Below are 57671 nucleotides of genomic sequence, written 5' to 3'. Positions count from 1 at the left end.
CGCCCACGCGGGCGTCGCGATCGGCACCCTCTACAACCGCTTCCCCACCCGCGACGCACTGATCGCCGCCGCCGTGGCCGACCGGCTGGAAGCGGGCGGCCGGGTCGCCGAACAGGCACTCGACATCACCGACCCGTGGGAGTCGTTCGTCTTCCTGGTCGAGAAGATCTGCGAACTCCAGGCGTCCGACCGCATTCTCGGCGACCTCGCGCTGCGAAATCCCCCCAGCGCCGCCGTCGAACGCGCACGCGAATACGGCCACAGCCTCATGCGCCGCATCATCGTCCGCGCCCAGCAAGCCGGCGCCCTTCGCCCGGACTGGACCCTCGAGGACATCGCCTTCATCACCTGGTCCCACATCAGCGTTCTCGCCGCCACCAGCACCGTCGCCCCCGACCTCTGGCGACGCAATCTCGCCCTCATCTTCGACGGCCTACGCGCGAAAGCCGCGCACCCCCTGCCGGTTCCGGCCCTCACCGAGGACCAGTTGATGCAGGCGATGCGCGGCTGACCTGATCAGCGTTCAGACCCGAACCGGCGCTGGAATCAGCTTCGGTGCCCCCGAATTCACGGCCGACTCGGCATCGCCGCGCCGCCCGGCCGGATCCGGCACCGCATCCGCAGGCGAATCCTGTTCTCCCGCAACATCTCCAACGGGGACGCCGACAGACTTGGACGGCATCTGCCCGAAGACGGTCGCCGCGAGCGCGACGCCGAGACCGACGATCTGCAGCGCGGTCAGCGCCTGACCCAGCGCGATCCAGCCGATCACCGCGGCCGACACCGGACTGAGCAGACCGAGGAAGGACACCGAAGTCGCAGGCACCCGCGAGATTCCGCGGACCCACAGCCAGTAGGCCAGCGCGGTGCCGATGATGCCGAGGTACAGGTAGCCGCCGACGGCTTCTCCGTCGAGCGCGGGCGGCGCGCCTTCGATCAGCAGGGCGAGCGGCACGATGAACAGCCCGCCCGCGGTGAGCTGCCACCCGGTCATCGCCAGCGGGCCGACACCGTCGGGACGCCCCCACTTCTTGGTGAGCACAGTTCCCGCGCCCATCGAGGCCGCACCGGCGAGACCGGCGACCACACCGAGGAGATCGAGCTCAGCGCTGCCGCGGAGCACGACCAGCGAGACACCGAACACCCCGACGACACCCGCGATCACCTTGCGCCGCGTCGGCGCTTCGGCCAGCAGCACCGCCGCGAATCCGAGCGCGAACATCGGCGCCACCGCGCCGAGGACCCCGGCGACACCACCCGGCAGCCGGTACGCGGCCAGGAACAGCAGCGGGAAGAACGCGCCGATATTGAGCACGCCGAGCACCGCGGCCCGACCCAGCCACTTGCCGTGCGGCAGCACCCTGGTGAGCGCGAGCAAGATCAATCCGGCGGGGAGCGCGCGCATGAGCGCCGTGAACAGCGGCCGGTCCGGGGGCAGGAATTCCGTGGTCACCGCGTAGGTGGAGCCCCACACGATCGGGGTGAGAGCCGTGAGCGCGAGGGTGCCCACGTAGCCGGTGGGGCGGGTTGCGGTCGTCATGTTCACTCCTGATTGATAATCTCAACGTTGAAATATCTACCCGCCTAGGTATCTCTGCGTCAAGTAGATGAACGTTAAGAATTTCAACCGAGAGGAAAAACAGATGCGCGACGCGGTCGACCTGATCACCGAGCACTGGAACATCGAACGCCCGGATGTCGACGTGTCACCGATGGCGATCGTCGGCCGGATCACCCGGCTCTCGCGCGTCCTCGAACAGGATCTGAAACGCTTCTTCGCAGGTCACGGCCTGGAATTCTGGGAGTTCGACGTGCTGGCCACGCTGCGCCGCTCCGGCGGCGAGACCGGCCTCACCGCCGGTGCGCTCAACCGCGCCGCCATGGTCACCTCGGGGGCCATCACCAACCGCATCGACCGCCTGGCCGCGAAGAACCTGGTCCGGCGCGTCCCCTCCCCCGACGATCGGCGCTCGGTCTTCGTGCAGCTCACCGCAGAGGGCCGCGAGCTCGTCGACCGGCTGCTGCCGCTGCATGTGGCCAACGAGCAGCGCCTGCTCTCCGCCCTCGGCGCCACGGACCGTGAGCAGCTCGCCGACCTGTTGCGCACCCTGGCCGTCGCGCTGGACGACACAACGCTCGATTGACCCGACCCGTACGTTCGGTCCGTCTACTCCCCGTCGTTCACGCCGGGAACGGCGGCTGGGCCGTGCGGAACCCCATTGTGCGCGCCGGGTACGGCGGCCGGGCCGTTCAGTGCCCCATCGTGTGCGCCGGGCGCAGCGGGATTCACCGGACCGTGTACCGGCTCGCCCCTGACCTCGGCATCCGTAGGGAACTGCACTCCCTGAGGGTTGCCCGGTGCAACAGCTTGGGGGACATTGCCTTCCGGCATCTTCAGGGTGGGCCGACCCGAGGCCGTCGCGGGCAACTGGTCACCCGCGTCCGGAACGAGCTGGAGCAGCGTGGAGAAGTCGACGACCTGCGCGCCGAGCGTCTTCGTCGCGACGATCACACCGTTCGTGTATAGCCGATACGTGCCCGCCCGTTGCGGCAACAGCATTTCCGGACCGATCGGCTCGCCCACCGAACTGCCCGCACCGCCGATCCGCCGGTACTCGGTGTCGATCACCGACTCACCCGCCAGTGCCTCGATGGTCAGATCCGGCTGTGCGGGTGTCGCGGGAACCACGGGGGCGGGGGCGGGCGCGGATTCGACGAGTTCGCTGGGTGCCGGTCCGACCTCGAAGGTCTGGATGTCGGCGGGCCTGCCGCCATCCGGCGCCGCCGAGTATTCCGAGCGCAGGATCTGCCCGTCACGCAGCAACACCGTGCCCGTGGTGGCGGCGACGGCTTCGGTACTGCGCGAATCCTCCTTCACCGTACCGGGATACGCCTGGCAGTCGGTGGTGTCGCAGGTCTGCGCGTAGGCGTAGCGACTCTCGGCGAGCGCGTAGGAGCGGGCCGCGATCGCCTGTGCGCGTAAGGCTTCGAAGGCGCCCTGGTCTGCCCAGTTGGCCTGCATTTCCGCGGGTAGTACGCCGGCTAGATAGTCGTCGAGGTCCACCTGGTTGACGGTGCGGAAGGACTCGCCCTCGAGCGCCACCCCGAGGGCACCACGGTAGGCGGTGCCGCCGCAGAGGGTCAGATGTTCGTCGGCGGGTCTGCCCGCACCGGCGCCGACCGGGTAGACGAACGGATCGTCGGTCGCGGCCTGCCACAGAACTTCGCCGTCGCAGCCCGCGGTCACCACCACGCTCGCCCCGCCGTCGGGCAGCGGGGTGAGATGGGCGGCGTCGCCGGGTCCGATCGTGCGACCGGCGACCTGCGCACCGGCGGCGGCGAAGGTGTCGAGGGTGGCGTCGTCCTGCGCCTGGAGCCGGACACCGATCGTTGTGGGGCCGATTTGCCCGAGATCAGCCCCGGGGTAGTAGTGCCCGAGAATCTCCTCGGCCGTCCAGCCCGCCCGCGCGTTGTCGAAAGCCCCGACCTGACTCATGCCGCGACCGTGTCCGGCACCGGCGGTAGGCGTGATCTGCCCCGGCAGGATCTGCCACAGCCCGATCGCCCCGGCCATCGCCAGCACAGTTCCGCTGACCAGCACCGGCAGCGACACGGTCCGGATCATCGGCACAGCCCTGCGACGGGTGCCACGGCCGGTACTGCGGGTGATCTTGGTGTCCGCTCTCATACTGCGCTCCCACGGTTTCGCGGTTCGACCGGCGGAGCTCGCGTCGGCATGTCGTCGTCGCCTAGCGGGATCCGAGGGCTACATTCGAGCAATCACATAAGTCTCGAGTTGAGGTTGAGATGTGTGACGTATGTTAACTAGTGTGATGCGTGAGGTTAGAGGAAGCAAGCATCACATGCGCGGAAAAACACGAGCTCGACCCGATAGGAGTCGCACGTGCGATACCGAAAGCCGAAACGTTCCTACGTGCTCCCGGTGGTCACGACCCTTGTTGTCGCCGCACCGATCGGCGCGTTCGCCCTCAGCGACTCGACCGACTACCGCAGCGCGAACGATTCCCAGGTCGCGGCCGTGCCGACGCAGCTGGCCGAGGTCGCGCTGACCACGGCTCCCGACATCACGGTCCCGCTGCGTGACCTGACCGGCCTCGATCTGCCCGACCTGCACCTCTCGGACCTGCGCATGTTGCAGCTGCCGAGCTCGATCCCGATCCCCCCGGGATTGCCGGTGCCCCCGGGCGTGGCGCTGCCCACCGAGATCCAGCTGCCGCAGCTGCCGACGAAGCCGCAGCCCACCCCGACGCAGCAGGCCGCGCCGGGCGCGGCGGCACCCGGGGCCGCAACGCCTGCGCGCCCACCGGTCCCGAGTACATCGGTCCCGACCGCGCCGCCGGCGCCACCGGCCGCGACACCGCAAGCCCAACCGCCCGCTCCGGGCGCGCCCGCTCCGGCACCAGGGGGCGCGGCCACCCAGGCCCCAGCGGCTCCTGCCGCGCCGGCCCCGGCCCAAGCACAGGCTGCCCCGGCCGCGCCGGTTCCAGCGCAACCAGCTCCGGGCGCACCCGAAGCTCCCGCCGGGGCCACGCCGACGTCGGCCGCACCGGCGCCCGCCGCCCAGCCTCCGGCCGCGCCCGCGACCGGTGCCCCGGTCTCCCAAAGCCGTTCCGGCGGAGCAAAATTCATCGCCGACCCGGAAAACCTCGAACCCGGCACGACCCCCGACACTCCCGCCCTCTCGCCGGGCGCGGTCGGCGCGGACGTCATCGACCAGGTGGGCGCGCAGGTCAAGGAACTCACCCAGGACACCCCGTTCAGCATGGTCGCCGTCACCGCCCGCGACATGGCGAACACCACCACCAAGCTGCGAGCTCGCCAGCTCGACGGCAACTGGGGCCCCTGGTACAACGCCGATCCGGTCGATACCAGGGCCACCGATCAGACCCCGGCCGACGCACCGACCGGCACCGAACCGATCTACGTCGGCGAGACCACCGCGGTGCAGATGCTGGTCACCCGCAAGCCCACCGCGGGCCCGGACCACGACCCGGCCCACCTCACCGAGGCCGCGCTCAAGGCTGTCCTGATCAATCCGGGGCGGGCCGCGATCGATGCCGCGCTCAACGACGTCGCCGCGGCGCTGCCCGGTGGTGGACCGAAGGTCATCACCCGCGCGCAGTGGGGTGCCGACGAGTCGATCCGCTGCGAGGAACCCACCTACGACGACGGCGTCGGCGGCATCACCGTGCACCACACGGCCGGTCGCAACGACTACAGCCGATCCGAGTCCGCGGGCATCGTCCGCGCGATCTACGCCTATCACGCCGAGACGCTCGGCTGGTGCGACGTCGGCTACAACGCCTTGGTCGACCAGTACGGCCAGATCTTCGAGGGCCGCTACGGCGGCCTCGACCGCGCGGTCCAGGGCGCGCACGCGGGCGGTTTCAACGAGAACACCGCGGGTGTGGCGCTGATGGGCAACTACGAGAACGAGGAGCCGAGCAACGAGGCGATCAACGCGATCGGCAAGTTCATCGGCTGGCGGGCCAAGCTCGCCGGGATCGATCCCAAGGGCACGACCACGATGTACTCCGAGGGCACCGAGTTCACGCCCTACGCCCAGGACGAAGCGGTCGATCTGCCGGTGGTGTTCGCGCACCGCGATGTCGGCAACACCGACTGCCCCGGTGACGCCGCCTACGCGCTGATGGATCGCATCCGCGGAATCGCGGCGGGCAATTCCGGCACCTACACCTCGCCCCCGACGGTGAACCGCCCGCCGAGCCAGCAAGCCCGTGCACCGCAGGGCAATATGGCCGAACTGGGCGCGATGGTGGACAAGTTCCTCGGCCTGTCCGTCGACAACGCGATCGCCAAGCACTGGGTGGCCAAGGGCGGGGTCGACGGTCCGCTCGGCGCACCGCAATCGGACCTGATCTCGGGCGCGCAGGGCCGTCAGTACGCGAAGTTCGCCCACGGTTTCGTCTATTCGGGCGAGGGCGGTCAGGTATTCGAGGTGGTCGGCGCGATTCTCGACAAGTATCTGAGCCTGGGCGCCGATTCGGGCGTCCTCGGCCTGCCGACCGCGAGTTCCTACCTCGTCCCGAACGGTCTACGCACCGACTTCCAGCACGGTTCGCTGGTGCTCAACGAGCTCACGGGCATCGTCACGACGTTCTGGAAGACCTACGACGAGACCTACAAGCAGGAAATGAACGGTCCGCCGAAGCCGGGTCAGGCGCCTACCGCCCCGACGCTCGGACTGGCGGTGCCTGCCCCGGCTCCGGCCGACCCGCAAGTCCCCGCCGAACCGCAGGCCCCACCTGCGTCCGCTGAACAGATCCCCCTCGAGCAGGTTCCGGCAGACCCGCCGGCTCCCGAACCCGCCCCGATCGGCTAACCCCCGGTCACGGCGAAGAACGGCCGGTGCACCCTCCGAGCGAGGGGCACCGGCCGTTTTATTTGAGCGCTGGCGCGCTCGAGCGGGGCCGCTCGGCTAGCGCCACCAGCGTTCGAGGACCATCGCCACACCGTGGTCGATATTGCTGCCGGTCACCTCGTCGGCCGCGGCCCGGGCCTCGGGATGGGCATTGCCCATCGCGACGCCGTGCCCGGCCATCGCCAGCATCGGGACATCGTTGGGCATGTCGCCGAAGGCGACGATCGACGAGTGTTCGGCGCCGATCCGGCGCGCGACCTCGGCCAGCCCGGACGCCTTCGTCACCTGCGGCACCGCCAGCTCGATCAGCCCGCTCTCGGTGGAGTAGGTGATCTCGGCGCGGTCGCCGATCAGCGGGGCCAGCGCCGCGCGCATGTCGGAGCTGCGGGCCGAACTGAGCCGGATGAGCATTTTGATCGCGGGTGAGTCGATCACCTCGGCGTGTGAGACGACGGTGTCGTCGGGGTTGAGCCAGGCGTGTTCGTATGTCGGTGAGCTGACGAACTGCGGGGTCACGGCGTCGTGCGCGCTGGCCCCGACCCGCTCGGTGGCCAGGCCGCAACCCGGCAGCGCGTGCTCGGCGATGTCGGCCAGCCAGCTCAGGGTCTCGACGTCGAGGGTGTGGCTCGACAGCACCCGATCGGTGGCGCTGTCGTAGATGACCGCGCCGTTTCCGCAGATGGCGAGCGGTGCGTACCCGAGCTCACTGACGACCGGGTCGATCCAGCGCGGCGGGCGGCCGGTGGCGAGCACGAAGGTGGCGCCGTCGGCGACGAGGGCCCCGACGGCCGCCTTGGTGCGCGCCGAGATCTTGTCGGAATCGTCGATCAGGGTGCCGTCGACGTCGCTGGCCACCAGCAGCGGTTTCGGGTGCAGGTGCGTCATCCCATCTATCCTGCCGCACGTCGCCACGCGGGGACGCCGGACTGTCCCTATGATCAGGGCCTGATTACCCGATCCAGAGGGGACTGATGACCGGCTTCTTGTTGCGGCGCACACTCAACTACGTTGTGCTCCTTCTGCTGGCATCATTTCTGACGTTCAGCCTCGCATCACTCACGTTCAACCCGCTCGAGAGCCTCGAGCAGCGCAACCCACGCCCGCCGCAGTCGGTGATCGACGCGAAGGCCGACCAGCTGCATCTCGACGAGCCGATCCCCCAGCGCTATCTCACCTGGCTCGGCGGCGTCGTGCAAGGGGATTTCGGGACCACCCTGTCCGGGCAGCCGGTGAGCGAGGAACTGGGCAGGCGGGTGGCGGTGAGTCTGCGGCTGCTGATTCTCGGTTCCGTCATCGGCACCGTGCTCGGCGTGCTGATCGGTGCGGCGGGGGCGATCCGGCAGTACAAGTTCAGCGACTATTTCTCGACGGTGCTGTCGCTGCTGATCATCTCGACACCGATCTTCTTGCTGGCGACACTGCTGAAATATGGTGCGCTGCAGATCAATACGATGACCGGTTCACAGATCTTCCTCTACACCGGCGAGACGTCGGCCACTCAGGTCAACGGTTTCTGGAACGAAATGGTCGACCGCGCACAACATCTGGTGCTGCCGACCCTGGCGCTGGCGCTCTACGGCATGGCCGGCTACAGCCGTTACCAGCGCAACGCCATGCTCGACGTACTGCAGAGCGACTTCATCCGAACAGCGAGAGCCAAAGGCCTCAGCCGTAATCGGGCCCTGTACAAACATGGCCTGCGCACCGCGCTGATTCCGATGGCCACCCTGTTCGCCTACAGCCTCGGCGGCCTGATCACCGGCGCCACCTTCGTCGAGAAGATCTTCGGCTGGCACGGTGTCGGCGAATGGCTGGTCGATTCGATCAACGCCCAGGACCTGTACGTCGTGGTGACGGTGACGGCGTTCGCCGGCCTGGTGGTGCTGGTGTCGGGCCTGCTCTCCGATGTCGTCCTTGCCCTGCTCGACCCGAGGGTGCGTGTCTCATGACCGAAACCGAACTCATCGCCGTCGGCGCACCCGAGGTCGCCGCCGCCGGGCGTCGCAAACTGGTGTGGCGCCGTTTCCTGCGCAACAAGCCCGCTGTGGTCGGCGCGGTGGTCCTGGTGGTGCTGCTGGTCGCCAGTTTCGCGCTGCCGCCACTGCTGCCGTGGGACTACCAGCAGATGGACTACAAGGCGCTGCTGAAACCGCCGAGCCTCGAGCACCCGTTCGGCACCACGCAGATCGGTCAGGACGTGCTCGCCCAGACCATGCGCGGCCTGCAGAAGTCACTGATCATCGGCTTCTGCGTGGCGATCTGTTCCAGCGTCATCGCCGCGACAGCGGGTGCGGTGGCCGGGCTGCTCGGCGGTTGGACCGACCGCGCGATCATGTGGTTCGTCGATCTGCTGCTGGTGGTCCCCAGTTTCATCATCATCGCGCTGTTCGCGCCGCGCACCAAGGGATCCGGATCGATCGCGATCCTGATCGTGCTGCTGAGCGTCTTCGGCTGGATGATCGCCGCGCGCATCGTCCGCGGCCTCACCTTGAGTCTGCGTGACCGCGAATTCGTCCGCGCCGCGCGGTATATGGGCGCACCGACTCGCACGGTGATCCTCAGTCACATCATCCCGAACATCGCCTCGATCCTGATCATCGACACCACGCTGGCCGTCGGCGCCGCGATCGGCGCCGAAACCGGTTTGAGCTTCCTGGGTTTCGGTGTGCAGCCGCCGGACGTCTCGCTGGGTTCACTCATCGCGGCGGGCACCAAATCGGCACTCACCTATCCGTGGCTGTTCCTGTTCGCCGGTGGCCTGCTGATCACGATCGTGTTGTCCGCCAACCTGGTCGGCGACGGCCTGCGTGACGCGTTCGACCCCGGTGCCCGCGGTGCGCGCAAGTCGCGCAAGGAGGTCGCCGAGCACAAGGACCAGGCGCAGGTGGAGTTGAAGAAAGCCGAGAAGCGATGACCGCGTCGACCGCACCCCTGCTCGAGGTCACCGACCTGCGGGTCTCGTTCCCCGGCGAGGAAGGCCGCGTCGAGGCGGTGCGCGGGGTGAACTACACCGTCGCCGACGGCGAGGTGCTCGCCATCGTCGGCGAGTCCGGTTCGGGCAAGTCGGTGTCCTCGCTCGCGGTGATCGGCCTGCTGCCCGACCAGGCACGGGTGCAGGGATCGGTGCGCCTGCGCGGCCGCGAACTGCTGGGCCTTGGCGACAAGCAGATGTCGAAGCTGCGCGGTTCCTCGATCAGCATGGTCTTCCAGGATCCGCTCTCCGCGCTGACACCGGTGTATCGGATCGGTGATCAGATCGCGGAAGCCCTGCTCGCGCACGGCGAGATGAGCCGCAAGGAGGCAGGCGAGCGGGCCGTCGAGCTGCTCGAACTCGTCGGCATCACCGATGCCAGGGCCCGTTCCAGGGCGTTCCCGCACGAGTTCTCCGGCGGTATGCGACAGCGCGTGGTGATCGCCATGGCCATCGCCAACGATCCCGCGCTGATCATCTGCGACGAACCGACCACCGCGCTCGACGTGACGGTGCAGGCCCAGATCCTCGCGCTGCTGCGCAAGGCGCGCGATATCACCGGCGCGGGCGTCATCATGATCACCCACGACATGGGCATCGCGGCCACCGTCGCCGACCGGGTCGCGGTGATGTACGCGGGCAAGGTCGTCGAAACCGCACCGGTCGCAGAACTTTTCGCGGCGCCGCGCATGCCGTACACCGTCGGCCTGCTCGGCTCCATCCCGCGCATGGACGGCCCGCCGCGCACCCCGCTGATCCCGATCCTCGGCGCCCCGCCCGCCATGCACGCCCTGCCGCCCGGTTGCTCGTTCGCGCCACGGTGCCCGGTCTCGATCGGCGACTGCACCGCCGCCGAACCTCCGCTGGAGAAGGTGAGCCCCGGTCACTCGGTCGCCTGCATCCGCACCGCCGAGGTCGGCACGCACCAGCTCTTCGAGGCCTACCGCAAGGAGATCCCGGCCCCGGCGCACCCCGACCGCACCGACGACGACGTGGTCCTGCGCGTCACCGACCTGGTGAAAACCTTCCCCCTCACCTCCGGGGTGCTGCTTCGCCGCCGCACCGGCGAGGTCCGCGCGGTCGACGGCATCAGCTTCTCCGTGCGCGCGGGCCGCACCCTGGCGCTGGTCGGCGAATCCGGTTCGGGCAAGTCGACCACCCTGTCGCAGATCATGGACCTGGCGCCCCCGCAGTCGGGCAGCATCGAGGTGCTCGGCAACGACGTCGCCACCCTCACCAAGGCGCGCACCCGCGAGATCCGCCGGAGGACGCAGATCGTCTTCCAGGACCCCAGCTCGTCGCTGGACCCGCGCCTGCCGATCTTCGACGTCCTGGCCGAGCCGCTGCGCATCGACGGCCGGTCGCGCGACGAGGTCAACCGGCGGGTGCCGGAGTTGCTGCGGCAGGTCGGGTTGCGTCCCGAGCACGCCGATCGCTACCCCTCGGACTTCTCCGGCGGCCAGAAGCAGCGCATCAGCATCGCCCGCGCGCTGGCCCTCGACACCCAGCTGCTGGTCCTCGACGAGCCCGTCTCGTCGCTGGACGTGTCGATCCAGGCCGGCGTCCTCAACCTGCTGCGCGACCTCCAGGCCGAGCACGGACTGTCCTACCTGTTCGTCTCCCACGACCTGTCGGTGGTGCGCAACCTCGCCCACGACATCGCGGTGATGCTGCAGGGCAAGATCGTCGAATCCGGCCCGGCCGAGCAGATCTTCGCCGATCCGCAGCACGAATACACGCGCTCGCTCATCGCGGCCGTACCGGAACCCGTCGTCAGCGGCTGAGAACGTCGGTCCAGCCGAAAGAGGAGGCGCCATGAGAACCCGTCGAATGCAAGCAGGCCGCAGGGCCCGATTGCGATGTGCTGCCGTGGTGGTGGCGGCCGGGATCATCGTGGCGGGTTGTGGGGGTGGCGACGAGTCCGCGACCGGGCTGAGCGATGCGATCGGGTCCACCAGCGACGTCAACCCCAAGGGTGTCGATGAATTGCGCGAGGGCGGCAACCTGCGCTTGGCGACCACCTCGTACCCGGCGAATTGGAACACGCTGTCCAACGACGGAAACGAAGCCGAGATCGCCGAGATCGTGCGCCCGATGATGCCGCGCTCTTTCGAGATCGATGCGGCGGGCCAGCTCAGTGTCGACACCGACTATTTCACCGATGTGGCGCTGACCAGCACCGACCCGATGCAAGTGACGTACTCGATCAACCCGAGTGCGGTGTGGTCGGACGGTTCGCCCATCACCTGGGAAGATATCGCCGCCCAGGCGAATGCGCTCAGCGGCCGGGACAAGCGCTACCTGATCGCGATCACCAACGGCTTCGAATTCGTCGAGAAGGTGGAGCGTGGCACCGATGACCGCCAGGCGGTCCTCACCTTCAGCACGCCCTTCGCCGACTGGCGGGGCCAGTTCGCGGGGAACAGCACTCTGTACCCCAAGTCGGTGACCAGCACGCCGGAAGCCTTCAACACCAGCCTCGTCGATGCGATCAGCCTCACGGCTGGTCCGTTCGCCGTCACGAACACCGACCGATCGCAAGGCCGAATCGTCTTGGGCCGCAACCCGAAATGGTGGGGCGACAAGCCGGTCCTCGACACCATCACCTACAGCGTGCTCGACCGCACCTCGTGGGTACAGGCTTTGCAGAACAACGAACTCGACCTCGCCCAGCTCGCCACCATCGACGACGTGAAAACAGTCGGCGGCACGCAGAACCTGGTCATCCGCCGGGCCCCCGGTAATCGCTGGCGCCACATCACCTTCAACGGCGCGCCCGGTTCGATTCTCGCCGATCCAGCTGTCCGCGTGGCGATCTCGAAGGCGATCGACCGGCAGGGCATCGTTTCAGCCATCCAGAACGGACTCGTCGAAAACCCCCGGCCGCTGAACAACCACGTTTTCCTCCAGGGCCAAAAGGGCTACCAGGACAACAGCCTCGGCTACGACCCGGACGCAGCGTCGCGCGAACTCGATGCCCTCGGCTGGGTCCGCACCGGCGACAGCCGTACCAAAGACGGTCGCAAGCTCGTTATCCGCGACGTCATGTACAACGATCCGACCTGGGTCCAGATCGCGCAGATCATCCAGCAGAACCTGGCCACCATCGGCGTCGAACTCACCATCGATACCAAGCCCGCCACAGGCTATTTCACCGACGTCATCCAGCCCGGCGATTTCGATGCCGCACAGTTCATCTTCCAGGGCGACCCTTTCCCCCTCGCCAGCCTGCGCCAGATCTACTACTACGACCCGAACGACCTCCAAGGCAACTTCGGTCGCATCGGATCCCCTGAACTCAACGCGCTCATCGAACGCACACTCACCGAACTGGATCCGCAAAAGTCCATCGCCCTCGCGAACCAGGTCGACCGCCAGGTATTCGAAGAAGGCCACTCCCTCCCCCTGATGCAGTCCGACGGCAGCTTCGGCGCCCGCACCACCCTCGCCAATATCGGCTCCCCCGGGTTGGCAACGTACGACTACACCAAGATCGGCTTCGTGAAGTAACCCACGCAGCGAAAACTGAGGAAAGGAGCGGACCATGCGGATTCGTTCATTGACCACCCGCCTGGCAATCCCCCTCGTCATCGTCAGCATGATCGCTGCCGGGTGCAGTTCCGATGACGACAGCCCGGCCGAGGGCCACGCCGCACTCGGCACCACGAATGACATCAACCCGAAGGGTGTCGACGAGTTGCGTGACGGCGGCAACCTGCGACTGGCACTCACCTCCCTGCCGGAGAACTGGAATGGCCTTCACAACGACGGCAACGACGGCGATACCGGTGCACTGCTACGGCCGGTGATGCCACGGGCATTCACAACCAACGCCGCTGCCGAACTCACCGTCAATTCCGACTACTTCACCGATATCCAGCTGACCAACACCGAGCCGCAGCAGGTGACGTACACGATCAATCCCCGAGCGGTGTGGTCGGATGGATCACCGTTGACCTGGGAGGATATTCAGTCCCAGGCCAACGCGCTCAGCGGAAACGACAAGGCGTTCCTGATCGCCAACAACGCAGGCTTCGATCGGGTCGAGAAGGTCGAGCGTGGTGTCGATGATCGGCAAGCGATCATCACCTTCAAGAAGCACTATGCCGACTGGCGCGGCCAATTCGCGGGCAACTCCTTCCTGTTTCCCAAGACCGCAACGGCGACCCCGGACGCGTTCAACAACAGTCAGGTCGACGCGCTCGGCTTGTCCGCGGGGCCGTTCATCGTCCAGTCCGTCGACCGGGGGCAGAGCCGGGTCGTCCTCGGCCGCAATCCGAAATGGTGGGGCGCAACCCCGAAGCTCGACACCATCACCTTCAGCGTGCTCGACAGTTCGGCTTTCGTTCCCGCGCTGCTGAACAATGAGATCGACGCGGTCGGAATCGGCAGCCGTGACGAACTGAAGTCGGCGCAGAGCACTCCCGGCGTCGCGATTCGCCGCGCACCGGGAAACAGCTGGGGTCACTTCACCTTCAACGGCGCATCCGGATCGCTGCTCGCCGATCAGGGCGTGCGCGTGGCGATCTCGAAGGCGATCGATCGTCAGGGCATCGTCAACGCGATGCAGAACGGGCTCGTCCAGGACCCCCAACCGCTGAACAATCACATCTACCTGCGCGGCCAGGACGGCTACCAGGACAACAGCCTCGGTTTCGATCCTGCGGCCGCGGCAAACGAACTCGATGCGCTCGGGTGGAAGCTCAACGGCGAGGTGCGCGAGAAGGACGGCCGCAAGCTGGAGATCCGCGATGTCATGTACAACGACCCGAGCAATATCCAGATCGCACAGATCATCCAGCAGAACCTCGCCCAGATCGGCGTCAAGCTGACCATCGAGACCAAGCCGGGGGCCGGCCTGTTCACCGATGTCCTTCAGCCAGGCAATTTCGATGTAGGCCAATGGTTCTGGGGCGGCGATCCGTTCCCGCTCAGCAGCCTGACCCAGATCTATGGCGACTACCCGAACGACATCCAGGGCAACTACGGCCGGATCGGATCTCCTGAGCTCAACGCCCTCATCGAACAAACCGTCTCGGAACTGGATCCGGTGAAAGCCAAGGAACTGGCCAACCAGATCGACCGGAAGGTCTTCGAAGAGGGCCATTCGCTGCCGCTGTTCCAGTCCCCGGGCAATGTCGCTGTACGAGACAACCTCGCCAACTTCGGCGCGGCTGGTCTGGCCTCCTACGACTACACCAAGATCGGCTTCGTCAAGTAGACGAACTGTTGTGCCGCACTCGTGCAGCAAATCTGAGGAAAGGAGCGGTCCATGCGAATTCGTTCGATGACCACCCGCCTGGCAATCCCCCTCGTCATCGTCAGCTTGATCGCTGCCGGGTGCAGCCAAGGCGAAGAAAGCACCGGCGAGGGCGAAGCGGCCATCGGGGCGACCAGTGACATCAATCCGAAGGATGTCAGCGAGCTTCGCGAAGGTGGCAATCTGAGACTGGCGGCCACAGCACTGCCGCAGAACTGGAACAACCTGCACACCGACGGGAACGACTCCGGTACCTCGTCACTGCTTCGTCCAGTGATGCCACGGTCGTTCACCACCGACGCATCGGCGAATTTTTCGGTCAATACCGACTACTTCACCGATATCCAGCTGACCGGAACCGAACCGCAGCAGGTCACCTACACAATCAATCCCAAAGCGGTGTGGTCCGACGGCACTCCGATCACGTGGGAAGACATTCAGTCCCAGGCCAACGCACTGAGCGGCAGGGACAAAGGCTTCCTGCTCGCCAACAACAGCGGCTTCGACCGGGTGGAGAAGGTCGAACGCGGCGTCGATGACAAGCAGGCCGTTCTCACCTTCAGCAAGCACTACGCCGATTGGCGTGGACAATTCGCGGGCAACTCTTTCCTCTACCCCAAGAGCGCGACCGCGACGCCGGAGGCATTCAACAAGAGTCAGGTCGACGCGTTGGGACTGTCGGCGGGTCCGTTCGTCATCCAGTCCGTCGATCGGGCACAGGGGCGTGTCGTCCTCGGCCGCAATCCGAAATGGTGGGGCGCAACCCCGAAGCTCGACACCATCACCTTCAGCGTGCTGGACAACGCCGCGATGTTGCCTGCCCTGCAGAACAATGAGATCGACGCGGTCGGTCTTGCCAACCGCGACGAGTTGAAGACCGCGCGCAATACCCCCGGCATCGCGATCCGTCGCGCGCCGAGCAACCAGTGGTCGCATTTCACCTTCAACGGCGCACCCGGGTCGATCATGGCGGAACAGGGTGTTCGCGTCGCGATTTCGAAGGCGATCGACCGGCAGGGCATTGCCAACGCCATCCAGAACGGCATGGTCGCGGAACCCAAGCCGCTGAACAATCACGTCTACCTGGCCGGCCAGAAGGGCTATCAGGACAACAGCCTCGGCTTCGATCCTGCGGCCGCGGCAAACGAACTCGATGCCCTCGGGTGGAAACTCAACGGCGACGTGCGCGAGAAGGACGGCCGCAAGCTGGAGATCCGCGATGTCATGTACAACCAGGACGTTTGGGTGCAGATCGCGCAGATCATCCAGCAGAACCTTGCCCAGATCGGCGTCAAGCTGACCATCGAAACCAAGGCAGGCCAAGGGTTCTTCACCGACAACATCCATCCGGGCAACTTCGATGTGGGCCAGTGGTCGTGGGTAGGTGACCCGTTCCCGCTCAGCAGCCTGAATCAGATCTACGGCTACAACCCGGACGATATCCAGGGCAATTACGGTCGGATCGGATCGCCGGAACTCAATGCTCTGATCGAGCAGACCGTATCCGAACTCGATCCGAACAAGGCGATCGAGCTGGCCAACCAGGTCGACCGGAAGGTCTTCGAGGAAGGCCATTCCCTTCCGCTCATGCAATCACCCGGCAATCTCGCGGCCCGCGACACCCTCGCCAACTTCGGCGCTCCCGGCCTCGCTTCCTACGACTACACCAAGATCGGCTTCGTGAAGTGAGCACGGAAGTCTTCCTGAAGTGAGCGACGGCCCGGCGCGCACACTCACCTATCCGCTGCTCGTCACGAGCGGCACCCTCGCGGTGATCGCCGTGTGGGTGCCGCTCGCGGATGTCGATCAGCTGAGTGCGCTCGCCGTGGTCGCTCTCGCCGTACTCGCCTATACCGCGTATCAAGGCGGACTTGCCTTCGGGGTTTTCCCGAGCGGGCTCGTTGCGGCAGGGGCTGTGCGCGGTAGGCGGGTTCGGCAGCAGTATCGGCTGGTCAGCCGGTCGTGGCTGGAGATCAGCAGTGGTGATCGGATGGTGTGGCAGCCGGTGTTCTATGAGCCGGCGCTGTCGACGCTCACTCCGGCCGAGCTGGAGCTGACCGGCCGATCCATCCACGCGGGGGACACGCGATTCTTCCCCTCGGGGCGTGTGCGCACCACCGAGCCGGCGGGCAAGCTCGTGGACAATCCCTCCCGCCCTATCGATCCGCCCACGTTCGGGATCGCCCGCCGTCTGGTCCTCGATATTCAGCAGGCGGTCGGCGCTCCCCTCGTCGGCCTGCTGTGGGTCTATGTCATGAACGGCGGACTGGGCGCGTTCGTCGCCACCACGACGGTCGCCGCCGCCACCTTCACCTGGCTTTCCGCCATCCGGGGCTCCGACCCCAGCTAGACCACCAGGTAGCTTTGCCACCCTTCTTTCGTGATCCAACTGGTCTGACCACTTGACCTCTTACCTCCGATGGCGCATCATCGAGGTATGGCATGGACTCCCGTGGTGAAGCGCTCGGTTTCCGGTGATGTGTTCGAACAGATCGCCGCCGAAGTGCTGGGCGGGGAATTGGCGGCGGGAAGCACGCTGCCGAGTGAGCGGCAGTTGGCCGAGGCGCTGGGGGTGTCGCGGCCCGCGGTGCGGGAGGCGTTGCAGCGGTTGGCCGCGGCGGGGCTGGTGGCCGTTCGACAAGGCGAGGCGACGACCGTGCTCGACTATCGGCGCAGCGCCGGACTGGAAGTGCTTCCGCGACTGCTGCTTCGGGGTGATTCGATCGATCCCGCGGTCGCTCGCAGCATTCTCGAGGCGCGGCTGCACAACGGGCCGAAGATCGCCGAGCTGGCCGCCGCGCGGGTTCGATCGCGCGGTGCGGACGATTCGCGCGTCGCGAGCGACCTCGGCCTGTTGGGCGAATCCGTCGATTCCCTTGTCGCCGAATCGGATCCACTCACCCAGCAACGGATCGCCCTCGAATTCTGGGACCACATCCTCGACCTCGCCGATTCGATCGCCTTCCGGCTGATGTATTCCATGCTGCGCGCCGCTTACGAACCCGCCTTGGCCGCGCTGGCGCCGATCATGTCCGCCGAGGTGGGCAATGGCGTCGCCTATCGAGACCTGGCCGCCGCGATCGCCGCGGGCGAGCCGGAACGGGCCGCCGACACCGCTCGAGCACTGCTCGGGCCGGCGACCACCGCCCTGATCCATGCCCTCGACGGGGCATGATCCACCCGAGGAATGACATGACCGATCACCGTCCGACAACGACGTCGCACGACTCCGAAGAATCCCGTGCGACCGAAACCCGCCGAACTCCTGACCGAGGCTCGCCACGGTCGATCCGGCGCAGCATGCCCCTGAGCGAGGCGGCCCGCGAATTCCTCCGGCATCCGTCACCCTGGATGATCGCCGCGGTCTTCGTGGTCGCGGCCGGTACCCGCATCGCCATCGGCGACTGGCAGCTCACCGATGCCCTTGTCCCCGTGCTGATTCTGGCCGCGTTCCCGCTCATCGAGTGGATCATCCACGTCACCGTGCTGCACTGGCGTCCACGGCATCTCGGCCCGCTGACTCTCGACAGCGAGCTGGCCCGCAAACACCGCGAGCACCACGTCGACCCGCGTGACATCCCGCTGATCTTCATCCCGCCGAAGTCGCTGCTGCTCACGATCGTCGCCCTGGTCGCGATCGCCCTACTGGCCTTCCCCCGCACCGGCCTCGGCCTCACCTTCCTGCTCACCATCACCACACTCGGCCTGCTCTACGAGTGGACGCACTACCTGATCCACACCGACTACAAGCCGAAACGTGCCCTGTACCGGGCTATTTGGCGTAACCACCGCCATCACCACTACAAGAACGAGCACTACTGGTTCACCGTGACCACCTCCGGCACCGCCGACCGCCTCCTCGGCACCGCCCCTGACCCGGCCACGACACCGACCTCCCCCACGGCACGCAACCTTCACGCCGGCTAAATCCCAGGGCACACCTCGGGGCAGCACTCAGACCCGGCTCGCACCATCACGCGAGCCGGGTTTTTGCTTGACACATTAATACCCTAGGGGGGTATGGTACCGAGCACGGGACACACCCCGCTCGAAAGGACGAAAGTCGTGACTACGCAATCGCAATCCACCCGGAAGTGGTGGGCGCTGGCGGTGATCGCCGCCGCGCAGTTCATGGTCATCATGGACACCTCGATCATCGGGATCGCGCTGCCCAAGATGCAGGCCGAACTCGGATTCACGCCAGGCAATCTGACGTGGGTGTTCAACGCCTACGTGGTGGCGTTCGGCGGTCTGCTGCTGCTCGGCGGCAGGCTCTCCGACCTACTCGGCGCTCGCCGGGTATTCGCCGCGGGCTGGGTGGTGCTCGGCGTCGGCTCCGTTATCGCCGGTGCCGCGGGCACTGTCGGCGTCGAGCTGGCCGGTCGGGCGATCCAAGGTGGTGGTGCGGCGCTGATCGCGCCTTCCGCGCTCACGCTGCTGATGATGCTGTTCGGCGGCTCGCCCCAGGAGCTCACCAAGGCGCTCGCCGTGTACGGCGCGGCCGCGCCCGCCGGTGGCACCGCGGGCGTGTTCCTCGGCGGTGTGATCACCGAATACATCAGCTGGCCTTGGGTTTTCTACATCAACATTCCGATCGCCGTGCTGGCGCTGATCGCCGTGCCGCTGCTGATGCCCGCCGCTCCGGCGCGCAAGGGGTCCATCGATATCGCCGGATCCGTCACTGTGACAGCCGGTTTGGCGGCCACGGTGTACGCGATCGTGCAGGCGCCGGAGGTCGGTTGGGCCTCGGGCGAGACCTGGGGTGTGCTGGCACTGGCCGCCGCGCTGCTGGCCGGCTTCGTCGCCATCCAGTCCCGACGCGGCGAGCCGCTCATGCGGCTGAGCATCTTCCGCGCACCGAACCTGGCCGCCGCCAACTTCGCCCAGTTCGCGCTGGCCGCCGCGTGGGTGCCGATGTGGTTCTTCCTCAACCTGTACCTGCAGCAGGTGCTCGGGTACAGCGCGTTCCCGTCGGGTGCGGCACTACTGCCGATGACCACGCTGATCATGCTCGGCATGGTGGTGCTCGCCCCGAAGGCGATGCAGCGTTTCGGTGCCAAGCCGATGATCGTCACCGGTCTGATCGTGCTCGGTCTCGGCCTCGGGGTGATGTCGCTGGTGCGGCCGACCGGCAACTTCTGGATCGACGTGCTGCCCGCCTCGCTGATAGCGGCGGGGGGTATGTCGCTGGCCTTCATTCCCTCGCTCGGCACCGCCATCTCGGCGGCACGACCCGAGGAAGGCGGGCTGGCCTCGGGCATCGTCAACGTCAGCTACCAGGTGGGTTCGGCGCTCGGACTGGCCGCGATGACGGCGGTGGCCGCCGCGTTCGGCGCGAGCGAGCTGGGAGATACCTCGGCACTGACCGACGGCTATTCCGCGGCCTTCCTGGGGGCGGGCGTGCTCGCCCTGGCAGGGGCGGGCATCACCGCGGCGACCATGCGGACCCCGGCCGCCGACAAGGCCGGCGCGACCGTTTGACAAAGTACCCTAGGGGGGTATGGTAATGATCGAGAGCGAAACGAGGAGAGTTCCATGAGCACCACCACCGTCACCGTCACCGGTATGACCTGCGGCTGCTGCGTCAACAAGGTCCGCGACAAAATCGGCGCCCTACCCGGCGTCACCGGCGTCGATGTCGACCTGGCCGCAGGCTCGGTAACCATCGACGGCACCGAGCCCGAACGCACCGCCCTCGCCGACGCCGTAGCCGCGGCCGGCTTCCAGCTCGCAGACTGAACGGATACGGAGCATCCCGATGAACGCAACAGGCAAGTTCGCCGGATTCGCCCTCGGCCTCGCGGCGGTCTTCGGGATCGCTCTGGCCGCAGGCGCCCTGGTCGGTCCGCAACCTTCCGAACCGGCCGGGCACGGCGAGCACTCGACCGCGGCGGCACCGTCCGCCGATCTCCCCGGCGGGCTGCTCGCCACCGACCAGGGCTACACGCTGGCCTTGGACAAGCCGAACACCACCACCGCACCGCAGTCGCCGACAAGTTTTCGCATCCTCGACGCGAACGGCGCACCGGTGACGAAGTACGTGAACAGCCACGACAAGGACCTGCACCTGATCGTGGTCCGACGCGACATGGCGGGCTTCCAGCACGTCCACCCGGTCCTCGACCCGGCCGGAACCTGGACCGTTCCGCTGAACCTCAGCCGGGGCGGCGACTACCGCGTCTACGCCGACTTCACCCCCGAGGGTGGGTCGAACCTGACGCTCGGCGCCGATCTGCGGGTCGCGGGCACCTACGACGTGCAGGCACTGCCCGCCCCCGCCGCCACCGCGCAGGTCGGCGAGTACACGGTCGCGCTGAACGGCACGGTCGCCCCCGGCACCGCGTCGAAGGTGACGCTCTCGGTCAGCCGCAACGGCACCCCGGTCACCGACCTGCAGCCCTACCTCGGGGCCTACGGTCACCTGGTGGCCCTGCGCGCCGCCGACCTCGCCTACCTGCACGTTCATCCCGAGGGCGCGCCCGGCGACGGAGTCACCCCCGCCGGACCCGGCATCGACTTCATCGTGAACGCACCGAGCGCCGGCGACTATCGCCTGTTCCTCGACTTCCAGCACCAGGGCGTGGTGCGCACCGCCGAGTTCACGGTGCGGGTCGCCACGCCGAACGCCACCGGTGCGAGCAACCCCGCCCCGACCAGCGCGCCCGCCGACCACGGCACCCCCGGCCACGGCCACTGACCCCACCTGTTTCACCCGTGATCGCTCAGCAAGAATTGCTATCAGGAACGAAGGAGCACCCCATGACCGCCGTGACACACCCACCGGGCACCGGCCAGGTAGAACTGGTGATCGGTGGCATGACCTGCGCTTCCTGCGCGAACCGGATCGAGAAGAAGCTCAACAAGCTCGACGGGGTCACCGCCACGGTCAACTACGCGACCGAGAAGGCACGCGTCGACTTCACCGGTGACGTCTCCCCCGAGGCACTGATCGCCACCGTCGAGCAGGCCGGCTACACCGCGGCACTCCCCGCGCCGAAGAAGCCCGAGACCGACGAAACGCCGGTCGCCGACGCGGACCCGACGGCTTCGCTGCGCACCCGGCTGATCGTGTCGGCGCTGCTCACCGTGCCGGTGATCGCGATGGCGATGATCCCGGCGCTGCAGTTCACCAACTGGCAGTGGCTCTCGCTCACGCTGGCCGCACCGGTCGTGATCTGGGGCGCGCTGCCCTTCCACAAAGCCGCGTGGACCAACCTGAAGCACGGCACCGCCACCATGGACACCCTGGTGTCGATGGGCACGCTCGCGGCCTTCGGCTGGTCGCTGTACGCGCTGTTCTGGGGCACGGCGGGCACGCCGGGCATGAAGCACCCGTTCGAGTTCACCATCGCGCGGATGGACGGCACCGGCAGCATCTACCTCGAAGCCGCGGCGGGCGTGACCACGTTCATCCTGGCCGGGAGGTATTTCGAGGCACGATCGAAGCGACGGGCGGGCGCGGCGCTGAGGGCCCTGCTCGAGCTCGGCGCGAAGGATGTCGCGGTTCTTCGTGGCGGCGTCGAGACGCGAATTCCGGTGGAACAGCTGGCCGTCGGTGACGAGTTCGTCGTGCGGCCGGGTGAGAAGATCGCCACCGACGGTGTGATCACCGAGGGGACGTCGGCGGTCGACGCGTCCATGCTCACCGGTGAGTCGGTGCCGGTGGAGGTCGGCGTCGACGATGGCGTCACCGGCGCCACCGTGAACGTCGGTGGACGACTCGTCGTGCGCGCCACCAGGATCGGCGCCGACACCCAGCTCGCCCAGATGGCACAGCTCGTCGAGGACGCGCAGACCGGCAAGGCACAGGCACAGCGGCTGGCCGACCGGATCTCCGGCATCTTCGTCCCGATCGTCATCGCGCTCGCCGTCGCCACCCTCGGATTCTGGCTCGGCACCGGCGGATCCATCGCCGCCGCCTTCACGGCGGGCGTGGCAGTGCTGATCATCGCCTGCCCCTGCGCCCTCGGCCTGGCCACCCCGACGGCGCTGATGGTCGGCACCGGACGCGGCGCGCAGCTGGGCATCCTGATCAAGGGACCCGAGGTGCTCGAATCCACCCGCAAGGTCGACACCATCGTGCTGGACAAGACCGGCACCGTCACCACCGGCAAGATGACGCTGCTCGACGTGATCCCCGCCGAGGGCGAACTCGGCAGCAAGGTACTGGAACTCGCTGGTGCGCTGGAGGATTCGTCGGAACACCCGATCGCGCAGGCCATCGCCAAGGGCGCACGCGACGAGTTCGGCACCCTGCTGCCGGTGGAGGGTTTCGCCAATGTCGAAGGCCTCGGTGTGCAGGGTGTGGTCGACGGTCACGCGGTGATCGTCGGCCGGGCGCGACTGCTGGCCGACTGGTCACAACCGCTGCCCGAGACGCTGGAAACCGCGCTGGCGGAAGCGGAATCGGCGGGCAAGACCGCGGTCGCGATCGGCTGGGACGGCAGCGCGCGCGGCGTGCTGGTTGTCGCCGACGCGGTGAAGCCGAGCTCGGCGCAGGCCATCGCGCAGTTCCGCGAGCTCGGGCTGACACCGATCCTGCTCACCGGCGACAACGCCCGCGCGGCCCGCACCATCGGCGACGAAGTGGGCATCGACGAGGTCATCGCCGAGGTGCTGCCGCAGGACAAGGTCGACACCGTCAAGCGGCTGCAGGCCGAGGGCAAGGTCGTCGCCATGGTCGGTGACGGCGTCAACGACGCGGCCGCCCTGGCCCAGGCCGACCTGGGCCTGTCGATGGGCACCGGCACCGACGTCGCCATCGAGGCCAGCGACCTCACCCTCGTCCGCGGCGACCTCCGCGCCGCCGCCGACGCGATCCGCCTGTCGCGGCGCACCCTGGCAACGATCAAGGGCAACCTGTTCTGGGCCTTCGCCTACAACGTGGCCGCGATTCCCCTGGCCATGGCGGGCCTGCTCAACCCGATGCTGGCCGGCGCCGCGATGGCGTTCAGCTCGGTCTTCGTGGTGAGCAACAGCCTGCGCCTGCGCCGGTTCAAGTCGACCGCGCAGTAGGCCGTCGGCAAGAGGCGAGGTCCGTAGATCTACGGACCTCGCCTCTGTTTCTGTCCGGTGATCGGAGTCAGAACAGGTACTGCTGATCTGCCGAGATGAAGAAGCCGTGACCGCCGGCGTCACAGCGGACGCCCTGTTGGGTGGAGGTGCAGGCGGCGCCGCGGACGATGATGGTGTCGCCGTAGTTCAGGGTCTTTCCGCCGCCCTTGGTGGTGCCGTCCACCGGCTCACCGACGAAGAAGCCCTGGTTGGTGCACAGGAATTCCGCTGTGCCGCCGTAGATGTGGGCGGCGACCTTGCGGGCCGGGGAGTTGTCGCAGGTGGGGAGTTCGGGCGGGATCACGTGTGTGTCGGCCAGCTGGCAGCCGACGCCGAGCGTGCCCTCCTCGACGAAGCCGCACAGGATGTTGCCGGTGGGCGACTGGAAGTAGAAGTTGTTGCGCTGCTGGTAGTCGCGGGCGTCGACGGTGGCGTCGTCGCGGGTGGGCAGGTCGGCCGGACTCGGGCCGGTGCCGGGCGCGGTGGGTGGCTCGTTGGAGGCAGGCGCGACGGTCGAAGCGTTGCCCTGATCCGCGGGCTGGGTGGTCACCGGAAGGCGCGATGGCGTGGACGCACCGTCACACGCGGCGAGCCCACCGGCGAGCACCGCCAGCGCGGCCACCGTGATTACTGATCTCATGATCTCTCCCCTCGATGTCCGACCCCATTCGAAGGAAGAATCGACAGCAGAAGCGGATTCGTTTCCTGCGCTCATGAACCGTGACCCACCCGAGGTGAGCCCGTGACGACAGCTCAGCACGTCTGGTACGCCGCGTACGGCTCCAACATGCACGCGCGGCGGTTCGCCTACTACCGCGAAGGCGGCACCCCGCCCGGAACCGACCACACCTATCCGGGGTTCCGTGACCGGTCCGCACCGGCCGCCGTCGCACCGCTCGACCTACCTGGAAGTCTGTATTTCGCCTGGCAGAGCCCCGTGTGGACCGGCGGGGTCGGGTTCTATGCCGCGCGCCCGGCGGCGGGCAGGCCGGTCGGCGCGGCGGCACGGGGATACTTGCTGACCGTCGGTCAGTTCGGTGACCTGCTGGCGCAGGAGATGTATCGAAGTCCGGCGATCGACTTCGATCCGGCGCCGGTCCTCGCCGACGGTGCGGTGCGGCTCGGGCCGGGTCGGTACGAGACGGTGGTGCACGCGGGGACGCACGACGGGATTCCCGTCCTCACCTTCACCTCACCGTGGGATCCGGAAACCGTGGCCCTGCGACGGCCCTCGGCCCGATATCTGACGATGATCGGCGCCGGGCTGCGCGAATCACACGGCTGGGATCTGGATCGCATCGTCGACTATCTGCGGGTGTGGCCCGGCATCGCCGGGCACTGGACCGAGCCCGACCTGCGCGGCGCGCTAGTCAGCGGCACCGGACTCGAGCGGCCCTAGATTTTCGTCGCGCCGATCGCGGGTACTCCCCTGGTGCGGGGCGTCGACCACCGGGAGCACACGCATGGAGTGGTTCACGGCACCGGAGTACTGGCAGGGCAGGCTGATCTTCCAGCGTGGCCTGGCGGTGATCTACGCCCTCGCCTTCCTGACGGCGGCACTACAGTTCCGCGCGCTCCTCGGTGAGCGCGGGATGCTGCCCATCCCGCGATACCTGGCCCGGACGCCGTTCCGCCGGTCACCCAGCCTGTTCCAGCTGCGCTACTCCGATCGGTTCTACGCCGGCATCGCCTGGTTCGGTGCGGTGCTCGCGATGGCGGTCGCGCTCGGTGTCGCCGATCTGGTGCCGCTGTGGGCGGCCATGGCGTTGTGGTTGCTGCTGTGGGCGCTGTATCTGTCGATCGTCAACGTGGGGCAGACCTGGTACTCGTTCGGCTGGGAATCGCTGCTGCTCGAGGCGGGGTTCCTGGCGATCTTCCTCGGCAACGACACCGTCGCGCCGCCGCTGCTGGTGTTGTTCGCCGCGCGCTGGCTGCTGTTCCGGGTGGAGTTCGGGGCCGGGCTGATCAAGATGCGCGGCGATCGGTGCTGGCGGGACCTGACCTGCCTGTACTACCACCACGAGACCCAGCCGATGCCCGGTCCGCTGAGCTGGTTCTTCCACCATCTGCCCCGGCCACTGCACCGGGTGGAGGTCGCCGCCAATCATGTCGCGCAGCTGATCGTGCCGTTCGGGCTGTTCGCGCCGCAGCCGGTGGCGAGCGTCGCGGCGGGCATCATCATCGTCACGCAGTCGTGGCTGGTGCTCTCCGGCAATTTCGCCTGGCTCAACTGGGTGACTCTGCTGCTGGCGACCACCGCGGTCAGCGCGTACCCGGTACTGCCGGACGCGCCGCCGGTGGCCGACCCGCCCGGATGGTTCCTCGGCGCCGTCGTCGCCTTCGTCGCGATGGTGGTGGTGCTGAGCTTCTGGCCGGTGCGCAACCTCCTCTCCGCACAGCAGGCGATGAACGCCTCGTTCGACCCGTTGCACCTGGTCAACACCTATGGAGCGTTCGGCAGCATCACCCGGGTCCGCCAGGAGATCGTGCTCGAGGGCACCGACGCCACCCACCTCACGCCGGACACGGTGTGGCGCGAATACGAGTTCAAGGGCAAACCGGGCGACCCCCGGTACCGTCCGCGCCAGTGGGCGCCCTATCACCTGCGGCTGGACTGGTTGATGTGGTTCGCCGCGCTGTCGCCGGCCTACGCGCGATCGTGGGCACTGCCGTTGGCGATCCGGCTGCTCGACAACGACCCCGATACCCTGCGCCTGCTGCGGCGCTGCCCCTTCCCCGACGCACCGCCGCACTACGTGCGCGCCCGGCTGTACGAGTACCACTTCAGTACGCCCGCCGAACTGTTCCGCGAACGGATCTGGTGGCGCCGAACCCTGATCGGCGAGTTCCTGCCTGCGCTGCGTCACCCACGCCTCGACCGGCACCGGGAATGAGAAAAGCCCGGCACGATGGCCGGGCTTTTCGTTGAGCGGATGACGAGATTCGAACTCGCGACCCTCACCTTGGCAAGGTGATGCGCTACCACTGCGCCACATCCGCGTGCCCTCCGAAACCGATCCGGCGAGCGCCGGTGACTTCGTCGTGCGAGTACGAACTTTAGCGCGAAACTCCCGAACTACGAAATCCGGGCTCACTCATCACCCGGGGCGGCGGTGAGACCCCGCATCGGCGGGCGTCGTTAAGCAGGTCACAAGGATGCGGAAAAGGCTGCGGGGGAAGGTTTTTCGCAGGCGGTCGTGACCGCGGGAATCATGGGAGGAACGACTGTGAAGTCTCTGGGGATGATCGCGGCGGGCGTCGCGATGACGGCGCTGACCGTGTTGGGGGCCGGACCGGCGCACGCCGACTTCACCGACCCGGTGGAGTACACCGACAGTGGGGAGAACGTGGAGGACGAAGGGTTCGGGGAGTACGCGGTCAACCGTTCCGACCCGAACTCGTGCCTGGTGGTGCAGAACCACACCGGCGGGCAGGTGACGGTCCGGTTGAACTACCCGACCAGTGGCGGAAAGTGGCTGTTCAACCACGATCAGGTCGGTGTGCTGATGCGCAACGGCAAGGTGGTCACCTCACCGTCCGGGAATTGGAATGTGCGGACGAACCCGCCGATCAGGTTCAACTGGGTCTACGACGGCAACATGAACACCCGCAGGGGTTGCAACGGGTCGTGGGTGCTGACCATGAACTGAGCGGCAGGGTCCGGTGCGCCGCCACGCACCGGACCCTGCCCGGTCAGCTCGGCTTCAACGCGCCGCCTGCGACGACGGGGGCGAAGGCGGCGCGGTGGTCGGCGGCCCAGGCGGCGTAGCCGCGGGGTGGTCTGCCGAGGACGCGTTCGATGTCGTCGGTGACGAGCTCGTTGTGGCCGCCGCGGATGAAGGACTGGCCGATCAGTGAGCCTTCCACGAAAGCGGGCGGAAGACCCGCGGCGACCATGAACGCGCGGGCATCGGCTTCGGCGATGTCGGTGACGGCGATCGGGCGGTCGAGAACCCGCGCGAGAACGGCGGCCTGGTCGCGGCCCGTGTGCAGGTCGGGGCCGGTCAGGGTGTAGATACGGCCGTGGTGGTCGTTCGAGCGCAGCGCCGCTGCGGCGACCGCCGAGACATCGCGTGGGTCGACCACGGCCTGCCTGCCGTCGCCGGTGAGGTTCGGGACGGGGTGACCGTTGCTGAGGGGTTCGATCCAGCTGAACGTGTTCGACGCGAAAGTATTGGGGCGCAGAATCGTCCACTGCAAGCCGGAGTCGCGCACGGCCTGCTCCCCTGGCACATGCCAGGAACCCGGCACGCCGAGACGTGGGTCGCCGGTACCGACCGCGGACAGCTTCACCACTCGCCGCACACCGGCCTTTCGCGCGGCAGCCACCAGTTCGGCATCGGTGCCGGTGCTGTCCGGGCCGGGTATCCCGACAAGGAACGCGGCAGCTACGCCCGTCATGGCGGGTCCGAACGTCGCCGGGTCGCGGTAGTCCACCCGCACCACCTCCACCCCGGCGGGGAACCCTGCCCGCTCCGGGTCGCGGGTCGCCGCCCGGACGGCGACGCCCTCGGCTGCCAGCTGTCGCACGATGTCGCTTCCGATGGTGCCTGTCGCACCGGTGATCAGGATCATGGAACGAGCATGGCCGCCGCGCTGCCTGCGAAGATAGGAGAAATCGGCACGGACATCCCGGCCCGCGCCGCCTACAGTCGACCAGGTGGAGTATCTGACCTCGGCGCACATCGAGACGCCCGTGACGACACCGGAATCGTTGCGCCCGTGGCTCACCGAACTCACCAGCACGCCACTGTTCGACGACCTCGCTCAGCCGTTCGCGCATCCGCCCGTCGCGACCACCACGGTCGTCCTGCGCACCGAAAAGTCCGGTCGCGGTAGCGCGTTCGTCGTCGGCGCGCAGACGAAGGCGTCCTACTCGACACCCGAGGAGCCCGCCGGGTGCGTGCGGCTGCGCCTGGAACCGGGCGTGACCCGCCAGCTGCTCGGCGTGACCGCGGGCGAACTCACCGACCGCGTCTTTCGTCTCGACGAATTGCCGGGTCCGCTGGGCGGTTTCGCGACGGAACTGACGGGCGTGCCCGCCGCACACGCGATCACCCACCTGGAAGATCTACTGCCGCACACTATCTCGGAATCGGATACCGATCGGGCGCACCGGATCGTGCTGCGCGAGGCGATCTCGGCGCTCACCGCCGACAACGCCCCCGCACTCTCCGAACTCACCGCGCGCCTCGCTGTCAGCGAGCGCCAGCTGCGCAACCTGTTCACCATGGGAATCGGCCTGTCCCCCAAGCATTTCGCTCGCATTCAACGCCTGCGGCGGGTCCTCTCCTACGCGGGCGACACCCCATGGTCACACCTCGCGGCGAGTACCGGCTACTACGACCAGTCCCACCTCACCGCCGACTTCCGCACCCTCATGGGCGTCCCACCCGCCGCCTACCTTCGCGGCAAGCTGCCGGCACCGACCCGCTGCCGGATTCCGCGCTGAGTCCGCCTCCGCGGGCATCCGCCACATCGCACGCGACAGCCACGCGAGCTGAACGGCACAGTAGCGATCACGGCGCCGGAGCGCTCACCACCCGGACAGTCGGCGGATTCCGCAAGCTCTGACCGACCACGCAGTAGCGCTCGGTGAGTTCGCCGAGCTTGACCAGGGCGGCGTCGTCGACAGCAGCCGAGGTGGTGACGGTGATCGTCACGGCGATCGGCGAAACCCCGACCTCCACGGTTCGATCGATGCCCAGGGTGCCGGTGGCGTCGAAGGACCCCGCTGCCTCGACCTCGGCGCCGGTGATGGGCAGGCCCATCGCGGTGGCGACGCTGCGGCAGGTCACCCCGGCGCAGGCCGCGACCGCCTCCAGCAGCATGTCGCCCGAGCAGGCGTCGGCGCCGTCACCGCCGGTGGCACGGTGCAGGCCGGCGCGGACCGGGCCGGCGAAGGTCCGCACCGTGCAGGTGATGCCGGGGTCGGCGAACGAACCGGCGCCGCGCAGGGCGGTGACCGCGGCGGCCGGGTCGTCCCGGTAGCGCTGTTTCACCGGAGCTTGCAGGGCCTTCAACTCCGCCGCGGTGGTCATCTCCCGAGCGTAAGCCCGCCCGAGGCCGAAATGTCAGCCCTCGGTGTCCTGCGTTTTCTCTGCCTTGCGGGCGAAACGTTCGGCCGCTTCGGCTTCGTCGAGGGCGGTGGCCTCTTCGAGGGAAGGGGCACTGCCACCGAGCCGTTTCGGGACCCAGTAGGCGCCGGGCTCATGCTCGTAGGATTCTTGCAGGTCGGCGAGCATTTCCTGCATGGTGGAGCGCAGCTGTGCGGTGAGGTCGGCGGCGGGTTCGTAGGGCTGGATGGGGGTGCCGACGGCGATCGAGATGGGGGTGTTGGTGCGGCCGAGCCGCTTGGGGAAGCCCTTGGTCCAGACGCGCTGGGCGCCCCAGATGGTGATCGGGATGATCGGCACACCCGCCTCCAATGCCATGCGGGCCGCGCCGGACTTGAATTCCTTGATCTCGAAGCTGCGGCTGATCGTGGCCTCGGGATACACGCCGACGAGCTCGCCGTCGCGCAGGTACTGCACCGCCGATTGGTAGGAGTCGGCGCCCGCGGTGCGGTCGACCGGGATGTGCTTGAGGGTGCGCATGATCGGGCCGGAGATGTTGTTGTCGAACACTTCCTGCTTGGCCATGAACCTGATGTAGCGACGGGGGGTGCGCACAGGCAGACCCGCGTAGGTGAAGTCCATGTAACCGGTGTGGTTGACCGCCAGCACGGCGCCGCCGGTGGCGGGGATGTTTTCCGCCCCCTTGACAGTGAACTTCAGACCTTCGAGGAAGAACAGGGTTCGGGCCACGCCGATGATCGAGAAGTAGAGGGGTTCCACAAGTACGCAAGCGTAGTCGTAGATCTCCGCATCGGCAGGGGTGCCATCGGCGCGGGCCGTGACCGTAGAATCGCGGCGTTCGCCCGCGCAGCGAATCCGCTTCGCGCACACCGGTCTACACCCCGGCGAGTCCGCTCGCCCCGACAGTCACTCCCCCGCCGTCGTCACAGGCGGGTGCCACGACCTAGGAATCGAGGAACGTCGTAGTGGAACGCGCCCAGCTTGCCCTGACCCGCCCGCACCGCGCCTACGCGCTGGTCACGGGCCTGACCGTCGCCGCGGCCCTGGTCGCCGGGTGCGATTCGGTGTCGGGGATCCCGGGCGATCCGGTCGAGACGACCACTACCGCGTCGACCACGGCCGCCGCGGCGCCGACGACCACGGCGACCCAGGCCATCGCACCCGGCGAACCGGCGCCGAACAGCCCGCTCCCCGCCGACGCACCCCAGGTCGGCGCGGTCGCGGGCCACGCCGACGCCGTCACCGCCGTGCGCCGCTGGGCCGCCGACCTACAGACCGGCACGGTGAAAGAACTCCAGGACAACTGCTGGACCATCCCGCCTGCCACCGTCGCCGAGATGTACGCCGATCCCCAGGCGGTGCTGGCCGCCCTGGCCACGCCGGGCACCGCGACCGCCGATACCGTGACCTGGCGTAACCGAACCGTCACCGTCACCGTCGACCGCGAATCCGTGGCATCCGGATATGCCTGCGGACGGGTGTCCGCGGCGGGCGTCGAGCCCGGTTACGACGACGCCGACGCGCGCCACACCGTGCGCCGCTACCTCGCCCGCGCCACCGGCAAACCACTCAACGCGGCAGATATCGAAGCAGACCATCCGCTGACCTGCAAGGCCTCGCCCACGAGCTGGGATCCCGAGGGCACCGGCAACCCCGTAGCAGCCCCCTTGACAGGCGACTCGGGCAAAGTAGGCAATGTCACCTCCTACACCGGCGAGGAGCTACGATCCGAGCAGGTTCGTGGCGACTACCTGGCAGTTCACGTCCCTGTGACCACCTCACCCGGGGGCACGCGGACGCGCACTTTCACGGTTGTCGCGACCGCTGAGGGCTATTGCATCGGTGACGTAACGATTTAGCCACTACCCTGGTTGGCTGGTACGCCGAAGCAGTCAGGGGGCCCGAGGCGGTAGCTCGCCATTGATCCGGCGAATCAGATCCTGGTAGGAGGAAACAGCTCGTGCAGATCACCAGCGTCGGACACGCCGGCTTCCATATCCGAACCGAGGCCGGCACGATCCTGTGCGATCCCTGGGTGAACCCCGCGTACTTCGCGTCGTGGTTCCCCTTCCCGGACAACTCCCAGCTCGACTGGGAGACCCTCGGCGATGTCGACTACCTGTACGTCTCGCACCTGCACCGCGATCACTTCGACGCCGCCCACCTGGCGAAGTACGTGAACAAGGACGCCACGATCCTGCTGCCCGACTACCCGGTGCTCGACCTGCGCCGTGAGCTCGAGGCGCTGGGTTTCACCAAGTTCTTCGAGACCGAGGACTCGGTCAAGCACACGATCACCGGGCCGAAGGGCTCCGTGGACATCATGATCGTCGCGTTGCGCGCGCCCGCCGACGGCCCGATCGGCGACTCCGGAATTCTCATCTCCGACGGTGAGACCACCTGTTTCAACATGAACGACGCCCGACCGGTGGACATGGACGTCATCCACGACGCGTTCGGCGACATCGACATCCACCTGCTGCAGTACTCGGGCGCGATCTGGTACCCGGCCGTGTACGACATCCCGGCGCGGACCAAGGCCAACTTCGGCAAGCAGAAGCGTCAGCGTGGCATGGATCGCGCGCGCTCCTACATCGAGCAGGTCGGCGCGACCTGGGTGGTGCCCTCGGCGGGTCCGCCGGTGTTCCTCGACGACGAGCTGCGCTACCTCAACGACGATCGCGGCGACGAAGGCAACATCTTCCCCGACCAGATCGTGTTCCTCGATCAGATGAACATTCACGGCAACTCCGGCGGGATCCTGATGATCCCCGGTTCGGTCGCCGATGTGCGCGGTAAGGAGCTCGACCTCGCGCACCCGTTCGACCCGGATCGGATCTACGGCGACAAGGCCGCCTACATCGCGGAGATGGCGCAGCGTTTCGCGCCGGTGCTGGCCGCGGAGAAGGCGTCGTGGGAGACCGGCGAGGGTTCGCTGCTCGAGCCGCTGCGTGAGCTGTTCGAACCGATCATGAAGCAGAGCGCGCTGATCAGCGACGGCATCGGCTACCCCGTGGGCCTGGTGATCGGCGAGGAGACCATCGTCCTGGACTTCCCGCACCGCACCGTGCGCGCGCCGCTCGAGGGCGAAGGCCGCTACCGTTACGGCTTCCGCATCGCCCCCGAACTGGTACGCACCGTGCTGCGCGACAACGAGCCGGACTGGGTGAACACGATCTTCCTGTCCACCCGCTTCCAGGCGTGGCGCATCGGCGGCTACAACGAGTTCCTCTACACCTTCTTCAAGTGCCTCACCGACGAGCGCATCGCCTACGCCGACGGCTGGTTCTCCGAGGCACACGACGACTCCGCCGTCACCGAACTCGACGGCTGGGAAGTCCAGCGCCGCTGCCCCCACCTCAAGGCCGACCTCTCCAAATTCGGTGTGGTGGAAGGTAACAACCTCACCTGCAACCTGCACGGCTGGCAATGGGACCTGGAATCGGGGCGCTGCAAGACCTCCAAGGGTCACGAGCTGCGCTCTCGCAAGCTCTGAACCTTGAACCAGGGACGGCGACCGGGGTAATTTGAGTTCGGGGTCCATCGAGACAGTCCGATCCACCCCTCCGTTCCACGATCACGCACTGCGTTTGTTCGGCTCATTCTCGACCCGACCAGGGAGCGACAATGAACGGCACACCTGTATCGACCATCCTCGAAGCGATTCGCGGTGAGGTGATCACCGCGGACTCACCCGGCTACGACCAGGCGCGTTCGGTCTACAACGCGATGATCGACCGCCGGCCCCTCGCGGTCGTCCGCGCGGTCGACGTCGCCGACGTGCGTACCACCGTCGAGGCCGCCCGCGAGAGCGGACTCGACCTCGCCATCCGCGCAGGCGCCCACAGCGTGCCCGGTTTCGGCACCGTCGACGACGGCATCGTCTTGGACCTGAGCGCCATGAAGGGCATCCGCGTCGACCCCGAACGGCGGATCGCCCGCGTACAGGGCGGCTGCGACTGGGGCGACTTCGACCACGCCGCGCATTCCTTCGGGCTCGCCACCACCGGCGGCATCATCTCCACCACCGGGGTCACCGGCCTGACTCTCGGCGGCGGGATCGGCTACCTCGCCCGCGCCTACGGTCTGTCCATCGACAACCTCCGGTCCGCCGATGTGGTGCTGGCCGACGGCACCTTCGTGACCGCGAACGCGACCGAGCACCCCGATCTGTACTGGGCGCTGCGCGGCGGCGGCGGCAACTTCGGGGTGGTCACCGAAATGGAGTTCGACCTGCACCCGGTGGACACGATCTACGGCGGACCCATGTTCTTCGAGCTCGACGTCGCCGAAGAGCTGTTGCGGACCTACCGCGACTGGATCGCGGCGGCACCGCGCGCGATGGGCGCCTTCCCCGGCTTCCAGATCGCGCCGCCGCTGCCGTTCATTCCCGAGGAACGGGTCGGCGAACCGTTCGTCCTGCTGGTGTCCTGCTTCAACGGCCCCGATCAGGAGGCCGAAGCCCTGCTCGCGGACCTGCGGGCGGTCGCGACGCCGGTGGCCGAGCACGTCGGCCGGATGCCCTACCCGGCCCTCAACAGCGCGTTCGACGGTCTCCTTCCTCCCGGCCTGCAGCACTACTGGAAGGCGGCGTTCCAACCCGAACTCACCGACGGCGCCCTCGCCGCTCATCTCGAGTTCGGCCCGCGAGTGCCCGCGGTGCAGTCCACCATGCACCTCTACCCGATCGACGGCGCCGTGCAGGACGTCGCGGTGGACGACACCGCGTTCGCCTACCGCACCGCGAATTTCGCCCCCGTGATCGCCGGGATGTGGCCCGATGCGATCGACAACGACGCCAACATCAGGTGGGTCCGCGACTACCACTCCGCGCTGGAGCCCCACACCGCCGACGGCGGCTACATCAACTTCATGGGCTCCGACGACCAGGGCCGCATCCGCGCCAACTACGGCCCGAACTTCGACCGCCTGGCCGCCGTCAAGAAGACCTACGACCCGGCCAATCTGTTCCACCTCAACCAGAACATCGCGCCGGCGCAATAGTCGGCTACGGCCGTTCCGCATCATCGTGCTGCGGCTCTGCATGGATGTGCTCGACGGAGCCGTCGGATCACCCCTTCGGCTCGACTCGGTGCCGGTGGTCAAGAAGTGAGATCGGCAGGTTCGGCTACGTGGCGGGCGTATTCGAGAATTCGCAGGGTTTCCACGGCGTCGCGGGGGTCGACCGGGACCGGAGCTCCGTCGAGCAGGGCGGCGGCCATTCCCGCGTAGAAGGCGGGGTAGTCACCGGGAAGGGTGGGGATCGGGCGTAGATCCTCGCCTGCGCCGAAGGTGCCCCACTTTTCGGGTGGGACTGTGCCCCAGGGTTTTCCGTCGTCCGGGCGGCGGCCTGCGCGCAGTTCGTCTTCCTGGGGGTCGAGGCCGGAGACGGTGTAGCCGTTGGCGGATCCGAGCACACGCAGGCGCGGACCCAGTTGCGGCGCAACGGCACTCATCCACAACTGCGACCGGGTGCCGTTGGCGTGGGTGAGGGCGATGAAGGCGTCGTCGTCGGCTCCGACCTCCGGGCGGCGCCGGTCGAGTTCGGCGTAGACCTCGGTGACCGGGCCGAACAACGTCAGCGCCTGGTCGACCAGGTGGCTGCCCAGATCGAACAGGATGCCCGCACCGTCCTCGGCATCGCCCACTTCACGCCAGCCACCCTTGGGAACCGGCCGCCACCGCTCGAACCTGGACTCGAACCGCCGGACCTCACCCAGCTCACCGGCGTCTATCAGGGCGCGCACGGTCAGAAAGTCGTTGTCCCAGCGACGATTCTGGAAAACACTCAGTGGCAGATCGGCCCGCGCGGCGGCCTCGACCACTTCCTCGGCATCAGCCGCCGTCACCGCGAACGGCTTGTCCACCACCACCGGCAACCCCGCGGCCAGCGCCTGCAACGCCAGCGGCGCGTGCGAGCGATTCGGCGTGGCGATCACCGCGAGATCGACATCCTCGTCCTCGACGAACATCTCCTGCGCCGACGCCCACACCCGTACCCCCGGATGCTCGGCCCGCGCCTGTGCGGCCCGCTCCTGCGATGCGGTCACCACCGCGGCCACCCGCATCCGCGGATCGGCGGCGATGAGAGGTGCGTGGAACACCGACCCGGCCAGGCCGTACCCGACTACCGCTACTCCGAGCTGGTCCATCGTTGCCCCTTCGTGGTGGTCTGCGGATCGCAGTCTTCACCGTAGCCGGGCCCGGCTCAGCGCTCGGGCAGATTCCCGACCGCCTGTCGCAGCAGGGACGAGGCGATCGCGCAATACTCGTCGCGGAATCCCTCGGTTCCGTGTACCGAGACCTCGATGGTCTCCTCCCCGGCATCCGGCACCAGGAAGGCGCGCGAGCAGATGGCCTTCGAACCGCCCTTGCCGAGATACACCTGGACCCCGTCGACCGTGACGAGCTCCAGGTCCTTGCCCGTAGTGCTCGTGCTGGTGCTGACCAGCTCCAGGGTGACTCGCACGCGCCCGTCCCATCGGCAGGTGTGCGCGTCGGCGATCGTGGGCTCGGGCGGCAGGACGCCGATCTTCTCGGCGACGGCGGCGCGGTCGAGCAGCGCGCACGGTTCCAGCAGCGCCAGCGAGGAGTCCCTGCCCTCGGCGCGCGGCGCGGTCGTCAGTGACCGGGCGAGGTTGGCCGCGATGTAGTCGAGGCCCGCGCATTCCTTCACCCCGGACGGATTGCTGAGGACGATGACGATGCCGGACTCGTGCTCGGCGCCGGGGCTCGCGATGGCTCGCGTACAGGCTGCCGCGCTCCCGTCGATGATCGGAACCCCTTCTACCACCGTCTTGTTCGGCGTCAGGTATTCGTCCTCCTGCCCCAGGTAGAGGTAGAGGGCGTAGCGGTTGGAACTGGCGCTACACCCCCAGCTCGGGGACGGACTCAGCTCCCATGTGGCCGCGGCCAGTGGGGTCGGCGCGACCGGCACCGAGTCGCCGAGGGCCGAGGTCAGCCAGGGGCATGCATCGATCTGCCGCAACTGCGCCAGGGTCAGCCCGGTCACCGGTCCCGGCTCGCTTTCTTCGCGTGTCGCGAAGTAACTGATCCCGGCGAGCGCCACGAGCAGTGCCGCCAGTCCACCTGCCAGACCGCCGCGCGCCCTCGGACTCGCCGCACTCCAACGACGACGACCGGATTCCAGTGCACGCCTGCCGTATTCGACGGCCGCACGACCCGATTCGGTGATGACCACCGAAAAAGGCCGTCCAGGTACGGGTTCCGGTGCGGTGATCGCGGGCAGGGCGGCCAGCAGCGCCGAGATCTCGTGTTGCTGGCGCCCGATGTCATCGAGCACGGGGGCGGGCCACGGTGGCGGACCGCTCGGCTGGGCACCGAGATAGTCGAGGATCTGTCCTGGCGTGGGGCGGGCTGCCGGATCCTTGCGCAGGCACGCGGCCAGCATCTCGAACAGCGGCTCCGGCACGCGACTCAGCTCGGGTTCGCGCTGGGCGATGTTGAACAGCGTGTACGGCACAGATGGTGCGGCGAACGGTGCGACGCCGGAGGCTGCGAAAGCGAGAACCGATCCGAGGGAGAACACGTCCGACGCCGGCGTCAGCTCATACCCGAGCGATTGCTCCGGTGACAGGAAGTCCGGCGTTCCCATGACCGTCGCGGTGGCGGTCCCGGCGGCTGGGGTGATACCGACTTCACCGAGACGACCACTGTCCCTTGCTAACAGCACCGTGTCGGCACGGATGCGCTGATGCACGAGGCCTGCGGCATGGACGGTCCGCAGCGCCGAGGCGAGGGCGGCGGCCAAGGCGCGAACGGCAGCCACAGGCAGTGGCCCGTGTTCGGCTACGGCGGTGTCGAGGCGCATACCCGGAACGAATGCTGATGCCAACCAGGGCTTCTCAGCATCAGCATCGACGTCGATCACCGTGGTATTGGCGGATCCCGAGACTCGCATGGCGGCAATAGCGCTGTGCCGCAATCTGATCCGGAACTCCGGCTCGTCGAGAAGTTCCGGTAGCGCCTGTCGCACGACGACCAACGAGTCATCGGGGCCGGTGGCGAGCACGGACCGGAATCCGGCCGCGGACTCGAGTGTGCCGAGCGCTCGGTAGCGCCCGATGGTGGGTGGATCGCCGGGGCCGAGGGGAATGATCGTCATGATGGGGGCAACTTCTCGAGTACGGGTTCGAGCAGATCGCCGGCAGTCTCACAGTTCCCACTGGCCCGCGCGGTGTTCGAGAAGTACTGGGCCCGCACTTGCTCGGCCTGATCGTCTTTGGTCGGCATCACCATCACGATGAAGGTGCAGTATTCGGGACTGCTGCCGTCGAGATAGACCGTGTGATCGCCGATAGTGCTTGTTTGCCGGACCCTTCCGCCCGTAACACTGTCCGGCCGGGTGCGCTCGTTGATATCGAGCGAAAAGGAGCCGTCAGCGCCGGTCAACGCGCAGCTATGGGGAGTCGACGTGCGCACGGGATCACCGACCAACGAACGAGTGGCCGCGATGTCGATCAGCGAGCACGGGTCGAGTGGCAGCAGCGAGCCCTGCGGGAAGGTCCGCAGCGGCGGATTGACCGACAGACGACGGACCACCGCCGCGAGCGCGCGCTCGGACGCCGGACAGAGGTCGCCTGCGGGCGGATAGGTGCTCGCGCCCATAGTCAGCGCCATCGGCAAACCGCTCTGGGTCACCACTATGCGGTCACAGGAGGCGGACTCTTTGTGAAGTCCGAGTACCGGCATCCAATTGATGGAGCTACCCATCGGCTGTCTGTCATCACGTACCTCGGCGACATTGTCGTTGTTACGCAGGCTGAAAGACACCGTGCGACCGGCCTGATCGCGATACCCGACGGTGCAACCGCCGATGGCGTTCGAGACGACTTCACTTGTCGCAGTGCCTAGTTCACCGAGCACTGACGGATCGAGCAACGCGCAGAGGTCGAGGCGGCGGGATTCGTCGTGGGTCAGCGCCAGTGGCGGATCATCCATCGCCACCGCGTTGCCCTCGACGCCGACGCCACAAATAGCGATGGAAGCCAGCACCAGTGCCGACACCGTCGCGGCAGCGAGAACCAGTCGCGCCCACTTCGGCTTCGGCTGTTCGGGTGCGATCGACGCTGTGGCAGCGGCGGTTCCGTCTGCCCAGCGACCCGCCTCGGCCTGGCAGTCGGCGATGCGTCTGCGGATCCGGACCGGCCAGACAGGTTCGGCGTCGATCCCGCTCACCGCGTCGAGCAACTGCTCGGGGGTCGGTCGCGCCGACGGGTCCTTGGCGAGGCAAGCATCGACCAGCGCGCGGATCTGCTCCGGAATTCCGGTGGTATCCGGGGAGCTGTAGAGCACGTTGTAGAGGACCTGCGGGGTGGAGGCCGCGTCGAACGGGCTCGCGCCGGTGGCCGCCATCGCGAGAACCGCACCGACGGCGAAAACATCGGAAGCTGTTGTCAAAGGGCGGCATTCGGCCTGTTCGGGTGACATATACGCGGGCGATCCGATCACCGCTCCGGTGGCGGTGAGGTTGACGTCGTCCTCGAGCGCCCTGGCGATGCCGAAGTCGATCACGCGTGGACCGTCGTTGGTGAGCAGGATGTTGCTCGGCTTGAGGTCGCGGTGCACCAGGCCGGTGCGGTGGATCTCGAGCAGCGCCATCGCCAGGCCGGTGGCCAGGAGTTTCAGCCCGCTCAGGTTCAGGCGGCCGAACTCGCCGACCATGTCCTGCAAGCCAGGGCCCGCGATGTATTCGGAAGCCAGCCATGGCGTTTCGGATTCCGCGTCGTGGTCGACCACGCCCGCGGTGTAGGCGCCGGTGACCTGCTGTGACGCGAGCACCTCTCGCCGGAACCTGGCACGGAATTCCGGATTGCCGGTGAACTGGCGGTGGATCTGCTTCACCGCGACCAACCGGCCGTCCTGGCCCTGGCCGAGCAGCACCTGTCCCATGCCACCCCGGCCGATCACGGCAAGCAGGCGATAGCGGCCCAGCTGTTCGGGATCCTGCGAATTCAGCGGTTTCATCGCCGCGCCTCCCGTGTTCACCACGACCCGCTCAGTAGCGCGTGCTGCGCGACCGCCTGCTGTCGAATATCGGTCTCCTGGTTGCTGTAGAGGCGGACCACGAACTCGTTGTATCGCACCAGGCAGGAGAACCGCCGGGCGGGAACCGACCTGTTGTCCGGCCTCGCTGCGCGGTAGCAGGAAACACCCGAGAGTCCCGGCGGACCTGTCAGCGGGGTGTAATCGGCAGCCAGCGAATGCTTTTCCTCGAGGTCGGCGTAGGTCTTCGCGGCTTCGCTGTCCCGCGCGCGATACAGAAACTTGTTGTACGACACCGCGATCGCGTCGATCGAGCTCTGTTCGAAATCACGCAGGTTGACCGACGGATCGTCGCGTAGCAGGGCATAGGAACGAGGGCCGTAGACCATGAATTCCCACTTGTTGGGCCAGTAGTCGCCGGTCTTCACTATATGGGTGAGCAACTTGTCGCTGTCGAGTTTCAGCTTCGGTATGTCGGCGGCGGGCGTCGGAACCAAGGTGCCGAGCTCGGCCAGCTGAGCGCGGTAGGTCCGTGTGAGCAGATCGGTCAACAATTCGGGGCTGGGCTCGATGATCTTGGCGTACAACCTGATCACCAGGTTCTTCCACACCAGCCAGCTCCCGACCGTGGGCACACCGGGTCGCCAATGTGACAGTGCGGCAGGATATTCCGAAAGAGACAGGGGCGCGTTCTCGGTATTCGCGGTGAAATCCGCGGCAGCCATCGCCTGCGCGGCCGCCGTCGCCTGGGCCTCATCGGGTAGGGACAGGATCGCGATCGACAGCAGCTTGTGCTTCGATTCGTTGTCCGACTGGCCGTTGCTCGCGATCGCGCCGTAACCGGCCAACACGTCGAACGGCCCGAGTGCGGTCCGCTGGACGCCCGAGAGCAGATCGTCTACGCCGCGTATCCCGACGATCAGCCCGCCGCCGTTGCCGTCGGTCAATTCCGGGTCGATGCGGTTGGCGAGCAGTAACCGCTCGCCGATGCGGACGGATTCCACCAGCGTTCCGCGCACCGCATTCGGCGCGTCGTCGTAGTCGCCCGCCACCGGTTCGAGGGCATAGTCACCGTGATCGGGTGCGGCGTTGTCACCGCATGCCGCGGTGAGCAGGGTGAGCGATAACAACGGCGCCAGCCAACGCAACCGATTACGCACGAACATTCCCCTCCGACCGCAGCGTCGAACGCCAGGCCCCTCCCGAACTCTGCCGTGAAACTATCACCCGCGAGTTCGGCGCCGCTACCGCGCGGGCAACCGGCCGACCGCCTGCTTCACGAGCGGATCGGCGATCGCGCAGAGTTGCCCTTCGCGTTGGTTCGGATTGCTGACGGACACTTCGACATCCTCGCGAAAGGTCTCGCCGACCTTGCGGAACTGATACACCCGACGGCATTCGTTCGGCCCCAGCATCACGCTGTCGAGATTGTCGACCAGCACACCGTCGCCGATATCGATCACCTTCTCCTCCATGGAGGTCGCTCGTCGCCGTGGCTGCGACAAGGTGATCCGCACGGTGGAGTCACCCGACCACTCGCAGGAGTGCGCGGATTTCGCCACGACGGGGCCGAGAGCGGCGAAGGCCGAATTGTCCACCAGGGCACAGGGGTCTACCGACGACAACGATTTCTGCGCGGCGGTGTCGGGACGCAGTTCGGCGAGCGAGGCGGTGAGCCGCTCGAGGACGTGGTCGGCGAGGTGGCATTCGCCGCGCGAGAAGGTGTCGACGATGATGCCCCAACGCACGGCTTGCTCGCCACCCTCGATCGCGAACGCGCAGTCGTCGCCGCGGCGGGCAATCGCGTAACCGTTGACCACCTGCTTGCCGGATTCGAATCCGTTCAGCGCGGCACCGATCTCGACGGCCATGCGCGCGCCACCAGAGGTGCCGTCACATCCCCAACTCGACGTCGCCTGCCAGCGCCAGGACGAGACATCCGGCGAGGCCTTCGCGGCGACCTCGGTGGGCAGGGTCTTTCCGAGTGCCTGCGGCACCCAGGTGCACGCATCGGTGCCACGCAGTTGGTCCAGGCCGGGGAGCGTCGCGGTCGGTATCGCCTGCGGCGTGTCCTGAGGTGTTGTCGCGGAGTCGTTGGCGCGCAAGACAACTGCGGTGAGCGCGCCGGCGATCACCACCGCGGTCGCCGCGACAATTCCCAGCCGAAGTGCGGTCCGGCGCTTCTCGGCAGGCACCGGGGCGGGCGGCGGTGCGATCGGCGTGTACGCCGGAATGATCTGCGTCGCTTCGGGGTCCGAGGTCAGCGCGACCAGTTTCTGTGTCTGGGCGGCGATTTCGGCATGGACAGGCGCGGGCCACGGGTGTGCCTGAACGGGCAGGACCCCCAGGTAGTCCAAGATCTGAGCCGGTGTCGGTCTGGCCCTCGGGTCCTTGCGCAGACAACCCGCGATCAGATCGCGCAGCGGCGCGGGGACATCGTCGAGTTGCGGCTCGCTGTGGACGATGTTGAACAGGGTGTAGGGAGCGGAGGACGCCGCGAACGGTGCCGTTCCCGTCGCGGCCATGCACAGCAGCGAGCCGAGGGAGAAGACATCGCTCGCGGAGGTGATCGGTTCGCTGTTCGCCTGTTCCGGTGACATGTACGCGGGCGAGCCGACCACGGCACCCACTTCGGTGAGCGCGGCCCCGGTGCCGACCGCCTGCGCGATGCCGAAGTCGATCACGCGCGGTCCGTCGGCGGCCAGAATCACGTTGGCGGGTTTGAGATCTCGATGCACCAGGCCGGTGCTGTGGATCGAGTGCAGCGCGGAGGCCATGCCGGAAGCCAGGGTGCGCAACGCGGGGACCGGCAGTGGGCCCAGCTCGCGCACCGCTTTGTCCAGCCCCACCCCTGCGATGAATACCGAAGCGAGCCACGGTGTTTCGCCGGTGGTCTCGAAATCGACCACCGCCGCCGTGAATGCCCCCGACACCCGGGCGGAGATGGCGACTTCACGCTCGAACCGCGCCCGGAACTCACGATCGTCGAGCAGATGCGAATGAATCTGCTTGATCGCGACGAAGCGCCCGTCGGGGCCCGTCGCCAGGACGACCCGGCCCATTCCGCCCGCACCGAGCACACCGCGCACCCGATAGCGTCCGATCATCGGCGAGTCACTCGTCGACAGCGGCTCGATCAATTCGGTACTCCCCCAACTCGCTCTCCGCCGCACCCGGCGAAACGGCCGAGATCCCAGCCGCAGTTCGCCTGAAACCTAGCATTTCAGCGTCTGGGTCAGCGACTGCTCCGGCTCGCCACCACCACCGCCGCCAGCACGATCGCACAGCTCACAACGGTGGTGAGCGACAGTCTCGCGTCGGCGGCGTCGAGCACCATCGCCGCGACCAGCTGGCCGGCCACCGAGGTGAGGCCGAGCAGCAGGACGCCGATCAGGCCGACCGTCACGGCGGCCAGGGCGATGAACGCGACGCCGATCAAGCCGCCGGTGTAGAGCCAGAGGTCGGTGGGGAATTCGGTGGGCAGGCCCGTGGTGGCCAGGGTGTACAGGTCGAGCAGGAGCAGCGCGGTCAGGCCAACGCCGAAGTTGAGCAGGGTGGCGGTGAAGGGGCCGCCGGTGGCGCCGACCCGGCCGTTGACCGCCTGTTGCCAGGCCAGACCGATGCCCGCGAGGGCGGGCAGGACGATGAGCAGGGCTGGGATATCCGGGACGCCGGTGGTGACGGTGGCCGGGGCGGAACTGCCGCCTGCCGAGAGCACGACCCCGGTGATGCCGAGCGCGGCCGCGACGAGGCGCCACGCGGTGATCGGGGTTCGGCCGTTCGGGGCGAGGCCGAGCCGGTCGACCACGAGGCTGCTCAGGAGCTGGCCCGCGACCACCGCGACAGTGAACGCGGTGACGCCGATCGCCGCGATGGTGAGTCCCTGTGCCGCTACGAAGAACGCGCCGCACAATCCGCCGAGCAACTGCCAGGGCGCCAACCTGCCCTCCGATACCGCCACACGCACCTTGGTGACGCCCGCGCGCAGCGCCGGGCTGACAGCGAAGGCGATCAGCAGAGCGATGAGCCCGGTGCCGAAGCTGATGGTGGCCGCCGCGATCCCGTCGGCCAGCCGCGCACCCAGCGCACCGTTGATCCGACCCTGTACCGCGACTCCCGCCCCGATAGCGAACCCGAACACGAGCCCGACGGTCTTGTGCCTCCCAGCGAAGCTCGTCGCTCGTCCGGGACCTCGACGGTTGGCGGTCGGCGTCACGTATGGGCGTCCTTGGTGCGAGGTGGGTGGGAAGCTACCCGAAGTCTCCCCCTTGCTCAGGGGTTGCGTTCTCAGTCCTACCACGCTCGGTGCCGTGACGCGACGGCAGCCAGGTCGGCGTCAACGCGGCGGCGACCAGCAACACCGATCCGAGCAGCGCGATAGTCGTCGACATCGCGAGCCACTGCGTCGCGGCCGCGACGAACGCGAACACACCCAGCGCGACGATCTCGGAGAGCAGCCCGGACACCGAGGTGACGGTGGCTCTGGCCGGGCCCTCGATCGCATCCTGAAGCCGCGCACCCGCGATGACCTCGGCGTTGAAGTCGATGCCGTAGGCGATGCCGATGCCGACGAATCCCACCCAGACCAGCGCGGGGCCCGCCGCCACCCCGACCGCCAACGCGCCCGCGATGAACAGGATTCCGGCGACGAACAGCGCGACGGCCAACGTGCGAGCCGACACGACCTCGGTGCGGCCCGCCAGCAGCGAACCGATCAGCGAACCCGCGACGGTGACGCCGACCAGCAGCGCCGACGTACTGGTCGACGCGCCGCCGGACACCGCGAGCAAGCCGAAGTACTCATCGAAGGCGGTGACACCGTACAGCAGCGCGCCGAGCAGCACGCCTCGACGCACGCGGCGGACGTGAAGTGCTTCGGCGAGACCGGTTTTGAGCATGGCGAGATAGCGCGACGAGGTGGAACCGGGCGAACTCGACTGTGGCGCCACCGCTCCCGGTTTGACGTGCGGGCCCACCGGTCCGGGTGCGGGCTCGTCCTCGAGATCGTCGACAGCGGTGGCGGAGATGGCGACGGGCGCGCTGGGCAGAGCCAGTGCGGTCAGCGTGTGCAGGAGGCCGACACCGACGCTGACCCAGCCCACCAGCGCATAGCCGCCGATGGCGAAGAGTGGAGCGGCGGCGATGATCGCCACGAGCACGGTGCTCTCCTGCGCACCGCGCGTCCACCCCATGATTCGCGGGTAGGCGGACGGTGCGCCGCGCGCGACCAGATCGTCGTAGATCAGCGCCTCGAAGGTTCCCGATTCCAGTGCGCTCGCGATACCCCAGACGAGGAAGCCGAGCGCGAAGCCGGCGAACGACGGCACCAGCATCCAGAGGGTGAAACACGCGGCCTGCAACACACAGCTCAGGACGAGCAGGCGACGACGCGGCACCGTGTCGGCCCACGCGCCGGATGGCACCTCGAGCAGGAACGCCGTCACCGACCAGATCGCCAACAGCAGCGAGATCTGCGCGGTACTCAGCCCGTGATCGGCGAAGAGAACGCCGTAGAGGGCATAGATCGGTAGCAGGTCGCGGGTGCCCTTGAACAGGACCGCGCGCACCGTGAGGTCGCCGACGCCGGTCGGCTCACGCCTCAACCAGGCCACCGCGTGCCGGAGCGGGAAAGATCAACAGCCGTAGACGAGCATCCGCATGGGTTCTATCGTTCGCGCCACGACCGGCCGGGTCAAGCGATTATCCGAGCGGGATCCAGCCGTTGGCGGCAAGGGAATCGTCCTCGTCGGTGGCGCTCACCAGCGGACGGCCGTCGTTGAGATCGTTGATGAGCTCCGAGACCGGGTGCGAGTCGCTGTAGTGGTAGCCCTGGGCCAGGGCGAAGCCGAGTTCGGTGAGGACGGCGGCCTGGTATTCGGTTTCCACGCCCTCGGCGATGACCTGCAGGTCGAGCGATTTGCTCAGCGCGGCGATGACGCTGAGCAGCGGAGGGGCGGGGGAATCGGAGCGGATGGCGGCGACGAAGGACTGGTCGACCTTGAGGATGTCGCTGGGGATGGTGGCCAGGCGGCTCAGCGAGGAGTAACCGGTGCCGAAATCGTCGATGGCGATGCGCACGCCACGGTCGCGCAGGGTGTGCAGGTTGGTGATCGCGGTCTGGGATTCGGCGGCGAGTTCGCTCTCGGTCACCTCGAGGACGAGCTGGTCGGCGGGCCAGCCGGTATCGGACAGGATGGTCGCGACCCGCTCGGCGTATTCGGTCTCGGCCAGTTCGAGGCCGGAGACGTTCACGTTGAGGGTGAGGTTCAGCGACGCGAAGCTCTCCTGCAGGCGGGCGGCGTCGGCGCAGGCGCGGCGCAGGACCAGCTCGTCCAGGTCGGAGATGAGGTCGTATTCCTCGGCGACACGGATCAGGCCCTCGGTGGTGACCTCGGGCTGCGCGCTCGACGACCAGCGCAGCAGCGCCTCGACGCCGACCGCCTGGCCGCCGTCCTCGGTGAGGCTGACGATCGGCTGGTAGTGCACGTCGAGCGCACCGCGGTCGATGGCCTCGCGCAGTTCCACCGCCAGTGGGAGCTGACGCGACGATTCCAGCACCGTGCGGTTGCGGCCCGCCTGCTTGGCCCGGTACAGGCCCACGTCTGCCCGGCTGACCAGCAGCGAACCGGACTCGCCCGGCTGCCAGGAGGTGACACCGGCCGAGCAGCCCATGGTCACCGCGGCCCGCAGTTGTTCGGTGAGCAGGATCGCGGCCTGCTCGGTGGTCCCGGGCAACAGCAGCGCGAACACGTCGCCGCCGAAGCGGGCCAGCACCTGGCCGGGCGCGAGCAGGTCGAGCCAGGTATCGGCGACCCGCTGCAGGACGGCGTCGCCCGCACGGTGGCCGAGGTGATCGTTGATCTTCTGGAATCGGTCGAGGTCGACCAGCACCAGGGCCATGCCCTGACCGCCGCGACCGGCCGCGTCGATCGCCGGGTTGAGCTGCTTCTCGAAACCGCGCCGGTTGAGCAGGCCGGTGAGCACGTCGATATCGGCTTCCGACGCCATCCTGGTGAGGATGCCGACCACCACGCCGGCACCGAAGGTGACACCGGCCGGGATCAGCCCGGACCACCACGGCAACCCGCGCGCGGGCAACACCAGCAGGCACAGCACCATCGCGAAACCGATGTGCGCGGCAGCCTGGGTCCAGGCGAAGAACAGCGCCGCGTCGCAGGCGACGAAGACGAAGAACGAGGCCAGGGTGATGGCGCCGACCAGGTTGGGGAAGTCGTACACCGCGATCGCGACGAGCACCGCCGCGGTGGCGAGGTAGGCGTGGTGCAGGCCGTGCGGCATCCGCGGACCCCACGCGAGCAGCGTGAGACCGAGAACCACCGAGATCGCCGCCGCGGTGCCGACCACGGCGCGATTGCCGTCGTCGCCCGGCGCGACGGCAGTGATCATCAGGCCGAGGACACCACCGAGAACGTAGAACGCCCCCGTTGTCCTGGCCATGACCTTTGCCGTCGCCAACGCCGATGCCGCCCGCACCCGGGTTCGGGTATCGCCGCGCGCCCCGATTCCTCGCACGTGCACCAGCCTAGATGTTGATGGGTCAGGGTGTTTGCCACATCCGGCAAATGGGTCGCCAGCAAACACTGAGCATCTTACGGCTTCAGGATATCGGTACCGACGAACGGGACCAGCGCCTCGGGCACCCGCACCGAACCGTCGGCCTGCTGGTGGTTCTCCAGGATCGCCACAATCCAGCGTGTCGTGGCCAAAGTGCCGTTCAACGTGGCCGCGATCTGCGCTTTCCCGTTCTCGTCGCGGTAGCGGACCGAGAGCCTGCGCGCCTGGAAGGTGGTGCAGTTCGAGGTGGAGGTGAGTTCGCGGTAGGTCTGCTGAGTGGGCACCCAGGCCTCGCAGTCGAATTTGCGCGCCGCCGAGCTACCCAGGTCGCCACCCGCCACGTCGATCACCCGGTAGGGCACATCGATGGCGGCCAGCATCTCGCGCTCCCAGGCCAGCAGCCGCTGATGCTCGGCATCGGCCTGCTCAGGGGTGGTGTAGACGAACATCTCGACCTTGTCGAACTGGTGCACGCGGATGATGCCGCGGGTGTCCTTGCCGTAGCTACCGGCCTCGCGGCGGAAGCACGACGACCAGCCCGCATAGCGCTTCGGGCCCGCACTCAGATCGACGATCTCGTCGGAGTGGTAGCCGGCCAGCGGCACCTCCGAGGTCCCGACGAGGTAGAGGTCGTCCTCTTCGAGGTGGTAGACCTCGGCCGAGTGCTGACCGAGGAACCCGGTTCCCGCCATGATCTCCGGTCGCACGAGCACCGGCGGGATCATCATGGTGAACCCGTTGGCCACGGCTTTCTGCGCGGCCAGCTGCAGCAGACCCATCTGCAGCAACGCGCCGTAGCCGGTCATGAAGTAGAACCGCGAGCCCGACACCTTGGCGCCACGTTCCATGTCGAACAGGTGCAGCGACTCGCCCAGCTCGAGGTGATCCTTGGGCTCGAAGTCGAAAACTGGTGGGGCGCCGACGGTTTCGAGCACGACATAGTCGTCCTCGCCGCCCGCGGGCGCGCCGTCCTGCACGACATTGGAGATGGCGCGCTGCGCGGCGTCGAGTTCGGCATCGGCGGCGTTCTCGGCGAGCTCGGCCTCTTTGACCTTGGTGGACATGTCGGTGGCGGCGGCCAGCAGCGCGGGGCGCTCCTCTTTGCTCGCCTTGCCGATCACCTTGCCCATGGCCTTGTGTTCGGCGCGCAAGTTGTCGGCGGTGGCCACGGCGGCCCGGCGCGCGGCGTCGGCTTCGAGCAGGGCGTCGACGAGCGCGGGGTCCTCACCGCGGGTCCGCTGCGAGGCACGGACGGCTTCCGGGTTCTCGCGCAGGAATCGGAGGTCGATCATGAGAAAACAGCCTAGTTGAAGTGCCAATCGGGCAGCACAGGGGCATAGTTGCGGTGTGAGTACCTCTTTCGACACCGCCGTCATCGATACCGCGCTCGCCGATCTCACCCAAGGGGAAAAGACCTGGGCCGCGACCGACCTGCGTCGCCGCCGCGAACTGCTCGACGAACTGCACGCGCTCACCGCCCGCGACGCCGAGGCCTGGGTCGCGGCCGCCCGCACCATCAAGAAACTCGACGCCGACAGCCCGCTGCTCGGGGAGGAGTGGATGTCGGGCCCGATGACGATGCTCGCGGGCGCGCAGGCGCTGAGCGAGTCGATGGCGGCGCTCGAGAAGGGCGCGAGCCCGCTCGACGGTGTCGACCTCACCACCGCCCCCGGCGGCCGGGTGGCGGTGCCCGCGCTACCGCACGGCGTCTACGACAAGCTGTTGCTGAGTGGATTCAGCGCCGACGTGTGGCTGAAGCCCGGCGTCGATGCCGCGACCGCGCGCCGCAAGGCCGGCCTGGCCCAGCGCGACCCCGCGAAGACCAACGGTGTGGGCGCGGTACTCGGCGCGGGCAACATCATGTCGATCGCGCCGCTGGACACCCTCTACGAGCTCTACGCCAACAACCGCGTCGTCGCGCTCAAGCTCAACCCGATCACCGATCCGCTGCTGCCGGTGTTCCAGGCGATCTTCGCGCCGTTCATCGAGCTCGGCGTGGTACGCATCCTCACCGGCGGGGCCCCCGAGGGCGGCTACCTGGTGAACCATCCGCTGGTCGCGCACGTGCACATGACCGGCGGCGCGCCGACCCACGACGCGATCGTCTGGGGTCAGGGCGCGGACAAGACCGGCGAGCCCATCCTGGACAAGCCGATCACCAGCGAGCTCGGCGGTGTCGCGCCGTGCATCGTGGTGCCCGGTGAGTGGTCGGCCGCCGATCTGAAGTTCCAGGCCGAGCACGTGGCCACCCAGCGCCTGCACAACGGCGGCTACAACTGTGTCGCCGCGCAGACGGTGGTACTCGCCGCGGACTGGCCGCTCAAGGAGCAGTTCCTCACCGAACTGCGCGCCGCGATCGACAACGCTCCCGCGCGCACCGCCTACTACCCGGGCAGCGACAACCGCGTAGCGGGCGCGCTGGCGAGCTACCCCGACGCCGCCCGCGCCAACGGCCGCCTCCTGGTCGAGAACCTGCCCGCCGGCGACACTCCGCTGCTGCGCACCGAGTACTTCTCGCCGGTGCTCGGCGTGGTCGAGCTCCCCGGCGCCGGGGCCGAATTCCTCGGCAACGCGGTCGACTTCGCCAATGCGGAGCTGATGGGCACGCTCGGCGCCAACATCATCGCCGACCCCGCGACCATCACCGAGCTCGGCGCGAAACTCGACACCGCGATCGAGGACCTGCGCTACGGCACCGTCGCCCTCAACGCCTGGACCGGTCTCGCGTTCCTGACGCCGCGCGCCAGCTGGGGCGCCTACCCCGGCCACACCATCGACGACATCCAGAGCGGCATCGGCGTCGTACACAACGCCTTCCTCCTCGACGATGTGGAACGCACCGTGGTCCGCGGTCCCTTCCGCCCCGCTCCGCGCTCGATTCTGCGCGGTGAATTCGCCCTGACCCCGAAGCCGCCGTGGTTCGTCTCGAACAAGACCGGCACCTCCACCGGACGCAAACTGACCGACTTCTACGGCGACGGCAAACTGCGCCGCATACCGGGCATCTTCGTGTCAGCTCTGCGGGGCTGACCCGGCAGTCCGCCGCGACAAATACACTCGTCGACGATGTCGAAGAAGCAGAGCAACCCAGCCGAGGGACCCGCCGCGCCCAGTCGCGGCGGCGCCCTGCACCTGTCCGCGACGAAACTGCGTTGGGGGCTGCTGATAGGCGCCCTCGGGGCGATCGTCGCGGCCATGGTCACCATGGCCGTGACAGGCTTCGACACCGACAAGGTGGAAGCGCACCAACCCGGCGCCGAACCGGTGGTGCGTGACAAAGAGTTCAGCAGCGCCGCGCAGGGCGACTGCCTGACCTGGTCCAAACCCGACCGCAGCGACCTCGTGAAGGTGGGCTGCGGCGACAAGCACCTGTTCGAGGTGGCGGGTGTCATCGACCTCAGCGCCTATCCGGGGCGTGAGTTCGCCGACGGCACCCGTCACCCCGATTCGCTGCGCATGACCGAGCTGCGCGACGAGCACTGCGTGACCGCTGTCCAGAAATACCTGGGCGGCCGGTTCGACCCGCGCGGCAAGTTCATGGTGAATGTGATGTCGCCGAGCCCGGCCGGTTGGCAGCACGGCGACCGGACTCTGCGCTGCGGTGTCCAGGTCGCGGCCACCGCCACGAGCCCGGCCACCACCGGCACTCTCGCCGAGAGCGATCAGTCCAAGACCCATGCCACCGGCACCTGCCTCGGCATCAATCAGAACCTGCCCACCGACCCGGTCGACTGCGCCCAGCCGCACTCGGTGGAGATCGTCGGCACCGTCGACCTGGCCACCGCCTTCACCGGCGGACCGCCGTCGGAAGCCGATCAGGACAAGTTCGTCGAGGCCGAGTGCAACCGGCTCTCGGGCGACTACCTCGGCAGCCCCGATGCCATCCGCAACAAGACACTCACCCTGTTCTTCGACTATCTGGAGCCCGCCAGCTGGCTCGCGGGCAGCCACAAATTGGACTGCTGGCTCGGAAAAGGCGCCGACCGTGAGGGTTTCGCGCCCATCGTCGGCTCGGCCCGCGGCGAGATCCTGATCGACGGACAGGCCCCGGTGCCCCCGCCCAACACCGGACGTTCCACCCCGGCGCCGCTGCCGGGCGCCGCGCCACTGCCGCCGCAGCCCCAGCCGAGGTGACGTTGTCCGAGCGGATGCCGGAGCGGCGTTTCGAGGAGCTGGTCAGTGATGCCCTCGACCAGATCCCGGCGGAGCTGTCCAGTGCCATAGACAATGTTGTGGTGCTGGTAGAGCCCCGAAACGACGAGGAACCGTCGCTGCTCGGGCTGTACCACGGCATCGCCCTCACCGAGCGCGACAGCTACTACGCCGGATCGTTGCCGGATACGATCACGATCTATCGTGAGGCTATTCTCGACATCTGCAACAGCGACGACGAGGTGGTCGAAGAAGTCGCGATCACCGTGATCCATGAAATAGCACACCATTTCGGGATTGACGACGACCGGTTGCATGAGCTGGGATGGGGTTAGCGAAACTGGGTGGGGAATCGATGGAACCGAATGAACCGCTCTCGCGTCCTAGTACTCGTAGGGGGAATTCTCGTGGTTCCCGATAGCCGCCACCAGAAGGAGTCGGGTCATGGTTGGACACGTTCTCGTTGCACCTGAAATCGTCCTCGCCGCATCCGCGGAGCTGGATCTGCTCGCCGAGCGCCTCGCCATCGCGGCCGGGCTCGCCGGGCCGACCACGCACGTGCTGCCTTCCGGCGCCGAAGAGGTGTCGCTGCTCGCGGCGACCCACTTCAACACCGCGGCGGGCAAGCACGACGGTTCGGTCGCCCAGGCGATCCTCGAGCTGCATCACGCGGCCGCGACCCTGCGCTCGCAGCTGACCACTCATATCGGGGAAGACGTGGCTCGCGCGGCGACGATCAACGCCGTCCAGGTGTAGTCGCACCGAGATCCTGTCGACGATCATTTACTCAGGGGAGAAACAAACATGACCGCAGGGATCACCGGGGTGTTCTGGCTGCCTCGTATGGCCGAAGTGAACTCCACCACCCTCAACGCGGGCGCACACGCGATCCCGATCAGCGCCGCCGCCACCTCGTGGGGCACGCTGGCCGCCGCGTGGGGCGACGCCGCCTTCACCATCACGCGCGTGATCGCCGAAGTCGGTGTCGGCCTCCAGGGTGTCAACGGCATCGCCGTGCTCGCCCGTCTGGCGCCGTTCGCGGGCTGGGCCAGCCAGCAGGGCATCGCGTCCGCGGCGATCAGTGCCAAGTGCGCGGCCAACGCCACCGCCTACACCGTCGCCTCGATCGCGATGCCGAGCCTGCCCGAGATCGTCGCCACCAACAGCGCGGTGGCCGCTTCGGCCAACCCGCCCGGTGTCGTCTCCGGCGCCTTCGAGGTCGCCGAAGTCGCGCGCAATGCCATGGACATCCGCGCCGCGCTGGTGATGGAGACCTACGAGGCCGCTACCTCGGCCACCGTCGCCGTCCCCAGCGAGTTCACCATGCCGCCCGCCATCGCCAGCGGTGCGGGTTCCGCCTCGCAGGGCGACTTCGGCGGTGGCGATCCGCTGCAGACCGCGGTCGCCGCGGCGCAGGCCTTCGTCTCCAACCCCGGTGTGGTCAGCGCGGCCACCCAGGCGGCCAACACCGCGGGTGGCGTGCTCACCGGCGGCGTCAGCACGGTCGGCAACATCGGCGCTTCCGCGATCTCGGCGGCCACGGCCACCGTGCCCGCGGGCACCGCCGCCGCGCCCGTCATGGCGGGTGTCGGCGCCGCCGGTACCGCGGTGGGCGGCATGGCCACCACCTCGGCCGGTCTCGGTGGCGTCAGCGCGGGGTCGCTGAAGCTGCCCGAGGGCTGGGGTGCGCCCGCCTCGAACGCGGCAGCGAGCGCGCCGGTCTCGGAATCGGTCGTCAACCGGGTCGAGAGCGCACCCGTGCGCAACGCCAACAGCGGCACCAACCCGCTGATGGGCAACCGGCAGAAGGGCGAGGAAGACGACGAGCACGATGGCGTCGACTACGTGCGCTCCGACGAGTTCACCGACGGTCGCTACGCGGCCGAAGGTGTGATCGGCGCCGACCTCGCCGGAACGGCCAAGTGACGGTTCTCGGCACGGGCAGCGGAGGTTCGCTGCTCGGCGCCGTCGTGCTCTCGCTCGACGACATGCAGTTCCTCCTGGAGAAACTGGAATTCGACGAGATGCCCGTGGTGCTCGACGCCATGGGCCGCTATGACAACGTCACCGCGCACGACGCCGCCATGAACGTGGCACAGACCGCCCTGGCCGAACGCGAGCTGCTGTTCGGCCAGGCGGTGGCACCCGAGCTCGCCGAACGGCTGCGGGTGCTCTACCGGCCGCAGTGGATCATCGCGCTGCGGTGGGTGGTGGCAGGCCAGGTCAACCGATTCTGTCTGGCGCAGGGCGACGACCGCGCGGTCGTCGCCCTGCGCGGGCCGCAGTCCTACGTCATCGACGACGCCGGGCTCGATCTGCCCGGCGCGGTGCTGCAGGCGCTCGGACCAGTCGAAGCGCTCGAGCTGTACGGGATGAATGCCCCCACCGAACAATTGGCGCCGATCTTCGGCGACACCGGCGACGCGGCCGCCACCACGAAACGCCTGGCCGAGGTGGGCAATCCGGCTACCGACGCGCAAGCACTGGCCTCGGCGCTGGTGGAGATCCACTCCTACGCCGAGATCGTCGGCGTGGCCTATGGCGACGGCACCCGCGATGTCCAGGACAACCACATCGCCGTCTTCAACACGCGCGCAGGCAGATTCATCATCACCGCCAGCGTCGCCGACGACGGCGTGAAATGGTCGTCCATCGCCAGCGGCACCAACGCCCGCCTCCGCACCGCGGTAGCCGACCTCATCGAGTCCCTCCCGGTCCGCACCGAATTCCCTACCGCGGCAGCCGCTAACCCGGCGTAAGCCCACCCCGCCCCACCGCAACCGCCCACCAAACGCCCCCACAACTTAGCCGTAAACCGTAGGCGCAGCCGGAGCGTTTAACCCATGGGGTCGTCGGCGGAGGGGTCGGCTTTGATGGTGAACGGCGGGGTGAATCTGCCCCAGCGTAGGCATTCCCAGCCACCGTCTTCGGTGGGGAGCAGTTCGATGGTCTCGGTGTTGTCGAGGTGGTTGTTCGTTGTGAACGGCGGCGCCACCCCGGCCAGCGCCTTGCCGACCAGGCGCATCGCGGCACCGTGGCTCACCACCACCACGTCGGCGTCGGCGTCGGCGGTCAGGAATTCCTCGCGCAGGCCGTCGAGAACGGGCAGGATGCGGGCCAGCACTTCGTGGCCGGATTCGCCGCCGGGGGCTCGCACGTCGAGTTCGCCGAGGTGCCAGCCGCGATAGATCTGCTGGAAGAGTTCGTGCGCTTCCCGGTCGGAGCGGCCGTGCAGATCGCCCACCTGCACCTCGTACAGGCCGTCGAGAACGTAAGCCGGTGTGCCGGTGGCTTCTTCGATGTGACTCGCGGTCTGCCGGGCGCGTAACGCGTCCGACGACACCAGTACCTGGGGCGCGCGCTCCAGGCCCGCGCCGAACGCTTTCGCTTGCGCCACACCACGTTCGGTCAGCGGCAGGCCGGGCACGGCGGTGTCGAGAATCTTCGCGACATTGCCCTCGGTCTCGCCGTGGCGCACCAGAATCAGTTTCGCGCGGGTAGTCATAGGTCCGCGACCCCCTTTCGCAATTGCGTCAACCATTCTGCGGCCGGTTCGTCCGACGGCGGAGGTGTGCCGACTGCCGCTGTCGCGGGCCATGATCCGAGGAAGCGGACCTGGGTCGTGCGGTGCAGGGCCTTCAGAGTCTCCGCTACCGCCGGGTCGTCGAGGTGTCCGACACAGTCGAGATAGAACCGGTAGGTGCCCATGCCGGTGCGGGTCGGGCGCGATTCGATGCGCGTGAGATCGACCCCACGCGTGGCGAATTCGGCGAACGCGCGCATCAGCGAACCGGGCTCGTTGGGCAGTTCGAGGACGACGGAGGTCCGGTCGGCGCCGGTGGCCGCGGGGGCGATGCCCGGCTGGGTGACCAGCACGAAGCGGGTGATGGCCTGGTCGTGGTCGGCCACCCCCGCGGCCAGGGTCCGCAGGCCGAGTCGTTCGCCTGCCAGCGCGGTCGAGATCGCGGCGTCCGCGGTGCCCGCGGCCACGTCTTCGGCGGCTGCCGCGTTGGACGCCGAGGTGAACGGGCGCGCCTCCGGCATGTTCCGGGCCACCCACTCCCTGACCTGCGCGGCCGCCACGGGATAGGCGGCGAGTGTGCGCACATCGGCCAGCGAGGTGCCGGGGCGCGCCAAGATCGTGAAGGTGACCTCGAGCTCGGTTTCGGCCATGATCTGCAAGCGCGGTCCGATGGCGAGGGAATCCAGGGTCGCCGGGATCGAGCCCTCGACCGAACTCTCGATCGGCACCACCGCGCCGTCGACCTCGCCGGTCCGGATCAGGTCGAGCGCCGCCCCTTGACTGGGCGCGGCAATCCGCTCGACCGGCCCGTCGAAGGCCCCCGAGTTCTCGAACTTCGCCAGAGCCATCTCGGTGAAGGTCCCGGACGGCCCGAAATACGCAATAGACGGCACACTGCAACTTTAGCGGCTGGCGTCGGCGGGGTTTCGGACTCGAAGATCGGGGATATCGTGCACAGCTACCGCGTGGCGGTCGGCCGGGTGGGGTCGGCGAGGGCGCATCGGGGTTTACCGGGTCCGGGTTAGTTGGGGGCTGTGTTTTTGGAGCGCTGGCGCGCTCGAGCGGGGCCCTGGAGGCCCCGATCTTCCCTCCCTCCGGGTACTCCTTCGTCGCACCCTCCGGTCAGTCCAGATCGGGGCGGGCCCCTTTGGGTAGAGACATCCACGGGCTACCCGGCCCGGGCGGTCGCGGGCAGGGCCAGTCGCATCGGGGTGCCCTGTGTGGGGTGGGTCAGTCCAGGACGCGCAAGGCCTCGGCGATGGCCTGTTCGTCGGGGGTTTCGATGGCCAGGAGGACGGTGCGGGTTGCCTCGATGGCGGCGGGTTTCAGTGATTTCAGGAAGGGGAGGTCGGGGGTGGTGAGGGCGGTGGGGATGTCTTCGCCGCAGAGGGCGGCCACGGTGCCCGCGACGACGGCCAGGGCGCGGGGGCCGCTGGTGGTGCGGGCGACGAAGCCGTGGTCGGCGTGGGCGATGCCGGCCAGGAAGGCGGTGAGGTCGGGGTCGGGGATGTCGACGTCCACGGGGGCGGGGGAACTGCCGTCGGGGCGGACCAGGTCGGCCACGAGGCTGCGGCGGGCGGGGGCCGACAGATTCAGCAGGACGGGTTCGGCGGGGGCGGAATGGTCGTCGCCGTGGTCGTCGTGCGTCATCGGTCCACCGTATCGGCTCGATTCATCGGGGTGTCCTCTTGCGTGTCGGACGTTTGTAACTTAGCTTAGGTTTACCTAATCAAACGTTCGCGGAGGTTGTCATGTCGAGCCCCACCACGATCCTCGCGCCGACCACCGCCGAGCGGGTGCGAAGTGCGTGCGCTCATGCCGAGACTGCGGTGCTCGCGCTCCCCGGTATCGACCCGGTCCCCACCACGCTGCATCACCTGCGCCGTTGCGGCGACGCGGTGATCGCGGTGCCCGGGTCCTCACTCGCGGCCGCGCTGGCCGCCACGGCCAACGAGACCTCTGCGGTCCTCGAACTCACCGATCACGCGCCGCTGCCGCTGCGCGAGCCGGTGCGGGCGCTGGTGTGGTTGCGCGGTTGGGTGCGCCAGGTACCGGAGCAGGCGCAGCGCGCGCTCGCCGTCGAAATCGCCAAGGAGTACCCGCATCCGGGTCTGCTCGATGTCGGGCACGGCGTCACGCTGCTGCGGATCGTGGTGAACTCGGCGGTACTGGCCGACACCGCAGGCGCCGAATCCGTCGACCACGCCGACCTGCGCGCCGCCACGGCCGACCCGTTCTGCGAGCTGGAAAGCGCCTGGCTGCAACACATGTCCGAGGATCACGCCGACGTGGTCGCCCAGCTGGCCCGCCACCTGCCGACTCGGCTGCGGGGCGGGCTGGTGCATCCGCTGGCCATCGACCGCTACGGGCTCACCCTCCGGGTCGAGAGCAACGACGGCGACCACGATGTCCGGCTGCCCTTCCCCACCCCGGCCGACGACATCGAATCGCTGAGCCGCGCGGTGCGGGTACTGGCCGGCTGCCCGTTTCTGAACGGTCTGCGCCGCATCTGAGCTGGGTTTTTGGAGCGCTGGCGCGCTCGAGCGGGGCCCTGGAGGCCCCGATCTTCCCTCCCTACGGGTACTCCTTCGTCGCACCCTCCGGTCAGTCCAGATCGGGGCGGGCCCCTTTGGGTAGAGACACATCAGGAT

Annotated in this window: 49 protein-coding genes and 1 tRNA gene (1 of these 50 cut by a window edge); 30 read left to right on the top strand and 20 right to left on the bottom strand. The window is 68.0% G+C overall.

The features are described 5' to 3' along the window. On the top strand, positions 1-511 hold the 3' portion of the coding sequence (locus tag ACWFRF_RS11670) for a TetR/AcrR family transcriptional regulator (protein ID WP_378989485.1). The gene continues 116 nt to the left of window position 1, outside the view; only the last 511 of its 627 coding nucleotides appear in the window; its start codon lies off the left edge, out of view; the stop codon is at positions 509-511. Positions 512-523: 12 nt separating this feature from the next. Here the strand turns inward: ACWFRF_RS11670 and ACWFRF_RS11665 are convergent, their stop codons facing one another. After that, positions 524-1540: an EamA family transporter gene (locus ACWFRF_RS11665; RefSeq protein ID WP_452449854.1), complete on the bottom strand. Its 1017-nt coding sequence runs from the start codon at positions 1538-1540 to the stop codon at positions 524-526. Positions 1541-1643: 103 nt separating this feature from the next. Here ACWFRF_RS11665 and ACWFRF_RS11660 point away from each other — a divergent pair, with 103 nt between their 5' ends. Then, on the top strand, positions 1644-2144 hold the full coding sequence (locus tag ACWFRF_RS11660; protein ID WP_378989483.1) for a MarR family winged helix-turn-helix transcriptional regulator: 501 nt from the start codon (positions 1644-1646) through the stop codon (positions 2142-2144). Positions 2145-2167: 23 nt separating this feature from the next. Here the strand turns inward: ACWFRF_RS11660 and ACWFRF_RS11655 are convergent, their stop codons facing one another. Further along, positions 2168-3688 (bottom strand): SpoIID/LytB domain-containing protein, encoded by a 1521-nt coding sequence (locus ACWFRF_RS11655; protein ID WP_452449852.1) that lies wholly within the window; start codon positions 3686-3688, stop codon positions 2168-2170. A gap of 216 nt (positions 3689-3904) precedes the next feature. Here ACWFRF_RS11655 and ACWFRF_RS11650 point away from each other — a divergent pair, with 216 nt between their 5' ends. Beyond that, complete coding sequence (locus ACWFRF_RS11650; RefSeq protein ID WP_452449850.1) at positions 3905-6364, top strand: N-acetylmuramoyl-L-alanine amidase; 2460 nt, start codon at positions 3905-3907, stop codon at positions 6362-6364. A 96-nt stretch (positions 6365-6460) separates the two neighbouring features. Here the strand turns inward: ACWFRF_RS11650 and ACWFRF_RS11645 are convergent, their stop codons facing one another. After that, the gene (locus ACWFRF_RS11645; protein WP_378637961.1) at positions 6461-7288 is read right to left on the bottom strand and encodes an HAD family hydrolase; all 828 of its coding nucleotides are present in this window, start codon (positions 7286-7288) and stop codon (positions 6461-6463) included. A gap of 86 nt (positions 7289-7374) precedes the next feature. Between ACWFRF_RS11645 and ACWFRF_RS11640 the strand changes: the two genes are divergently transcribed. The 13 genes from ACWFRF_RS11640 to ACWFRF_RS11580 all read left to right on the top strand — a co-directional run bounded on the left by ACWFRF_RS11640 (position 7375) and on the right by ACWFRF_RS11580 (position 23649). Beyond that, on the top strand, positions 7375-8352 hold the full coding sequence (locus ACWFRF_RS11640) for an ABC transporter permease (RefSeq protein ID WP_449966924.1): 978 nt from the start codon (positions 7375-7377) through the stop codon (positions 8350-8352). Beyond that, positions 8349-9317, top strand: coding sequence for an ABC transporter permease (locus ACWFRF_RS11635; protein ID WP_378989479.1), 969 nt, complete (start codon positions 8349-8351; stop codon positions 9315-9317). Before ACWFRF_RS11640 ends, ACWFRF_RS11635 begins: the two co-directional genes overlap by 4 nt. Further along, on the top strand, positions 9314-11158 hold the full coding sequence (locus ACWFRF_RS11630) for an ABC transporter ATP-binding protein (RefSeq protein WP_452449847.1): 1845 nt from the start codon (positions 9314-9316) through the stop codon (positions 11156-11158). The genes ACWFRF_RS11635 and ACWFRF_RS11630 overlap by 4 nt, the downstream gene beginning before the upstream one ends. Positions 11159-11189: 31 nt before the next feature. After that, a complete protein-coding gene (locus tag ACWFRF_RS11625; protein ID WP_452449846.1) occupies positions 11190-12884 on the top strand; it encodes an ABC transporter family substrate-binding protein in 1695 nt (564 codons plus the stop codon). An 88-nt stretch (positions 12885-12972) separates the two neighbouring features. Continuing rightward, entirely contained in the window at positions 12973-14595 is a 1623-nt protein-coding gene (locus ACWFRF_RS11620) for an ABC transporter family substrate-binding protein (RefSeq protein WP_452449907.1), read from the top strand. Between the two features lie 51 nt (positions 14596-14646). Beyond that, positions 14647-16323, top strand: coding sequence for an ABC transporter family substrate-binding protein (locus tag ACWFRF_RS11615; RefSeq protein ID WP_452449844.1), 1677 nt, complete (start codon positions 14647-14649; stop codon positions 16321-16323). Positions 16324-16342: 19 nt separating this feature from the next. Continuing rightward, entirely contained in the window at positions 16343-16984 is a 642-nt protein-coding gene (locus ACWFRF_RS11610; protein WP_452449842.1) for a hypothetical protein, read from the top strand. Positions 16985-17071: 87 nt separating this feature from the next. After that, positions 17072-17809, top strand: a complete 738-nt coding sequence (locus tag ACWFRF_RS11605; RefSeq protein ID WP_449966905.1) for a FadR/GntR family transcriptional regulator — start codon at positions 17072-17074, stop codon at positions 17807-17809. A gap of 125 nt (positions 17810-17934) precedes the next feature. After that, on the top strand, positions 17935-18561 hold the full coding sequence (locus ACWFRF_RS11600; RefSeq protein ID WP_387446173.1) for a sterol desaturase family protein: 627 nt from the start codon (positions 17935-17937) through the stop codon (positions 18559-18561). A gap of 138 nt (positions 18562-18699) precedes the next feature. Next, complete coding sequence (locus ACWFRF_RS11595; RefSeq protein ID WP_452449840.1) at positions 18700-20115, top strand: MFS transporter; 1416 nt, start codon at positions 18700-18702, stop codon at positions 20113-20115. Positions 20116-20169: 54 nt separating this feature from the next. Then, positions 20170-20373, top strand: a complete 204-nt coding sequence (locus tag ACWFRF_RS11590; protein WP_452449838.1) for a heavy-metal-associated domain-containing protein — start codon at positions 20170-20172, stop codon at positions 20371-20373. A 19-nt stretch (positions 20374-20392) separates the two neighbouring features. Beyond that, positions 20393-21331: a hypothetical protein gene (locus ACWFRF_RS11585; RefSeq protein WP_378989468.1), complete on the top strand. Its 939-nt coding sequence runs from the start codon at positions 20393-20395 to the stop codon at positions 21329-21331. A 62-nt stretch (positions 21332-21393) separates the two neighbouring features. Then, positions 21394-23649, top strand: coding sequence for a heavy metal translocating P-type ATPase (locus tag ACWFRF_RS11580; protein WP_452449836.1), 2256 nt, complete (start codon positions 21394-21396; stop codon positions 23647-23649). 67 nt (positions 23650-23716) lie between these two features. Here ACWFRF_RS11580 and ACWFRF_RS11575 read toward each other — a convergent pair whose 3' ends face one another. After that, positions 23717-24328 carry a DUF6636 domain-containing protein gene (locus ACWFRF_RS11575; RefSeq protein ID WP_378989466.1) on the bottom strand — a complete coding sequence of 204 codons (612 nt, stop codon included), beginning with the start codon at positions 24326-24328 and terminating at the stop codon, positions 23717-23719. A gap of 102 nt (positions 24329-24430) precedes the next feature. On the opposite strand from ACWFRF_RS11575, the gene ACWFRF_RS11570 reads away from it, so the two are divergent. Both ACWFRF_RS11570 and ACWFRF_RS11565 read left to right on the top strand, forming a co-directional pair. Further along, entirely contained in the window at positions 24431-25087 is a 657-nt protein-coding gene (locus ACWFRF_RS11570) for a histone deacetylase (protein ID WP_378989465.1), read from the top strand. 64 nt (positions 25088-25151) lie between these two features. Beyond that, the gene (locus ACWFRF_RS11565) at positions 25152-26582 is read left to right on the top strand and encodes a lipase maturation factor family protein (RefSeq protein WP_452449835.1); all 1431 of its coding nucleotides are present in this window, start codon (positions 25152-25154) and stop codon (positions 26580-26582) included. 34 nt (positions 26583-26616) lie between these two features. Here the strand turns inward: ACWFRF_RS11565 and ACWFRF_RS11560 are convergent. Continuing rightward, a tRNA-Gly gene (locus tag ACWFRF_RS11560) sits at positions 26617-26688 on the bottom strand. Between the two features lie 227 nt (positions 26689-26915). Between ACWFRF_RS11560 and ACWFRF_RS11555 the strand changes: the two genes are divergently transcribed. Continuing rightward, positions 26916-27338 (top strand): hypothetical protein, encoded by a 423-nt coding sequence (locus tag ACWFRF_RS11555; protein ID WP_378637916.1) that lies wholly within the window; start codon positions 26916-26918, stop codon positions 27336-27338. A 43-nt stretch (positions 27339-27381) separates the two neighbouring features. Here the strand turns inward: ACWFRF_RS11555 and ACWFRF_RS11550 are convergent, their stop codons facing one another. Beyond that, positions 27382-28263, bottom strand: a complete 882-nt coding sequence (locus ACWFRF_RS11550) for an SDR family oxidoreductase (RefSeq protein ID WP_449966887.1) — start codon at positions 28261-28263, stop codon at positions 27382-27384. A gap of 85 nt (positions 28264-28348) precedes the next feature. Between ACWFRF_RS11550 and ACWFRF_RS11545 the strand changes: the two genes are divergently transcribed. Continuing rightward, the gene (locus tag ACWFRF_RS11545) at positions 28349-29140 is read left to right on the top strand and encodes an AraC family transcriptional regulator (RefSeq protein ID WP_387445984.1); all 792 of its coding nucleotides are present in this window, start codon (positions 28349-28351) and stop codon (positions 29138-29140) included. 67 nt (positions 29141-29207) lie between these two features. Here the strand turns inward: ACWFRF_RS11545 and ACWFRF_RS11540 are convergent, their stop codons facing one another. Both ACWFRF_RS11540 and ACWFRF_RS11535 read right to left on the bottom strand, forming a co-directional pair. Then, the gene (locus ACWFRF_RS11540) at positions 29208-29729 is read right to left on the bottom strand and encodes an OsmC family protein (RefSeq protein WP_378989460.1); all 522 of its coding nucleotides are present in this window, start codon (positions 29727-29729) and stop codon (positions 29208-29210) included. Between the two features lie 33 nt (positions 29730-29762). Further along, on the bottom strand, positions 29763-30524 hold the full coding sequence (locus tag ACWFRF_RS11535) for a lysophospholipid acyltransferase family protein (protein ID WP_378989458.1): 762 nt from the start codon (positions 30522-30524) through the stop codon (positions 29763-29765). 206 nt (positions 30525-30730) lie between these two features. Here ACWFRF_RS11535 and ACWFRF_RS11530 point away from each other — a divergent pair, with 206 nt between their 5' ends. From ACWFRF_RS11530 to ACWFRF_RS11520, 3 genes are all read left to right on the top strand, one after another. Next, positions 30731-31624, top strand: a complete 894-nt coding sequence (locus ACWFRF_RS11530) for a hypothetical protein (protein WP_452449831.1) — start codon at positions 30731-30733, stop codon at positions 31622-31624. Between the two features lie 101 nt (positions 31625-31725). Beyond that, positions 31726-33261 (top strand): Rieske 2Fe-2S domain-containing protein, encoded by a 1536-nt coding sequence (locus ACWFRF_RS11525; RefSeq protein ID WP_378989456.1) that lies wholly within the window; start codon positions 31726-31728, stop codon positions 33259-33261. A gap of 131 nt (positions 33262-33392) precedes the next feature. Continuing rightward, positions 33393-34769 carry an FAD-binding oxidoreductase gene (locus ACWFRF_RS11520; protein ID WP_378989455.1) on the top strand — a complete coding sequence of 459 codons (1377 nt, stop codon included), beginning with the start codon at positions 33393-33395 and terminating at the stop codon, positions 34767-34769. 98 nt (positions 34770-34867) lie between these two features. On the opposite strand, the gene ACWFRF_RS11515 is transcribed toward ACWFRF_RS11520, so the two are convergent. The 9 genes from ACWFRF_RS11515 to serS form a co-directional block, all read right to left on the bottom strand. Then, positions 34868-35917, bottom strand: coding sequence for a Gfo/Idh/MocA family protein (locus tag ACWFRF_RS11515; RefSeq protein WP_452449828.1), 1050 nt, complete (start codon positions 35915-35917; stop codon positions 34868-34870). 56 nt (positions 35918-35973) lie between these two features. Further along, positions 35974-37890, bottom strand: a complete 1917-nt coding sequence (locus tag ACWFRF_RS11510) for a protein kinase domain-containing protein (protein WP_452449826.1) — start codon at positions 37888-37890, stop codon at positions 35974-35976. Next, the gene (locus tag ACWFRF_RS11505) at positions 37887-39776 is read right to left on the bottom strand and encodes a serine/threonine-protein kinase (RefSeq protein WP_452449824.1); all 1890 of its coding nucleotides are present in this window, start codon (positions 39774-39776) and stop codon (positions 37887-37889) included. The genes ACWFRF_RS11510 and ACWFRF_RS11505 overlap by 4 nt, the downstream gene beginning before the upstream one ends. Then, a complete protein-coding gene (locus tag ACWFRF_RS11500) occupies positions 39770-40936 on the bottom strand; it encodes a DUF7373 family lipoprotein (protein WP_378989451.1) in 1167 nt (388 codons plus the stop codon). Before ACWFRF_RS11500 ends, ACWFRF_RS11505 begins: the two co-directional genes overlap by 7 nt. A 78-nt stretch (positions 40937-41014) precedes the next feature. Continuing rightward, entirely contained in the window at positions 41015-42910 is a 1896-nt protein-coding gene (locus ACWFRF_RS11495) for a protein kinase domain-containing protein (protein ID WP_452449823.1), read from the bottom strand. Positions 42911-43005: 95 nt separating this feature from the next. Beyond that, positions 43006-43911 carry a DMT family transporter gene (locus ACWFRF_RS11490; protein ID WP_449966858.1) on the bottom strand — a complete coding sequence of 302 codons (906 nt, stop codon included), beginning with the start codon at positions 43909-43911 and terminating at the stop codon, positions 43006-43008. A gap of 109 nt (positions 43912-44020) precedes the next feature. Continuing rightward, positions 44021-45382, bottom strand: coding sequence for an MFS transporter (locus ACWFRF_RS11485; RefSeq protein WP_452449821.1), 1362 nt, complete (start codon positions 45380-45382; stop codon positions 44021-44023). 88 nt (positions 45383-45470) lie between these two features. Beyond that, positions 45471-47303: a putative bifunctional diguanylate cyclase/phosphodiesterase gene (locus tag ACWFRF_RS11480; protein WP_378637876.1), complete on the bottom strand. Its 1833-nt coding sequence runs from the start codon at positions 47301-47303 to the stop codon at positions 45471-45473. A gap of 77 nt (positions 47304-47380) precedes the next feature. Beyond that, on the bottom strand, positions 47381-48637 hold the full coding sequence (serS, locus tag ACWFRF_RS11475) for a serine--tRNA ligase (protein WP_452449820.1): 1257 nt from the start codon (positions 48635-48637) through the stop codon (positions 47381-47383). 55 nt (positions 48638-48692) lie between these two features. On the opposite strand from serS, the gene ACWFRF_RS11470 reads away from it, so the two are divergent. The 6 genes from ACWFRF_RS11470 (at position 48693) to ACWFRF_RS11445 (ending at position 54256) form a co-directional block, all read left to right on the top strand. Next, positions 48693-50375, top strand: coding sequence for an aldehyde dehydrogenase family protein (locus tag ACWFRF_RS11470; protein WP_379313862.1), 1683 nt, complete (start codon positions 48693-48695; stop codon positions 50373-50375). Between the two features lie 36 nt (positions 50376-50411). Continuing rightward, positions 50412-51479: a septum formation family protein gene (locus ACWFRF_RS11465; RefSeq protein ID WP_387445995.1), complete on the top strand. Its 1068-nt coding sequence runs from the start codon at positions 50412-50414 to the stop codon at positions 51477-51479. A gap of 14 nt (positions 51480-51493) precedes the next feature. Further along, positions 51494-51832, top strand: coding sequence for a metallopeptidase family protein (locus ACWFRF_RS11460; protein WP_378661368.1), 339 nt, complete (start codon positions 51494-51496; stop codon positions 51830-51832). A 109-nt stretch (positions 51833-51941) separates the two neighbouring features. Next, positions 51942-52253 carry a PE family protein gene (locus ACWFRF_RS11455; RefSeq protein ID WP_378637867.1) on the top strand — a complete coding sequence of 104 codons (312 nt, stop codon included), beginning with the start codon at positions 51942-51944 and terminating at the stop codon, positions 52251-52253. 48 nt (positions 52254-52301) lie between these two features. Beyond that, positions 52302-53423 carry a PPE family protein gene (locus ACWFRF_RS11450; protein WP_452449818.1) on the top strand — a complete coding sequence of 374 codons (1122 nt, stop codon included), beginning with the start codon at positions 52302-52304 and terminating at the stop codon, positions 53421-53423. Beyond that, complete coding sequence (locus tag ACWFRF_RS11445) at positions 53420-54256, top strand: ESX secretion-associated protein EspG (protein ID WP_379313865.1); 837 nt, start codon at positions 53420-53422, stop codon at positions 54254-54256. Before ACWFRF_RS11450 ends, ACWFRF_RS11445 begins: the two co-directional genes overlap by 4 nt. Before the next feature lie 77 nt (positions 54257-54333). Here ACWFRF_RS11445 and ACWFRF_RS11440 read toward each other — a convergent pair whose 3' ends face one another. The 3 genes from ACWFRF_RS11440 to ACWFRF_RS11430 all read right to left on the bottom strand — a co-directional run bounded on the left by ACWFRF_RS11440 (position 54334) and on the right by ACWFRF_RS11430 (position 56670). Continuing rightward, on the bottom strand, positions 54334-55002 hold the full coding sequence (locus ACWFRF_RS11440; RefSeq protein WP_452449817.1) for a histidine phosphatase family protein: 669 nt from the start codon (positions 55000-55002) through the stop codon (positions 54334-54336). Continuing rightward, on the bottom strand, positions 54999-55913 hold the full coding sequence (gene pheA, locus ACWFRF_RS11435; protein WP_387445997.1) for a prephenate dehydratase: 915 nt from the start codon (positions 55911-55913) through the stop codon (positions 54999-55001). The genes ACWFRF_RS11440 and pheA overlap by 4 nt, the downstream gene beginning before the upstream one ends. A gap of 337 nt (positions 55914-56250) precedes the next feature. Beyond that, positions 56251-56670: a hypothetical protein gene (locus ACWFRF_RS11430; RefSeq protein WP_452449815.1), complete on the bottom strand. Its 420-nt coding sequence runs from the start codon at positions 56668-56670 to the stop codon at positions 56251-56253. 101 nt (positions 56671-56771) lie between these two features. Here ACWFRF_RS11430 and ACWFRF_RS11425 point away from each other — a divergent pair, with 101 nt between their 5' ends. Continuing rightward, on the top strand, positions 56772-57533 hold the full coding sequence (locus tag ACWFRF_RS11425; protein ID WP_266294944.1) for a DUF2470 domain-containing protein: 762 nt from the start codon (positions 56772-56774) through the stop codon (positions 57531-57533). Positions 57534-57671: the final 138 nt, after the last annotated feature.

It is taken from the genome of Nocardia sp. NPDC055165, assembly GCF_053606985.1.
The sequence above is the reverse complement of the archived record's forward strand: the minus strand, read 5'-3'. Positions and strand labels throughout refer to the sequence as shown.

What these genes read in the sequence shown, in the direction of transcription:
- ACWFRF_RS11465 (WP_387445995.1), top strand. Translation starts at nt 50,412, where the DNA reads ATGTCGAAGAAGCAGAGCAACCCAGCCGAGGGACCCGCCGCGCCCAGT.
- ACWFRF_RS11455 (WP_378637867.1), top strand. Translation starts at nt 51,942, where the DNA reads ATGGTTGGACACGTTCTCGTTGCACCTGAAATCGTCCTCGCCGCATCC.
- ACWFRF_RS11540 (WP_378989460.1), bottom strand. Translation starts at nt 29,729, where the DNA reads ATGACCACCGCGGCGGAGTTGAAGGCCCTGCAAGCTCCGGTGAAACAG.
- ACWFRF_RS11575 (WP_378989466.1), bottom strand. Translation starts at nt 24,328, where the DNA reads ATGAGATCAGTAATCACGGTGGCCGCGCTGGCGGTGCTCGCCGGTGGG.
- ACWFRF_RS11600 (WP_387446173.1), top strand. Translation starts at nt 17,935, where the DNA reads ATGCCCCTGAGCGAGGCGGCCCGCGAATTCCTCCGGCATCCGTCACCC.
- ACWFRF_RS11660 (WP_378989483.1), top strand. Translation starts at nt 1,644, where the DNA reads ATGCGCGACGCGGTCGACCTGATCACCGAGCACTGGAACATCGAACGC.
- ACWFRF_RS11500 (WP_378989451.1), bottom strand. Translation starts at nt 40,936, where the DNA reads ATGTTCGTGCGTAATCGGTTGCGTTGGCTGGCGCCGTTGTTATCGCTC.
- ACWFRF_RS11630 (WP_452449847.1), top strand. Translation starts at nt 9,314, where the DNA reads ATGACCGCGTCGACCGCACCCCTGCTCGAGGTCACCGACCTGCGGGTC.
- ACWFRF_RS11550 (WP_449966887.1), bottom strand. Translation starts at nt 28,263, where the DNA reads ATGATCCTGATCACCGGTGCGACAGGCACCATCGGAAGCGACATCGTG.
- ACWFRF_RS11580 (WP_452449836.1), top strand. Translation starts at nt 21,394, where the DNA reads ATGACCGCCGTGACACACCCACCGGGCACCGGCCAGGTAGAACTGGTG.
- ACWFRF_RS11585 (WP_378989468.1), top strand. Translation starts at nt 20,393, where the DNA reads ATGAACGCAACAGGCAAGTTCGCCGGATTCGCCCTCGGCCTCGCGGCG.
- ACWFRF_RS11430 (WP_452449815.1), bottom strand. Translation starts at nt 56,670, where the DNA reads ATGACGCACGACGACCACGGCGACGACCATTCCGCCCCCGCCGAACCC.
- ACWFRF_RS11515 (WP_452449828.1), bottom strand. Translation starts at nt 35,917, where the DNA reads ATGGACCAGCTCGGAGTAGCGGTAGTCGGGTACGGCCTGGCCGGGTCG.
- ACWFRF_RS11450 (WP_452449818.1), top strand. Translation starts at nt 52,302, where the DNA reads ATGACCGCAGGGATCACCGGGGTGTTCTGGCTGCCTCGTATGGCCGAA.
- ACWFRF_RS11605 (WP_449966905.1), top strand. Translation starts at nt 17,072, where the DNA reads ATGGCATGGACTCCCGTGGTGAAGCGCTCGGTTTCCGGTGATGTGTTC.
- ACWFRF_RS11655 (WP_452449852.1), bottom strand. Translation starts at nt 3,688, where the DNA reads ATGAGAGCGGACACCAAGATCACCCGCAGTACCGGCCGTGGCACCCGT.
- ACWFRF_RS11620 (WP_452449907.1), top strand. Translation starts at nt 12,973, where the DNA reads ATGATCGCTGCCGGGTGCAGTTCCGATGACGACAGCCCGGCCGAGGGC.
- ACWFRF_RS11590 (WP_452449838.1), top strand. Translation starts at nt 20,170, where the DNA reads ATGAGCACCACCACCGTCACCGTCACCGGTATGACCTGCGGCTGCTGC.
- serS (WP_452449820.1), bottom strand. Translation starts at nt 48,637, where the DNA reads ATGATCGACCTCCGATTCCTGCGCGAGAACCCGGAAGCCGTCCGTGCC.
- ACWFRF_RS11640 (WP_449966924.1), top strand. Translation starts at nt 7,375, where the DNA reads ATGACCGGCTTCTTGTTGCGGCGCACACTCAACTACGTTGTGCTCCTT.
- ACWFRF_RS11460 (WP_378661368.1), top strand. Translation starts at nt 51,494, where the DNA reads ATGCCGGAGCGGCGTTTCGAGGAGCTGGTCAGTGATGCCCTCGACCAG.
- ACWFRF_RS11615 (WP_452449844.1), top strand. Translation starts at nt 14,647, where the DNA reads ATGCGAATTCGTTCGATGACCACCCGCCTGGCAATCCCCCTCGTCATC.
- ACWFRF_RS11625 (WP_452449846.1), top strand. Translation starts at nt 11,190, where the DNA reads ATGAGAACCCGTCGAATGCAAGCAGGCCGCAGGGCCCGATTGCGATGT.
- ACWFRF_RS11520 (WP_378989455.1), top strand. Translation starts at nt 33,393, where the DNA reads ATGAACGGCACACCTGTATCGACCATCCTCGAAGCGATTCGCGGTGAG.
- ACWFRF_RS11440 (WP_452449817.1), bottom strand. Translation starts at nt 55,002, where the DNA reads ATGACTACCCGCGCGAAACTGATTCTGGTGCGCCACGGCGAGACCGAG.
- ACWFRF_RS11645 (WP_378637961.1), bottom strand. Translation starts at nt 7,288, where the DNA reads ATGACGCACCTGCACCCGAAACCGCTGCTGGTGGCCAGCGACGTCGAC.
- ACWFRF_RS11665 (WP_452449854.1), bottom strand. Translation starts at nt 1,540, where the DNA reads ATGACGACCGCAACCCGCCCCACCGGCTACGTGGGCACCCTCGCGCTC.
- ACWFRF_RS11425 (WP_266294944.1), top strand. Translation starts at nt 56,772, where the DNA reads ATGTCGAGCCCCACCACGATCCTCGCGCCGACCACCGCCGAGCGGGTG.
- ACWFRF_RS11635 (WP_378989479.1), top strand. Translation starts at nt 8,349, where the DNA reads ATGACCGAAACCGAACTCATCGCCGTCGGCGCACCCGAGGTCGCCGCC.
- ACWFRF_RS11510 (WP_452449826.1), bottom strand. Translation starts at nt 37,890, where the DNA reads ATGACGATCATTCCCCTCGGCCCCGGCGATCCACCCACCATCGGGCGC.
- ACWFRF_RS11565 (WP_452449835.1), top strand. Translation starts at nt 25,152, where the DNA reads ATGGAGTGGTTCACGGCACCGGAGTACTGGCAGGGCAGGCTGATCTTC.